This is a genomic window from Alsobacter soli, from assembly GCF_003004785.1.
In the GTDB taxonomy this organism is placed as follows: domain Bacteria; phylum Pseudomonadota; class Alphaproteobacteria; order Rhizobiales; family Beijerinckiaceae; genus Alsobacter; species Alsobacter soli.
This window is the reverse complement of record NZ_PVZS01000026.1, coordinates 1-56,409: the sequence shown is the minus strand read 5'-3', so window position 1 is coordinate 56,409 and position 56,409 is coordinate 1. Positions and strand designations below refer to the sequence as shown.

Genomic DNA, 56,409 nt, shown 5'->3' with positions numbered 1-56,409 from the left:
GGACCCGGACGGGCACATCTGGGAGATCATGTGGATGGACATGGAGGCCGCCAAGGTCGCCATGGCTCGCGAGCCGGCTTCGGCCTGAGGGAGGCGTCCATGACCGCCATCTCCCATTGCCTCTGGTTCGACGGCGAGGCCGAGGAAGCCGCCCGCTTCTACGTGTCCATTGTCCCGAACTCCCGGATCGACCACGTCATCCCCGCCATGGTGGACACGCCGCACGTGAAGCTGGGCGAGGTGCTCCTGGTGGAGTTCACCCTCGCCGGGCAACCCTACGCCGCCCTGAACGGCGGGCCGGAGTTCAAGTTCACGCCAGCCGTGTCGGTCTTCCTGCGCTGCGACTCGCAGGCGGAGATCGACCGCGTCTGGGACGCCCTCGCCGACGGCGGGCAGCCCATGGCGTGCGGATGGATCACGGACCGCTACGGCCTCGCCTGGCAGGTCGTGCCGAACGACATCACCGACATGTTGAAGGACAAGGATCCGGCCAAGTCGAGGCGCGTCATGGAGGCCGTGATGACCATGGTGAAGCTGGACGGGCCGACGCTGCGCCGCGCCTATGCGGGCGCGGACGCCTGACGCGACAACAACCAACAGGAGGAAACCGATGCCCGCCAATCCTTTCGTCTGGTACGAGCTGATGACCGGGGACCTGGACGCGGCCGTGGCGTTCTACGGAAACGTCGTCGGCTGGACCGCCCAGCCCTTCGAGGGCGGCGATCCGCCCTACATCCTCATGGGCGTCGGCCCGCGCGAGCACGCTGCCGGCATGATGACCATGCCGGACGAGCTGAAATCGGCAGGAGTGCGCCCGCACTGGATGGGCTACATCGGCTGCCGCGACGTGGACGCGAAAACCGCGGATGTCCGCCAGGCCGGCGGGAAGGTGCATCGCGAGCCCTGGGACATTCCAAACGTCGGCCGGATCTCGGTCGTGTCGGATCCAGGCGGCGCCGTGTTCGGCCTGTTCCAGCCCAAGGAGATGGACGAGCCTCCGCCCCTGCCGGCGCCCATGGCGCGCGGCCATGTCGGCTGGCGCGAACTCTACGCCGCCGACGGCGAGCAGGCGTTCAGGTTCTACGCCGACCAGTTCGGCTGGACCAAGGAGCGCGACATGGACATGGGCCCGATGGGCGTCTACCGCATCTTCGCCATCGACGGGGTCGGGTCGGGCGGCATGATGACCAAGCCCCCGCAGGTCCCCATGCCGCACTGGGGCTTCTACTTCACCGTCCCGGAGATCAATGCGGCGGTGGATCGCGTGAAGGCCCATGGCGGCCAGGTGCTGAACGGCCCCATGGAGGTGCCCGGCGGCGCCTGGATCATCCAGGCCCTCGACCCGCAGGGCGCCGGCTTCAACCTGGTGGCGCCGCCTCCCGCCGCAGGCTGACCGCCCCCTCCGNGGCGCCGCCTCCCGCCGCAGGCTGACCGCCCCCTCCGCCGTCCTTGCGAGGAGCCCAAAGGGCGACGAAGCAACCCAGGGGCGCCGGGCGTCCATGCTGTTGATGGACGCGGACGCGCCGTGCCCGTGGATTGCTCCGTCGCTCCGCTCCTCGCAGGTCCGGAGAACCGGCAGGCGGCCTCGGGTCGCCGCAGTTCCTAGCGCGCGTCCAAAGTCGGGATGACCCGGCCCGAGATGCGCCCGTCGACCACCTCGACGATGCGGTCGCAGCGCTGCGCCAGGTCCAGGTTGTGGGTGACGATCAGGAAGCTGGTGCCCCGGTCCCGGTTGATGCGCCGCATCAGCTCGAACACCGCGTCAGCCGACACCGAGTCCAGGTTGCCGGTCGGCTCGTCCGCCAGCACCAGGGACGGGTCCATGGCCAGCGCGCGCGCGATGGCCACGCGCTGCTGCTGCCCGCCGGAGATGTTGGTCGCCTTGTGGTCGCGCCAGCGGGACAGGCCCACCCAGTCGAGCAGCTCGTCCGCGCGGCGCTCCATCGCGGCGTCCGGGTGGCCCCGGTCGAGCAGCATGGGCATGACCACGTTCTCGTGCGCCGTGAAGGCAGAGATCAGGTAGTGGTATTGGAACACGAAGCCGATGGCCCGCCCCCGCAAGGTCGTGATCGCCGCGTCCCCGAGCTCGGTCGTGTCCTCCCCGTTGATGAAGAGCGTGCCCGAGGTCGGCCGGTCCAGGAGGCCGACGATGTTGAGCAGCGTGCTCTTGCCCGAGCCGGACGGGCCCATGAGGGCCACGAACTCGCCCTCGTGCAGCGCGAGGTCGATCCCGTGCAGCACCTCCGTCTCGGTCGGCAGGCCGACATTGTAGGACTTGCAGATTCCCTCGAGGCGGATGACGTCAGCCACGGATGGCCTCCACCGGGTCCAGCCCCGCGGCCCGCAGCGCCGGCGCGGTTCCGGCCCCCACGCCCGTGACCGTCGCGATCAGCGTCGCCACGACGAACAGGCCGGGCGACAGGATCAGCGGGAACAGCTCCGACCCGTCCGCCTGCCGGGCGACGCTGTGCCACAGGACGAGCGCTCCCGCGCCCATGGCCGAGCCGACCAGCGACCCGAAGAAACCGAGCACGCCGCCCTGGATCAGGAACACGCGCAGGATCTGGCCCTTGCGCGCCCCCATGGCCCGCAGGATCCCGATGTCCTTGGAGCGCTGGATCACCGACACGATCAGCACCGCGGCGATGCCGAAGGCGACCGAAAGGCCAACGAACAGGCGGATCAGCGTGTTCGAGTTCTGCTGCGCCCGCACGGCGGTGAAGAACTGCGCATTGGTCTTGATCCAGCTGTCCGCCTGCACGGGCAGGCTGGCCGAGATCTCGCGCGCGATGGTCTCCGCCGCGTAGATGTCCTTCACGGTCATGTCGATGGAGGTGACGCCGCCGATGAGGTTGAACAGGCTCTGCGCCGTGCGCAGCGCCACGAAGGTGCTGCGCTGGTTGGCCCCCTTGTTGCCCAGGTCGAAAATGCCCCGGATCGTCAGCACCCGGTCGCCACCCTGCGCGGTGGTGACGTGCATGCGGTCCCCGAGCGTCACGCCCAGGTCGTTGGCGAGTTCGGTGCCGATCAGGATGTCGTCCGTGCCGAGCCGCGTCTCGCCCTGCACGATGTAGTCGGGCACACGCACGATCCGGAAATAGTGCTCCGGCTCGATGCCCGTGAGCGTGACGCTGCGCCCGGCCGACCCGCGAACCGCGAGCCCCGCGCCGGAGACGCTGGGGGAAACCGTGACCACGTCCGCCCGCGCCGTCATGGCCTCGCGGATCGTCCGCCACTGGTCGATGCTCAGGATCCGCTGCGACGGCCGCTGCACGATGGCCGCCTCGATCTCGTGCGGACCGCCCCGCAGCGGGCGCGCCACCTCATCCGGCGGGATCAGCTGGATCTGCGGCTGCGAGGTGAGCACGCGCTTGATGAAGTTCGCCTGCAGCCCGCTGAGCATGGCGGACATGAACACGATCACCGCCACCCCGATGGCGATGCCGCCCAGGATGAACCCGGTCTGCATCCGCCCCTCGGCCAGGAACCGCAGGGCCGCGATCCATTCGAAGGGCAGCCAGCGCCTCACGGCTGGACCGCCCTGATCCGCTGCCCGGCGCGGACGCCTGCCGAGACCGGGAGCAGGAGGTCTCCGGGTTTCACCCCGTCGAGGATCTGCACCCGGTCCCCTGCCCGCAGCCCGAGCTTCACCGGCTGGTCGTGCGCGCGTCCACCGTTGGAGACCAGCACGAAAGGCGCGCCGCCATTGGCGTCGTGGACCACGCGCGCGGGCGCGACCAGGGCTCCCCCGCGGCGGTCGACCTCGATGTCCACCGACACGGTCATGTCCTGCCGCAGGTAGTCCGGCGCGTCCTTGGCGGTGAGCTTCACCTCCACGGAGGCTCGGTTGATGTCGACGGACGGGTTGATGTAGCTGAGCGTCGCCGGAAACCGCAGGTCGGGATAGGCGTCGGCCGACGCCAGGGCGGACTGCCCCACCTTGAGCAGGCCGAGGTTCTTCTCGTCGATCTGCACGACGAGCTGCACGTCGCCTGTGGGGGCGAGCACCAGCAGCGACTTGCCGGGCTGCACCACCGCACCCTTCTCGACGTTGCGGCTGATGAGCACGCCGTCGCGCGGCGCCGTGATCAGGCTGTAGCCAAGGCGCGCCTTGGCGGTCGCAAGCGCCGCCCGGGCCTGGGCGAGCTGCGTTTCGGCCATCACGTAATCGCTGCCGCCCGGGCTCGACGTGTAGACCTGCAACTCCGCCGTGCGGGCCTGCGTGCGCGCCACGTCCAGGTTCTTGGTGGCCTCGTCCAGCGCCGCCTGGGTGCCGAAGCCGCCCTTGGCGAGGCGCTGGGCGCGCTCGTAGGTCGCCTCCGCGTTCGCGAGCGTGGCCCTGGCCTGCTTCAGCGTCTCCTGGGCCGCGGGCTGCGTCAATTCGCGCATCTGGCGCATGCGCGCCTCGGCCTGGGCCACTGCGCCCTCGGCCAGCACCATCGCCGACTGCAGTTCCTCGCGCTCGAGCCGGATGAGGGGCTGCCCCCGCTTGACGGTCTGCCCTTCGTCGACCAGCACCTCGTCCACGACGCCCGTGATCTGGCTGCCGATGTCGACCCGGTACGGCGTCTCCACGTGGCCGCTGGCCACCACGGTCTTCACGAGGTCGGCCTTGACCACCGGATAGGCTGTCACCTCCGGTCCGAAATACCAGCGCGCCAGGCCCAGGCCCATGAGGGCGGCGACGCCCAGCGTCAGAAAGCCCCTCCAGGCTAACGCGAGCGCCGTGCGGATGCGGGAGCGAGGCGGCGCCTGGCGGTAGGACGTGGGCGCCCGGGCGGTGTTGGTCTGGTCCACAGTCGACCTCGGGGGTGATCTTGTGGATGTTCTGCGCCCGTCCGACAAGGCTCGCCATGAGATAGATCATCTGCCTCGAGCCGGCGCCCTGTTATGGACTGCGCTCTTGACCTTCCCACCATGGGAAGCCCCATATGCACTGCCGACCATCGAGAGGAGTCCCCCATGGCGGCCACAGCGACCCGGGCGCGAGCCGAACCGACCACCCAAGTGGAGATCCCTGTCCAGGGCATGACCTGCGCGTCCTGCGTCGGCCGGGTGGAGCGCGCCATCCGGGCGGTCCCGGGCGTCACGGCCGCCAACGTGAACCTGGCCACCGAGCGATCGACCGTGTCCCTGTCGGCCGGCGCCGACGTGAAGGCCGTAGCCGAGGCCATCCTGGACGCCGGCTACGAACCGGTTGAGACGACCGTCGAGCTCGCCGTCCGCGGCATGACCTGCGCGTCCTGCGTCAGCCACGTCGAGCGCGCGCTGAAGCGCGTGCCCGGGGTCGTGGACGCCACCGTGAACCTCGCCACCGAGCGCGCTTCCGTCCGCTCGTTCGGCGTTCCCTCAGCGGACCTGATCACCGCGGTCGAGGAGGCCGGCTATGAGGCCGAGCCCGCCCTGTCGGGCCAGGACCAGACCGACCGCGAGCGCGAGGCGCGCGCCGCCGAGATCGCCGGCCTGAAGCGCGACGTGATCCTGGCCGCCCTGGGCGCGGCCCCGCTGCTTGTCATCGAAATGGGCGCGCACTTTTCGGACGCCTTCCACCACTGGCTGATGATGACATTCGGAGACCGGGCCTTGGGGCTCGTCTCCTTCGTCCTCGCCACCTTCGTGCTGTTTGGCCCCGGCCTGCGCTTCCAGCGCAAGGGCTGGCCCGCGCTGGCGCGGCTCGCGCCCGACATGAACAGCCTCGTCGCGCTCGGCGGCCTTGCGGCCTATGGCTACTCCGTCGTGGCGACCTTCGCGCCCGGGCTCCTGCCGGAAGGCGCGCGTTTCACTTACTACGAGGCCGCCGCCGTGGTGGTGGCCCTCATCCTGCTCGGCCGGTGGTTCGAGGCCCGGGCCCGCGGCGGGGCGGGCGAAGCCATCCGCCGCCTGCTGACTCTGCAAGCCAAGGCCGCGCGCGTGGTGCGGGATGGCCAGGAGGTCGAAGTCCCGATCGAAGCCGTGCGCGTAGGCGACGTGGTGGCTGTGCGCCCGGGCGAGCGGCTGCCGGTGGATGGCGTCGTGGTGGAGGGCTCGTCCTACGTGGACGAATCCATGATCACCGGCGAGCCGATCCCGGCCAGCCGAGCCGCCGGCGACCGCGTCATCGGCGGGTCGGTGAACGGCAACGGCGCTCTGCGCTTCCGCGCCGCCAAGGTCGGGGGCGACACCCTGCTGGCCCAGATCGTCCGCACCGTTCAGCAGGCTCAGGGCTCCAAGCTGCCCATTCAGGCCGTGGTGGATCGGATCACCCTCTGGTTCGTGCCCGCGGTCATGGCCGTCGCGGCCCTGACATTCGTGGCGTGGCTGGTTTGGGGCCCCTCCCCGGCCCTCACCTACGCCCTGGTGAACGCCGTGGCGGTGCTGATCATCGCCTGCCCATGCGCCATGGGGCTCGCCACGCCGACCTCCATCATGGTCGGAACTGGCAAGGCCGCCGAGCTCGGCATCCTGTTCCGCCGCGGCGAGGCGCTGCAGCAGCTGCGCGAGGCCACCGTGGCCGCCCTCGACAAGACCGGCACGCTGACCCGCGGCAAGCCGGAGCTGACCGACATCGAGACGGCCCCCGGCTTCACGCGGGAGGAAGTGCTGCGGCTCGTCGCGGCCGTGGAGAGCCGTTCGGAGCATCCGGTCGGCGCCGCGATCGTGGCGGCGGCCGGCCGGGAAGGCCTCGACCTGCCGGCGCCGACGACCTTTGAGGCCGTTCCCGGGCTTGGCGTGCGCGCCACCGTGGAGGGGCGCAAGGTCGATGTGGGCGCCGACCGCCTGATGGTCCGTCTCGGCCTCGACCCGGCGGGCTTCGCCGAAACGGCGGCCCGCCTGGGCTCGGAGGGCAAGACGCCGCTCTATGCGGCCTTGGACGGCCGGCTCGCCGCCATCCTGGCCGTGTCCGACCCCATCAAGGACACCACGCCCGCGGCCCTGGACGCGCTGCGCGCGCAAGGCCTCAGGATCGTGATCATCACTGGCGACAACCGCGCCACGGCGCAGGCCATCGCGCGGCGGCTGGGCGTGGACGAGGTGATCGCCGAGGTGCTGCCCACCGACAAGGCGGACGTGGTCAAGCGCCTGCAGGCGGATGGGGTCGCCCGGGTGGCCTTCGTCGGCGACGGAGTGAACGACGCGCCGGCGCTGGCCCAGGCCGACGTGGGCGTCGCCATCGGAACGGGCGCGGACATCGCCATCGAAAGCGCCGACGTGGTGCTGATGTCCGGCGACCTTGCAGGCGCGGCCAACGCCGTCGCGCTCAGCCGCGCCACCATCCGCAACATCCGCCAGAACCTCGCCTGGGCCTTCGGCTACAACGTCGTGCTGATCCCGGTCGCGGCGGGCGCGCTCTATCCGCTGTTCGGCGTGACCATGTCGCCCATGTTCGCCGGCCTCGCCATGGCCTTCTCCAGCGTCAGCGTGGTCACGAACGCGCTCCGCCTGCGCGGATTCCGGCCCGTGCTTCGGGAGGCTCGCCCATGAACATCGGCGAAGCGGCCCGCGCCTCCGGCGTGTCCGCCAAGATGGTGCGCTACTACGAGTCCATCGGCCTGATCCGCCCCGCCGCGCGCACCGAGGCTGGGTACCGGGTGTACGGCCCGGACGACGTCAACACGCTGCGCTTCGTCAAGCGCGCCCGTTCGCTCGGCTTCTCCATGGAGGAGACCGCCGAGTTGCTGAACCTTTGGCGGGACAAGACGCGCGCCAGCGCCGACGTGAAGGCCTTCGCCCTGAAGCACGTGACCGACCTGGAGCGCCGCATCGCCGAGTTGCAGGGCATGGCCGCCACTCTCCGCCACCTCGCCCAGTGCTGCGCGGGCGACCAGCGCCCGGATTGTCCCATCCTGGACGACCTCGCCCAGGCGAACCAGACGCCTAGCCCCTCGCCGTCATCGCGAGCGTAGCGAAGCGATCCAGACCCTTCCGGATGCGAATGAAGGCTGCCGAAAGGGTGGAACCGCCACGGAGCCGTCGTCTTTGAGGGGCAACCTGTTCGCCCCCCAAGAGGAGAGACCATGATTCGAACCACGCTCCTGGCCGCCCTGATCCTGGTCCCCGGCGCCGCCTGGGCCCAGCAGAACGACGCGCGCGCGGCGGCAGAGATCCTGAAGCGCGACAACCTCGTCGACACCTATTGCGGCGACGACGCCAGCCAGCCCCTGCCAGGCTTCACCGAGGAGGCCACGGACGAAGCCTGCGACATCGTTTCGAGCGAGGATGACGACTGACGGGAGCCCCGCTCGGGTCTAGCGCCCTCTCCCGTCCGTCGGGAGAGGGCGCTTGGTCAGCGGGTCCAGTAGAAGATGAACGCCAGGATCAGCGGGATGGCGACCGCCACCGACCTGGCGAGGCGCACGAAGGCCCGGTAGGTTCGCTCGTGCTCCTCGAAGTCGATGTCGGGCGTGACGTCTGGGACGGAGTGCATGCTGTGCGTGTCCATGGCGGACCTCCTTCGATCGCGGGGAAACGGGTCGAGGCAGCAGGGGTTCCTCCCGGAGCGACGCAGTCCGCTTGCGATAGGGCAATGTCTTTTCCATTCTGGCGTGCCCTGATGGGTGGGTCTGGAGACCCCCGATGAACGAGCTCCCACTTCCCGTCCGTGTCGAGAGCGCGCCCGCGCCGGCCGGCCCGGTTCACCCCGACTACCTGGCGCCCGCCGAGCCGGCCGACGGAAGCCGGCCTATCCAGACCTTGGAGGATCTCGATCACTTCGCGACCGCCATGGTCGCCGAGGCCACGCGCGGGCTGTCGCCCACGGCCCTGTCCCTGGCCATGGCCGACTGGGCCATCCACCTCGCGGTCTCGCCCGGCAAGCGGCTGGAGCTGGCGCTCGAGGCCTGGCGCATGGCCATGAAGCTGGCGGACTCCGCCGGCGCCATGGCCCGCGGCGCCGAGCCGGAGCCCTTGGCGGAGGCCCGCCCCGGTGACAACCGTTTCCGTGGTCCCGCCTGGAGCGCCCCGCCCTACCGGCTGATCAGCGAGGGGTTCCTGCTCGCGCAGCGCTGGTGGGAGGAAGCGACGCGAGGCGTCCACGGCGTGTCGCCACACCACCAGGATGTGGTGTCCTTCACCGCCCGCCAGGCTCTCGACGTGGCCTCGCCCTCGAATTGGCCCTGGCTCAACCCGGAGATCCTGGAGCGGACCGCGAAGGCCGGCGGCCTCAACCTGGCGCAGGGCTTCGCAAACTGGATGGAGGACGCGACCCGCAACCTGGCCGGCCGACCGCCCGCAGGCGCGGAGACCTTCCAGGTTGGACGCGACGTAGCCGTCACGCCCGGCAAGATCGTGTTCCGCAACCGACTGATCGAGTTGATCCAGTACGCGCCCACCACAACGCAGGTGCGCCGGGAGCCCGTGCTGCTCGTGCCGGCCTGGATCATGAAATACTACATCCTGGACCTGTCGCCCCAGAACTCGCTCGTGCGCCACCTGGTCGACAGCGGCCACACCGTGTTCTGCATCTCCTGGCGCAACGTCACGTCGGAAGATCGGGATCTCTCGCTGGACGACTATCGCCGCCTGGGCGTGATGGCCGCGCTCGACGCGATCAGCGCCATCGCGCCGGAGCGGAAGGTCCACGCCGCCGGCTATTGCCTCGGCGGCACGCTCCTGTCCCTGGCCGCGGCCGCCATGGCGGAGTTCGGCGACGACCGGCTCGCCTCCATGACCCTGTTCGCGGCGCAGACCGATTTCACCGAGCCCGGCGAGCTCCAGCTCTTCATCGACGACAGCCAGGTCTCCCTGCTCGAGAGCATGATGTGGGAGGAAGGCACGCTCGACGCGTCCCAGATGGCGGGCGCTTTCCAGATGCTGCGTTCCAACGACCTGATCTGGTCGCGGCTGGTGCATGACTACCTGATGGGCCAGCGCACGCCCCTGAACGACCTGATGGCCTGGAACGCCGACGCGACCCGCCTGCCCTATCGCATGCACTCGGAATATCTGCGCCGCTTTTTCCTCGCCAACGACCTCGCGTCCGGGCGCGTCATGGTGAAAGGGCGCCCTGTCGCCATCCAGAACATCCGGCTGCCGATCTTCGCGGTCGGCACGGAGCGCGACCACGTCGCGCCCTGGCGTTCCGTCTACAAGATCCACTACCTGGCCGAAACCGACGTCACCTTCGTCCTCACCAGCGGCGGCCACAACGCGGGTATCGTCAGCGAACCCGGCCGCAAGGATCGCCACTATCGCATGGCGGTGAAGCCGGAAGGCGCGCACCGCCTGAGCGCGGACGAATGGTTGGTCCAGTCCACCGCGGGCTCGGGCTCCTGGTGGCCGGCCTGGTTCCGATGGCTGGACGCGCGCTCCAGCAACAGCCTCGACGCTCCGCCGCCGCTCGGCAGCGAGGAGGCCGGCTACCCGGCGCTGGAGGACGCGCCGGGCTCCTATGTTCTCCAGAAATAACACGCCCAGGTTGAAACAAGCCCCATTGATCCAAGATAATCGCAGCTGACGAGCGCCTGTTTCTGCGATTCCATACTCAAGACTTGAGCAACCGTGATTCAAAGCTTTTTTCACCTCTTGAGGGCTATGCAAGGCGACGTCTTTGCGGAGCCGCGCCATGGCCATATCGCTTAACAAATTTTCGATCGCGACACGCATTACAGCCCTGAGTTGTGCATCCATGCTGGGGCTATTGGTTGTCGCAGGCGCGTATTTCGATGGAAGCCGGCGCGTGGCGGGCGCCTTTGAGGAAGCCCAGCAATATGGCGCCATTCGGCAGACGGCCCGCCAGTTCGGCCTGGCGCAGGTTGAGCTCAAGGCCATCAGCCGCGATCTGCGGTTCCGCCGGGACGACGTTGACGTCGAGCGGTTCTCGGCCGCGCTCGGGACCGCGTCCGCTCTCGCAGCCACCTTGGAGCGTCTTCCCCTGCATGAACGCTACGGCGTTGAACTGGCCGCCGCCCGCGCCCACGGAGTCGCGGTGGCCGAGAGCTTCCAGTCCGTGCAGAAGCTGAAGCAGACCATCGGGGCGGAAGGGTTCGATGGTCTCGCCAGCGGCCTCGCGGAAGCCGCCGACAAGGTGACGAGCCGCGTCCGGGGCGAGATCGACGACGAAGACGCCCTGCTCTCCGAGCGCATGCTCCAGGCCCTTGCCGCCATGCGGGCGGCCAAATCCGAATACAGGCGCACCACGGACAACAGCCAGCTCGGGGAGTTCGAGGTCAGCAAGGGACGGGTCGAGCGCGCCATCGCGCGTCTCCACCTCGACGAGGCGGCGAAGTCGTCGCTGGCGGCTGACCTGGAGACCTACGCCTCCCGCTTCGCAGCCTGGACCGAGGCCGAGAACGCCTACATGCAGGCCGCCGAGAAGCTCACCGGCGCCTTCGACGTCATCGGCCCGACCCTGTCCGAGCTCGAGCGCAAGGCGGCCGCCGACGGCGAGGCGGCCGGCCAGCGGCTCGCGGACGCCCAGGCGCTGACGCAGCGGATCATCCTGGCCGCCATCCTGGCCGGCCTCGCTTTCGGGGTGGCCTGCGCGGTCCTCGTGAGCCGCACGACGGCCCGGCCGCTGGCGCGCCTGCGGGACGCCATGCTCGCCCTGGCGTCGGGCCGAACCGACGTGGAGATCGCGGCCGCCGACCGGGCGGACGAAATCGGCCAGATGGCGCAGGCGGTCCAGACGTTCCGGCAGGCGGCGCTGGATCGCGCCCGGCTCGAGCATGAGGCCGAGGAGGAGCGGCGCGGCGCCGAACACGAGCGGGACGCGCGGGAGCTCGAGAGCCGCAGGAACGAGGCGGCCCGCGCCGAGTTCACGCGCCAGCAGGCGCACGTGGTCTCCATGTTGGCCGAGGGGCTCAAGGCCCTCTCCACCGGCGACCTCACCATGCGCATCGAACAGGCGTTCCCGCCGGAATACGAGGGCCTGCGGAGCGATTTCAACGAGGCCGCCAGCCAGATGCAGCAGGCCATCGCCGAGGTGATGACCTCCGTCGGGACCATCCGCACCCACGTGGCCGAGCTCGCGGGCGCGTCCGAGGACCTCGCGCGCCGCACGCAGCAGCAGGCGGCCTCGCTCGACCACACGGGCGCGAGCGCGCGCGAGCTCGCCGCCTCCGTGCGCGCGTCCGCGACATCCTCCCACGACGCCGCCGGCGCGGCGAGCAAGGCGATGTCGGTGGCCGAGAAGGGCGGCGGCGTGGTGCAGCAGGCGGTCGACGCCATGAGCCGCATCGAGGGCGCGTCCCAGCGCATCAACGAGATCACCACAGTGATCGACGACATCGCCTTCCAGACCAACCTGCTGGCCCTGAACGCGGCGGTGGAGGCCGCCCGGGCCGGCGAAGCCGGCAAGGGCTTCGCTGTCGTGGCGTCGGAAGTGCGCACGCTCGCGCAGCGCGCCGGCGAGGCGTCCCGCGACATCAGCGCGCTGATCGCGTCCTCCTCGGCGGAGGTGACTCAGGGCGCAGCCCTGGTGCGCTCCACCGGCGAGGCGCTGGCCCAGATCGTGGCGGCGGCCCGGCAGGTGGCGGCCGACGTGGACGGCATCTCCACCGCCGCCTCGGAGCAGATGAGCCAGATCGCCGCCATGGGCGAGGCCGTCACCGAGATGGAGCATGTCACCCAGCAGGACGCCGCCCTCGCCGAGGAGAGCGCCGCGTCGGCGGCGTCCCTGACGGACGAGGTGGAGCGCTTGAACGATCTCGTGGGTGAGTTCCGCATCCAGGCGACGGGATGGCGCCGGCTGGCGGCCTAGATCCCGGGCCGCTGATCCGACCGGCGACAGGCCTCGTATACGTACGCCAGCTCCCCCGACGGCCAAGGCGAAATCGATAACAGGGGCGACAAATGGAGAAGGACGTTCACCAAGTGGCGAGCTACATCGCCAACCTCATGCCTGAGGCGTTTGCGCAGCACCCGATGCGGCTGGATGACGACAGCGCCATCGGCTTCGACCTTGAGCGGGACTTCTCCGATCAGGAACGGCAGCGGTACCATGCTGTCGCCATGGCCTTGCTCCAATTCATGGGATCGGAGTCGCGGCACGGCGGCTAGCGGAACCTCGGCCGCGTCTCCGCCATTGTGGGTCAGGAGACGCGCCATGTCCGCCAAGCAGCCCCCTTTGCCGCAAGACGAACCGGACCCGCAGCGCAAGCCGGGCATTCCCGAACTGCCCGTTGCGGACGAGGATGTCGATCCTTTGGAGCCGGGCGGCATCGCCCCCGGCTCGCCCCCGGGCGAGACGGTCGGCAGCACGCCTGCCGTGCCGATGTCCGAGGCCGAGCGCAACGAGCGCGCCGGCCGCCGGCCCAAGGTTTGAAACCGGGGCTTTGCCGTCGCGCCGCCCTGCGCTAAGCGGTGCGGCCATGACGACCGACACGAGCCTCTATGCGCTGATCGGCGGCGAGCCGACAATCCGGGCGCTGACCCGCCGTTTCTATGACCTCATGGACGCGCTGCCTGAAGCCGCGGCGTGCCGCGCCGTGCATCCTGCGTCCCTGGCCGGCAGCGAGGAGAAACTGTTCGACTACCTCACGGGCTGGCTGGGAGGCCCACCGGTCTACGTCCAGAAGAACGGCCCGCCCATGCTGCGGGCCCGCCATCTCCACGCGCCCATCGGGCCGGAAGAGATCGAGGGCTGGCTTATCTGCTTCCGGCAGGCCTGGGCCGAGACCGTCCGTCATCCGGGCGTGACCGAGGCGGTGATGCCGCGCGTGGAGGCCCTCGCCCGGCACATGCACAACCGCGCCTGATCAGACCCGCAGGTCCGACGCCCTCACCTCGAAGACGCTCGCCCCCGTCCACTGCCGCCAGTGATGTTCGGGCAGATTGATCTCGCGCAGCCGCTGCTCGGAAAACCGCGCGGTCACGTCGTAGCGCGCCGGCGTGCGGAAGATCATGCCGATCGTCTGCGGGATGAAGTCGGCCCCGAAGCGCCGGACATGGATCATGGGGCCGAACCGCGCGACCATCTCGTGTTCGGGCAGGTCCACCAGTTCCTCGCTGAACCCGCCCGGCAAGATCGGCATGGTGAACAGCATGACACCCTCTGGCGCCAGCGCCTGGGCCAGGCGGATCAGCGGAACCGTGTAGCTGCAGCGGATATGCTCGATGACGTGGTTGTGCACGATCAGGTCGTAGTACCCGCGCGGAAGGTCGAACACGTCCCGGCACAGATCGAAGGGCTCGGCGTCGAGGCCTGGATATTTGCTCGGATCGATGTCCACGGCCCGGTAATTTGGTCCTCCCCGGGCCCGCAGGATGGACGCGAGCCCTCGCTCGGGCGCGAAGTGCAGGATGCGGGCGTCCGGCGGAAGGCTCAGCCGCTCCTGGACGTGAAGTCCCACGAGCCTCGTTCGCTCGAGCGACCCGCAGGATGCGCAGCGCGCCTTCGGGCGCTTCGGCATGTCCGTGAAGGACTTGCCGCCGCACAGGTTGCATCGGATCGCCAAGGCGGGGCTCCGCTTTCAGGATGGCAGGGTCGTTCAGATGGCCGCGTCGGCCGTCGCCCAGGGTGGCGCAGGCGCGTCCAGTCGCCTGAGCACCGAGCGGACACGGGCCAGCAACTCGCGGAGATCGTACGGTTTGACCAGGTAGTCGTCCGCCCCGAGTTCCAGACCCACCACCCGATCGATCTCCGCCCCATGGGCGCTCGCGAAGATGATGCCCGGGGCGCCTTGCTCGAGCAGCCATCGGGCCAGGGACAGCCCATCCTCGCCAGGCATGGAGATGTCCAGCACGGCGACGGAGATCGGCTCGTCCTGGGTCAGGGCGCGGAAGCTCGCGGCGTCCCGGGCCGACAGCACGCGAAACCCATGCTGCGACAGGTATTCCACCACTGCGTCGCGCAGGTCTGCCTCGTCTTCGGCGATTGCGATCGTCGCTGTCATGCCCCGCCCTCTTCACGGCGCCGCAACGGGCGGGCACGCTATCACCGGCCACCCGGTCCGACAACGAAGAACCCGTTAAGATTGTGCTAACGCCGGGAACAAGCCTCCTCGATGAGCGTTGACGTGAGCGCTGCAAGAGCGGCCGCCCGGGCTGGGCGAATCAATGGGGGGAGGCCATGCCGTACCTGGATGCTCGCGCCATCGAGATCGATCCCGAGGGCATGGACCTGCTGCGCAACGTCATCGCAGGCGCGGCTGGAGGAGCCCTCGCCTATGATCCCGCCGCCTTCCAGAAGGACGGCGACGTTCTGGCCATCGCTGCGCCGCGCCCGACGGTGCGCAGGCCGCGGCTCTGGGGCTTTCCATCGCGCGATCCTGTCCCGGCTGAGGCCGCGTCCGTGATCTGGGCCTGAGCGGAGCTCAGCCGCCCGTCTCACGGTCATAGTCCGCGGCGTGCCCGACGCGCGGCGTTTCGCTTCTGCGCAGGCGACGGCCGACCGCCTCCACCTTGCGGAAAACTCGGACGAAGTTGCCGCCTGCGATGCCGGCGATCGCGTCATCCGACCACCCACGCCTGATGAGTTCGGCCAGAAGGTGCGGGAAACGGCTCACGTTCTCCAGGCCGACGGGCACGCGCCCGCCGTAGTAGTCCGAGCCGATGCCCACATGGGCCAGCCCGGTTCGCTGGACGAAGTATTCGATGTGATCGCAGAGTTGCTCCAGGGTCGCCCGCGGAGCCGCTCCGTTCGGGGGCGCGGGCGCCTGTTCCGGAGTGGACAGCGGGGCTTTGCCCCAGCGGTCGCTCAGGGGCCTGTAGTAGTCCCGCACCTCCTGGCTGATGAAAGCCGGAACGAAGGTCGCCATCACGACCGCATCCTTGCCCTTCACCCGCGCCAGCACATCGTCCGGCACGTTCCGGGGATGATCGCAAAGCGCGAACGCGTTCGAGTGGCTGAAGACCACCGGGGCCCGTGAGACGTCGAGCGCTTGGTGCATCACCGTGGGCGCGACGTGCGCCAGGTCGATGATGACGCCGAGGCGGTTCAGTTCCTCCACGACGGCCCGCCCGAACGCGGTCAGCCCGCCATGCCGGGGCGCGTCTGTGGCGCTGTCCACCCAGTCCAGGGTCTCATTGTGGCAGAGAGTCATCAGCCGCATGCCCGCCGCATGCAAGACGCGCAGCGGCGCAAGGCTGTTCTCCAGGCCGACCCCGCCCTCCACCGTGATAAAGGACGCGATCTTGCCGGCCGCCTTCGCGCGGGCGACGTCTGCGGCCTTCCGGGCCGGCAGCAGCAGGTCCGGATAGCGCTGCTCCATCTGGAGGATGACGTCGATCACCTCCATCACGGTCCGACCCGGATGGGGCGAGTGCGTGGGAATGAAGGCCGCCCAGAACTGGGCGCCTACCCGGCCCTCCTTGAGGCGGGGGAGGTCCGTGTCGTGGTCCTGATGCACCCGCCCAGGCTCCCAGGCGGCGACGTCGCCCCTCGCCGCCCGATCGGCGCGGATCACGTAGGGCAGGTCGTTATGGCCATCCACGAGGGGAATGCGCTCGAGAAGATCGAGCGCATGGGCAAGGGCGCGGTCCATTGTCGGCTCCGGACGACTCGGGCGGAAGGGCCCGGTCAAGGAAGGATTAGGCTGGCGGCTAGACTAACTTGCGTAAACCCCGGAACCCGCAGCCCCGCTCTGCGTTATGGCATCCATGATTGATTTCTCCGGCTTGCGGGTCCTCGTCGTCGAGGACGAACTCCTGGTGGCGCTCGCGCTGGAGGATATTCTGAATGACATGGGCTGCGAGATCGTCGGCCCTTTTTCGCAGATCGAGGAGGCTGAATCAGCCGCTCGGTCCGAGCGGCTGGACGCCGCCATCCTGGACGTGAACGTGCGCGGGCGGCTGATCTATCCGGTCGCCGAACTGCTGGCTCAGCGCGGCGTGCCCGTGCTGTTCTGCAGCGGCTACGCCGACACGCCCGTGCTGCCGCAGCCGTTCCGCTCCCTGCCGCAGGTCGCCAAGCCCTACGACGAGATCGCGCTTCGCCGCGCCATGGAGAAGGCGTTCGGCGCGGTCCGGGAGCCCGGAGCCATGCGGGCCTGAGGCCCGCCGCGCGCTGGAACTCAGGTCTGGATCTCGATGTCTCGCGGCTCCGGCGCAAGCGGGAAATCCAGTTCGCACACCACGCCCGTCTGCGGAAAGCGCAGCGACACGGTCCCGCCCAGCTCGAAACCGACGCTGCGCTGGATCAGCGTCGACCCGAAGCCGCGCTTCAGCGGCTCCTTGACGGGCGGACCGTCCTGCTCCCGCCAGGTCAGGTGAAGGTGATCCGCGCCGCCGCGGTCTTCCACCGTCCAGTCCACGAAGATCCGGCCGCCATCCGAGGCGAGCGCGCCGTACTTGGCCGCGTTGGTCGCCAGTTCGTGGATGATCAGGTTCACCGTCAGGGCGTGTTGCGGGGGCAGCTGGACATCCTGCCCGTGGAGCAGCACGTGCTGGCCGTCCCCTCGCCGGAACGGCTTCAGCGACTCCGACAGGAGTTCCTCCAGGTCCATGTCGCCCCAGTTGGCCCGCAGCAGCAGCGAATGGGCGCCGGCGAGCGCGTGCATGCGCCCCAGGAAGGCCGTCTCGAACGCCTTCAGGTCGTCGCTCCGTCGCAGCGTCTGCTGGGCGATGGAGATCACGGTCATCAGGGTGTTCTTCACCCGGTGGCTCAGCTCCGCCACCAGCAGGCGCGTCCGCTCCTCGGCGCGCCGTCGCAGGCTCTGGGCTTCGCTCTCCCGCAGCGCGCGCTCCACCGAGGGGCCCAGGCGCTGCAATCGGGGCTTCAGCACGTAATCCGTCGCGCCCTGTTTCAGCGACTCGATCGCGATCTCCTCGCCGAGCACGCCGGACACGAAGATGAACGGCACGTTGGGGGCCCGCTCGCGCCTCAGGGCCAGGGCCGCCATCCCGTCGAAGCTTGGAAGCGAGAAGTCGGAGAGGATGAGGTCGTAGCCGCCCTTCGCGAGCTCCGCTTCGAAGCCCGCCCGATCCTCGACCCGTGTGACGGAAAAGCTCAGCCCGCTCTTGCGCAGGTATTCGCCGACCAGATCGGCGTCCAGCTCCGAATCTTCGACGAGGAGGATCTTGACCATTCTGCTGCCCGGCACGCGCTCAACCCTGGGAAGAACGCAAGCGGCTGCCCGGAGGCGGCGGCTCGTTGAGGATCGCCCAGAACATGCCAAGCTCCTGGATGGCTTTGAAGAACTCCTGGAAATCAACGGGCTTCACCACGAAAGCGTTGACCCCCAGTTGGTAACTGCGCACCAGATCCCGCTCCTCTCGCGAAGATGTGAGCATCACGACAGGGATGGGGCGAAGATCGTGGTCCTTCTTGATCTGCTCCAGGACCTCGAGGCCGTCCATCTTCGGCAGCTTGAGGTCGAGCAGCACCACGGCCGGGTCGCCGCGCTCCCGATCCTGGAAGGCGTTGCGAGCGTAAAGGTAGTCCAGAGCCTCGGCCCCGTCCCGCACGACGATGACCTCGTTGGCGAGCTGGCATTTCGCCAGGGCCGCCAAGGTCAGCTCCACGTCGCGGGAGCTGTCCTCCACGAGCAGGATGGGTCTCAGCTCGGCCATCAGCGGGCCTCCGGGTTGGGAAGAGTGAAGTGGAACGTGGCGCCCTGGTCGAGCACGCCTTCCGCCCATACGCGGCCGCCGTGGCGCTCCACCATGCGGCGCACATTGGCCAAGCCGATGCCGGTGCCCTCGAACTCCTCGGCCCGGTGCAGCCGCTGGAACACGCCGAAGAGCTTGCCCACATAAGTCATGTCGAAGCCGACCCCGTTGTCGCGGACGGTGAAGAGGGTCTCGTTGGCCTTCTTCTCCGCCGAGATCTCGATCAGGGCCGTCTCGCGCCCGCTGGTGTATTTCACGGCGTTGGAGATCAGGTTCTGCCAGACCTGGCGCAGCAGGCTCGGGTCCCCGTGCACGGGCGGGAGCTTGCTGATCTTCCACTCGATGGAACGGCCCGCGGTCTGAGGCGATAGCAGCCGGCGCACCTCCTCCACCAGCTTGCCCATGTCCACGCGGACTGGATGCAGGGTGACGCGCCCGGCCTGGGAGAAGCTCAGCAGGTCGTCCACGAGCCGGCCGGCCGAGAAGGCTGACTGGATGATGGTCTCCAGGTAATGCGCCCCCTTGTCGTCCAGCGTGCCGCTGAGCCGCTCCCGCAAGAGCTCCGCGTAGCCCACGATGTGCCGGAACGGCGCGCGCAGGTCGTGCGACACGGAATACGAGAAAGCCTCGAGCTCCTTGTTGGACTTTTCGAGCTCGCCCGTGAGCTCGGCCATCTGCTCGGCCTTCCGCAGCACGATGTCGACCACGGAGGTTCGCAGCGCCCGGGCGGCGTCGACGGCCGGCTGCGACCAGGGGTCGGCCGTGAGCCGGACGGTCTCCTTCCAGGACTCGAACGACTTGCGCGGCGACAGCCGCTCGGAGCCGGGCTCGCGCGTCTTGGCGGGCTCGCCCGCCCAGTGCACGGTCCGGATCACCTCGGGCCGGAACCAGAGCACGTAGCTGGGGTGGATCTGCGAGATCGAGATGGCCAGGAGGCCGCTCGCGCTGTCCCTGTGCTCCGCCGCTTCCGGGATGTCACGCGCCAGCGACTCGGTCACGTAGACGCCGTCTTCCGTCAGGCTGGACAGCCGGCCCGCGATGGCGCGGACCGCGCGGTCGTCCGGCGTCTGCCCCACGGATCGGACCTCCATGTCCGACACCACGGAGGCGCCGGCCGCTCCCGTCAGGTCAAGCAGGGCTCCGCCGTCCTGGGTCAGGCCCACAAGGAGGTTTGGCGCCAGGGCCATTGCGGTGAGCAGGCGGGCGTGGACGCTCTGCAGGCGCACGCGCTCGGAGGCTTCGGCGTAGAGGTCCAGGCCGGCCAGGCGCATCGCCATGATCTGCCCGATGAAGTCGCAGGCCGTACGCACCGGCTGGGGCGCCCGGCGCGGTTCTGCGCTGTGGCAGGAGATCAGCCCCCAGAGCCGGCCGTTCACGACGATCGAAATGGACATGGACGCCGCCGTGCCCATGTTCCGCATGTACTCGAGGTGCACGGGCGACACGCTCCGCAACACCGAGTAGGACAGGTCGAGAGGCTCCGGCGAGGCGACGCCGGGCGCGCGCAGGATGGGCGCGGGGTCGTAAGCCGCGTTCGGGATCTGGCGCACGCGGTTCAGGCGGTAGAGCTCGCGCGCCTGCGCCGGGATATCCGACGCCGGGAAGCGCAGGTGCAGGTACGACGGCAGGGCGTCATTGCGGCTCTCGCCCAGCACGACGCCGTTCCAGTTCTCGTCGAAGCGGTAGATCAGCGCGCGGTCGAAGCCCGTGATGCGGCGAACCGTATCCGCGGCGCTCTGCGCGACGTCCCGCTCGTCGTGGCTGTCCTGCATCTCCTGGGCGAAGCGCCGGACGTCCCCATAGGCGTCCTCGAGCCGGACGTTCGCTCCCCGCGCGGATTCCTCCAGCTCGAGAATCATGACCCCGCCGGACCAGTGCGACACCGGGTGGTAGTCAACCCCGGCGATGCGCAGCACGCGCGAGGGCGGAAACTCGCCCCCGCCCGCCAGCACGGCGGCGATGTCGTCTGCCCCGTCGGCCAGCACCGCGCTGATCGGCTGCCCGAGGGCGCTCTCCACGGAGCAGTTCAGGACCCGGTCTGCGTTCGCGCTGGCCTGCGCCAGCCGCCACTCCCCGGGCGTCAGGGCGAAGAGGGCCCCATGCGGCTGGATGCTGCCGGGCGTGCGGATCGGCTCGCGCGCGCAGCTGTCGAGCATTGGATCGTTCAGCGCTTCACCCATGGGCAGGCTCCTGGGGGCAGAGCCAGCGGTTCAGCAGAACGAATGTCCCGCGCGCGGCGGCCACGATGGCGTCTTCGTCCTCGGGACGCGAGATGTCGGCCAGGGCGGCCCGGAACGTGCGCCACCGCTCCGCGGCGTCGCGGCCGTAATTGCTGAAATACCGCGCTCCTGGACCACGCAGGCCCAGGACGCCCTCGATATGCCTGGCGATCACCAGACCGCCCATGGTTGATCCCTCCAGCACGTAAAGCGACCCCATCGCCTCGGCCCTGCTGGCCAACGCCGGCACGGGCGCCGTGAGCGTCGACGGCTTGGCGCCGAGCTGGTCGAGGTCGTCCGCCAGCAGCCCGAGCTTTCGCCGAGGACCGAAGAAGGCCTCGTCGCCGACCAGCGCGCCGACGCGCGGCTCCCAGCGCCGGAAGAAGGCGTGATAGCGCTGCAGCAGTCCGACGTAGTCCGCCAGCGACAGATTGGGCCTGAGCAGGTCCAGATCCGCCTCGATCCTGTCATGGTCTGCGCGGGTCTCGCGCTTGAGCCGGTCGAGCAGCATGCACAACCCGAATTCAGGGGAAGCGCAGCCCGCGCGACAAGGCCGCCGGGAACGGGACCGATCCAGCGAAGCCTGCAAACGTCGCGCCGGGCGGAAGGTTCCAGGCCGCGCGAAAAAATTCGCCGTCCGGCCCGTCGTCGTTGGCGCGCATGGCTTCGGCTCGCGAGGAGCCCGCCGGGGGATCGCTGAAGAGCATCGGGGGGAACAGCTCCTGGTCGCGTTGCGCGCAGCCTACCTTGCGAGGGTAAGTTGCGTCCATAGCGTCGGATCAACGCATCCGAGGCACAAGGCCCAGGGCGTCTCGACGCGCCCACCGCCACAGCATCAGCACGGCGACCACGGCGAGGCCCGCGGCGAGCCCGGCCCAGACCCCCGCCCCTCCCCAATGAAGCGGAAACGCAAGCGTCGCGCCGAGCGGGAAGCCGAGGCCCCAATAGCCCAGGGCCGCGAACCACATGGGCACGCGCGTGTCATGCAGGCCCCGCAGCATGCCGGCCCCGACCACCTGCGCGCCGTCGGCCACCTGGAACAGCGCCGCAAACGCAAGGAACAGGGTGGCGGTCTCCACCACATGCGCGTTGGTCGGGGCTGAAACATCGAGAAACGCCCCGATCAGCAGGTTGGGGGCGCTCACCATCAGCACCGCCGTGCAGGCCATGAAGCCGACCCCGAGCGCGAAGGCCGTCCAGCCGGCAAGCGTCGCCCCGTGCGGGTCGCGGGCTCCGAAGGCTCGCCCCACCCTCACCGTGGCGGCCTGCCCCATGCCAAGCGGGACCATGAACGTCAGGGAGGCGATCTGGATAGCTACGGCATGGGCCGCCAGGGCCGTCTCGCCGATCAGGCCCATGAGCACCACCGCCGCCTGAAAGATGGAGGCCTCGAACAGCACGGTGACGCCGATCGGCAGGCCGAGCCGCCAGAACGCGCGGAAGCGCGACCAGTCGGGCCGCCAGAGACGGCCGAACACGCGATAGCGCCGGAAACGCCGGTCGGACATCAGCACACCGACAAGCACCAGCGCCATGAGCGTGGTGGCGCAGAGCGTGGCCAGTCCCGACCCAGGCACGCCGAGCCTGGGGAAGCCCCAGTGGCCGAAGATGAGCAGCCAGTTCGCCAGCGCGTTCGCCCCAAGCCCGATGAACACGGCCGCCATCGCCCAGGCGGGCCGCTCCATGGCCGCCATGAACGAGCGCAGCGCCAGGTAAAGCAGGAACGGCAGGATGCTCCACTGCAGCGTGTGCAGATAGGCTCCGGCCTCCGCCGCGAGCTTGGGGTCCTGCCCCAGCCAGCGCAGCACGGTCTCGCCGTTCCACAGCGCCGCCCAGCACGGAACGCTGATGCACACGGCCGCCCAGATTCCCTGCCGCAGGATGCGCCGGACCTCTCGCACGGAATGCGCCATCCGCCCCCGTTGCGCGGCCACCAGGGACGAGGTGGCGCTCATCACCCCGATGCCGAACATCAGGAAGAAGAAGTACAGGTTGGCTCCCAGGGCGCTGGCCGCGACGGCCTCGGGACCGAGCCGGCCAAGCATGAGCACGTCCGTCGCCGTCATCCCGGTCTGGGCGACGTTGGTCAGGATCAGGGGCCAGCTCAGGGCCAGGGTGGACCGGATCTCTCCGATCCACGCGGAGCGGGTCGGCCGGGAGAGTGTCGCTTCGCTCATCGGGCGCTTGTAGTGGCATTGGCGTCCCGACGAAAGCGATCCGGCGCTTATGCGCCCGCATCCGTGGCTGAACGAAAAGAGCCCGCCGAAGCGGGCTCTTCTCTGCTCATGCAGGCTGGCCGATTACGGGCAGGGATGGCGCATGCCGTCGTAGCCCAGGTAAGTGCCGCTCGCCGGATCGTAGGACCTGAACCGCTGCATGCAGTAGGCCGTGGAATCGCCGCCGCTCTCGACTGCGCCGTAGGCGGGGTAGGCCGGATAGGCGGGCTGCGAAAGAGCGCCGCCGATGATGGCGCCCGTGGCGAGGCCGGCGATGCCGGCCGCAGCCGCGCCGCCGCCCCAGCCGCCGCCGTGGCGGTAGTAGCCGTGGCGGCCGTAGCCGCCGCCATAACGACCGCCATAGTGGCCGCCCCAATGGCGCCCACTCCACTGGACCTGGGTGACGGCGCCGCCGTCGGCGGACTGGGCCACGAGGGCCGGCGCTGCGGGGGCGGCCGCGGCCGGACGGGCCGCGATCATGGCCGCGCCCGCCAGCGAAGCGGCGGCGAAGATCATGAAGGTACTGCGCGGGAGAGCCAGGCTCATGGGGATTGCTCCATTTGTCGTTGTCTCCGCGTCAACGCGCCAGGACCGGCTTGGGTCCCGGCGCGCCGTTTCGCCTCACGGCTTGGGAGCAGCCGCTCCGCCGCCTGTTCCAGGGCTCGTCGAGCCCGGAGTTCCGGCGCCCGACCCGGAGGTGGACGGAGCCGTGGTGGAGGACGAGCCGGACATGCCGCCTGTCGACAGGGTCTTGGCCCGGTCCATCAGGTCCGTCGCGGCGTCCACGCAGGCCTTCATGGTCTCGGAGGGACTGCAGCGCACCCCGAGGCGGACGTCGCCGGCCCGCAGCATGAAGCTCGCGCCTGCGCGGCCCATCCCGCCCATGCCCATGCCCATGCCCTGGCGCATCATGCGATGATGCATGCGCATCATCTCCTCGTGGTCCATGCCCATGCCCATTCCGCCGCGACCATGGTCTTCGTCCTCGCCGTCGCGCGAGCGCCCCTGGTCCCGCCAGCCGCTGCGGGCGTCACGCGATTCCTCCATGCCCCGGCCGCGGTCGAAGCGATCGCGGTCCGAACTGTCGCGCCAGTCCCCTCGATCGCCCGTTTGCTGCATCCAGTCGCCGCGCCTGTCCCAGTCGCGTCCGTCGGATTGCGCGTGGGCCGCCATCGGCAGGCAGGCGAGCGCGCCCGCCAGAATGATCATCCTGCGCATCTGTTGAACTCCCTCGAATCGCGAAACGTCCCGCCGGCCATGCGGCCCGGGACCGCTGTGCAACGCGGCCGGCCGCGCGCCTGTTCCGAATGAGCGTGCCGGGGCCGCCGCCGCGCGCGCTCGGCGCCGCCGGGCCTTGCAATCGGGAGCAGCAACCCCATCTAGAGATCAGACGGCGGCGTCGAGCCGCAAAGCTCCGCCGCCGAAACGCCGCCACGCAAGGGACCGAAGACGCCGGATGTACGCGCTTCGCCCCAACCGTGGCGGTTCGCGTTTGGGCGCGTCGTGACTCCTAATCAACGACTGCCCGCAAGCGCTCCTGCTACGCGAGCGCCATGCCCCCCCCGCTCCCCCTCCCCTCCTTTGTCGCCGCGGCGGCCCTCCTGGCCGCGCCAGGTCCCACAAACGCCCTCTTGGCGTCAGCCGGGGCGCAGCGCGGCCATTGGCGACGCCTGCTCGGGCTCGCCGTGTGCACTGCTCTGGGATACCTGGCGTCGGTGGCCCTGCTGGCCCGCTACGCAAGCCCGATCCTGGCGGACTTCCCATGGGCGGCCTCCGGCGTCCGGGTGCTGTGCGCCGCCTGGCTCCTGTGCTGCGCAAGACGTCTCTGGCGCGGCCCGGCTCGGCCCGGCGCCGCTTCCATTGGCCCGGCCCAGGCGCTGATGACGACCCTGGTCAATCCCAAGGCGCTCGTCTTTGCGCTCAGCCTGGCGCCCGCCGAACCTGAGGCGCTGCTCCCCTTTGTGGCGGGAATCGCCTCGACAGCGTTGCTGACAAGCTTGGCCTGGGGCGCCCTGGGGTGCTGGATCGCACGCGAACTGGCGGATCACCTCCCGAGCCGCGCGCTAGACCGGGCCGGCGCAGGCGTGCTCGCGGCCTTCGCTTCCGCAATGGCGGCCTCCGCCCTGGGCTGAGGGTCCGTCGCAAGAGCAAGACGTCCAACAAAAAAGGCCCCCGTTTCCGGGGGCCTTTCCGCATCAGTTGTCCAGGAAGCTCCTGAGCTTCCGGCTCCGGCTGGGGTGCTTCAGCTTGCGAAGCGCCTTTGCCTCGATCTGGCGGATGCGCTCGCGCGTCACCGAGAACTGCTGGCCGACCTCCTCCAGGGTGTGGTCGGTGTTCATGCCGATGCCGAAGCGCATGCGCAGCACGCGCTCCTCGCGGGGCGTCAGGGACGCCAGCACGCGAGTCGTCGTCTCGCGCAGGTTCGACTGGATGGCCGCGTCGATCGGCAGGATCGCGTTCTTGTCCTCGATGAAGTCGCCCAGGTGGGAGTCTTCCTCGTCGCCGATCGGCGTTTCAAGGGAGATCGGCTCCTTGGCGATCTTCAGGACCTTGCGCACCTTCTCCAGCGGCATCGCCAGCTTCTCGGCCAGCTCCTCCGGGGTCGGCTCGCGGCCGATCTCGTGAAGCATCTGGCGCGACGTGCGCACGATCTTGTTGATCGTCTCGATCATGTGCACCGGGATGCGGATGGTGCGGGCCTGGTCGGCGATCGAACGGGTGATCGCCTGCCGGATCCACCACGTGGCGTAGGTCGAGAACTTGTAGCCGCGCCGATACTCGAACTTGTCCACCGCCTTCATCAGGCCGATGTTGCCCTCCTGGATCAGGTCCAGGAACTGCAGGCCGCGGTTCGTGTACTTCTTGGCGATGGAGATCACGAGGCGCAGGTTGGCCTCCACCATCTCCTTCTTCGCCTGGCGCGCTTCGCGCTCGCCCTTCTGCACCATGTGCACGAGCTTGCGGAACTCCTGGATCTCCAGGCGCGTGTCCGCGGCCAGCGCATGGATCTCCTGCCGGATGTCCTTGATCGTGTCCTTCTCGGCCGCGATCAGCTCCCTCCAGCCGCGGGTGCCGAGCTTCGACACGCGCAGGACCCACTTCGGATCGAGCTCCGAGCCCTGGTAGTTCTTGAGGAAGTCCTCGCGGGAGACGCGATAGCTCTCGGCCAGCCGCATGAGCCGGCCTTCGAGGCTGATCAGCCGCTTGTTGATGTCGTAGAGCTGCTCCACCAGCGCGTCGATGCGGTTCTGGTTGAGCGACAGCGACTTCACGTCGGTGACGATCTCTTCCTTCAGCTTCTTGTATTTCCGCTCCTGCGCCGGCGAGAGCGACTGGTTCTGGAGCTTGGACTCGACGTTCTGGTCCTGAAGGCGGCCGAGCTTCTTGTAGGCGTCGGCGATCCGGTCGAAGGTCTCCAGCACCTTGGGCTTGAGCTCGGCTTCCATGGCCGACAGGGAGACGTTGTTCTCCATGTCGTCTTCCTCGAGGTCGCCCTCGGGGATCGCGCCTTCTTCGCCTTCGGCGCGCGCCTCGGCCTCGCCTTCCTCCTCGCCCTCGCCGTCCTCGGCCTTGGGGCCGCCCTTGCCCTCGGGGCCGGCGTAGGTGGCTTCGAGGTCGATGATGTCGCGCAGGAGGACCTTGCCCTCCATGAGCTCGTCGCGCCAGATGATGATGGCCTGGAACGTCAGCGGGCTTTCGCAGAGGCCCGCGATCATGGCCTCGCGGCCAGCCTCGATGCGCTTGGCGATGGCGATCTCGCCCTCGCGGGACAGGAGCTCCACCGAGCCCATCTCGCGCAGGTACATGCGGACCGGATCGTCCGTGCGGTCGGTCGGCTCGGCCTTCTCGGCGCGCGTCACGACGGCGCGCGGCGCCGCCTCGACCAGCTCGCCGCCTTCTTCCTCGTCGTCGGCTCCGCCCTCGCCCTCGGCGCGCTCGCTGTCGGCCTCCTCGGACTCCACGACGTTGATGCCCATCTCGTTGAGCATCGCGTAGATGTCCTCGATCTGGTCCGAGGAGTTCTGGTCCGACGGGAGAACCTCGTTCAGCTCGTCATACGTCACATACCCGCGCTTCTTGGCGAGCTTGATCATCCGCTTGACGGCCTGGTCGGTAAGGTCGAGAAGCGGGCTGTCGACCTGCGGCGCTTCAGCCACGTCGCCCTCGTTCTTCTCAGTCGTCTTCGTCGCCATGCCCGGTCGCTCCAAGCCTGCCCCGCCGGCCGCGGGTCTCATCCAACGCAATGCAGGGCGGAAAGGACCTCAGTCCGTCCGCCCGTGCCAACCGTAGTTCCGATCAAACTCGCGAATCGTTTAAGTCACCCTTAACCTACCCGCGCCAGACCGGCGTCCTTCGTGCCCCAGCACACCTTCCCGCTTGCCCTCGTGAGGCGGGGAACCTGGGATCAGTCGCCCTGGTCGGGATCCGCAAGCGGGTCGTCCCGACCCCGCTTCTCGATCTCAGCCTCCATCCCTTCGATGGTGGACAGCTGCAACCTCAGATCCAGCATCAGAGCCTGGTTCGCCTCGGAAGGATCCTGGGCGAAGGCCATTTCGGCCATTCCGAGTTCCTTATGTAGCGTCCTCGCCTTGTGATGCAAGGTCGTGGCCTGACGAAGGCCTTCTCTCACTTCGACGGGATCGGCGGAAGAGTCAAGACACCAGCGATCCCCGGGCCGCACGGCGGCTTCCACGCGGGCCAGCAACGGACCCAACCCCTGCGCGTCCAGGGCCGCGCGCACCTCGTCCGCGGCTCCGGCATCCAGGTGAGCGTCGATGTCCACCAGCGCCTGGCGAAGCCGCCGGGTGTCAGGATGCTCCAGGTCCAGCTCCAGAAGGGCCTCCGCTTGCGCCGACAGGAGGTCCCGGTGGCTCGCCAACGCCGCCAGGATCAGGGCCTCCCGCGGCGAGATCGCGGGGGCCTGCGAGAACAGCGCTGAGCGCGCCAGGCTCTCGGACGCGCGCAGCGGCTCGGGTGGGAACCCGCCGCCCCGCCGCGGATCGCGGCCGCGCATGGCCCCGCGCTGAGGACCCGCGTGCTGGCGCTGCCCGGCCTGGCGGTGGCCATACTGGGGGCGCGGCAGCAGCTCGCGCATCCGCGCGTCCATCTCGGCCCGATAATGCCGGCGCAGGTCCTCGTCCCGCACCCCCGAGAGCAACGTCTTCAGCCGCTTCTCCAGCATCGCCCGGCGCTCGGGCGTGTCGAGCGGGCCGGCCTCCAGCTCGCGCTGCCAGAGCAGCTCGGCCATGGGTAGCGCCGCGTCCAGCGCGCGCGCGATGGCCTGCCCGCCCCCGGAGCGCGCAAGGTCGTCAGGGTCCTGCCCCTCCGGCAATAGCGCGAAGCGCACGGATTTCCCCGGCTCGAGCTGCGGCAGCGCAACGTCGATGGCCCGGTAGGCCGCCCGGCGCCCGGCCTTGTCGCCGTCGAAGCACAGGATCGGCTCGTCCGCCATGCGCCACAGCAGCGCCAGCTGCTCGGAGGTGAGCGCCGTCCCGAGCGGGGCGACGGCATGGGGGAACCCCGCGGTCGTCATGGCGATGACGTCCACGTAGCCTTCCACCGCGATCACCGTGCCGCGGTCGTGGGCCGCCTTGCGGGCGTTGTGGTGGTTGTAGAGCACCGCGCCCTTGTGAAAGAGCGAGGTCTCCGGGCTGTTCAGGTACTTGGCTGGCACTTCCGGAGCGAGCGCCCGGCCCCCGAAGGCGATCACCCGGCCACGGATGTCGCAGATCGGGAACATCAGCCGGTCCCGGAACCGGTCGAAAGGCACCGCCACGTCCTCGCCGTGCACGAGGAGCCCCGTCTCAATCATCGCGTCCACGGAGACGCCCTTGCCGGCGAGGTAGTCCCTCAAGGCGTGCCGCTCCGGGCTGGAATAGCCCAGGCCGAAGCGCTCGCGCACCTCGGGCCCGAGCCCTCGTCCCTCGCAATAGGCCCGCGCCTTGGCCCCGATCCGCCCTTCCAGCTGCGAGCGGAAGAAGTCCGCCGCGAGTTGCATGACCACGTTGAGGCCGCGCACCCGTTTCTCCTGCTCCTCCGCCTCGCGCGAGACCTTGGGCATCGGGACGCCCGCCATGCCGGCGAGCCGCTCCACCGCCTCCGGGAACGCGACCCCCTCCGTCTCCATCACGAAGGCGAAGATGTCGCCGTGCTTGCCGGAGGAGAAATCGTGGAAGAAGCCCTTCTGGTCGTTCACGAAGAAGGACGGCGTCTTCTCGGCGTTGAAGGGCGACAGCCCCTTCCACTCGCGCCCCGCCTTCTGCAGGCGCACGCGCTTGCCCACGACCGCCGACACCGGCAGCCGCGCGCGAATCTCGTCGAGGAGCCCGGGAGGAAAGCGCATTGGGATGGGTTTAGCGGAAATTTGAAGCGGTGGGCGAGCCGTCCCCATGATTCACAGGCCGTCGGGAGCAGCGCCCATTCGCAAGCTGCTCTGGATCCCGACGATCAGAACGCCCATGCCGCCATCGACGACCGAGCGGCGGTTGCAGGCGCCGGTTGCGGCCGGCGCCTGGGGCGGGCTTCAGCCCTGCAGCTTCGCCTTGATGGCGGCGCTCGCCTTGCCGAAGTCCATGCGGCCAGCGTAGCGCTCCTTCAGGGCGGCCATCACCTTGCCCATGTCGCGCAGGCCGGCGGCGCCGGTCTCGGCGACCGCGGCGTCGATGGCGGCGGAGACCTCCGCCTCGTCCATCTGCTGGGGCAGGAAGGACGTGATCACCTCGATCTCGCCCTGCTCCTGGTCGGCGAGTTCGGCGCGGCCCGCGTCCTGGTAGATCTTCAGCGACTCCTGCCGCTGCTTGATCATCTTCTGCAGCAGCCCGAGGATCTCGTCCTCGCCCAGCTGCTCCTTGCCCGCGCCGCGGGCCTCGATGTCGCGGTCCTTCAGCGCCGCCGTGATCAGGCGGATGGTGGAGATGCGACGCTTGTCGCCCGCCTTCATGGCGTCCTTCAGCGCAGTGGTGAATTGCTCGCGCATGGCGCTCTTCTTTCCTGGTTGCGGCTCGCCGGGCACAGGCCCGATTCGCGATCCGAATGGCGACGCTCAGGGTAAGTCACTGAAAGCCGTTGTGAAATTCCGGATTGTTTCCGGTTGACGCCGCGCCGCCGTCCCCCTAGGTTGCGGGCCCGGCGCTCGGGTCCCCAGGGACCCGGGCCGCGAGCGTGCGGCGGTAGTGCAACGCTCCTGACGCGGCGCCAAGCCGCGCCCGGGCGGCAGGATTTAGGACGAAAATGGCGACCCTTCAAGACCAGACGCCCGGGCACTCCCAGGGCGCGACCGATCACGGCGGCTGGGCGGAGCCGCGCGCGACCGCGCTTCTCGTGCTGGCGGACGGCACGGTGCTGGAAGGCTTCGGCGTCGGCGCCGAGGGCTCCGCGACGGGCGAGGTCTGCTTCAACACGGCCATGACCGGCTACCAGGAGATCCTGACGGATCCGTCCTACGCCGGCCAGATCATCACCTTCACCTTCCCGCATATCGGCAATGTCGGCGTGAACGACGAGGACGTCGAGACCGTCAACATGGCCGCCAACTCCGGCGTGCGCGGCGTCATCCTGCACACCGCCATCACGGATCCGTCCAACTGGCGCGCCGCCCGCCACTTCGACCAGTGGCTCAAGGCCCGCGGCATCGTCGGCCTCGCCGGCATCGACACCCGCGCTCTCACCGCCCTGATCCGCGAGAGGGGCATGCCCAACGCGGTGATCGCCCATTCGCCGGACGGCGTCTTCGACATCGAGGCGCTCAAGCAGCAGGCGGCCGCCCTCCCGTCCATGGACGGCCTCGACCTCGTGCCCATGGTCACCGCCGCCCAGCGCTACAGCTGGGACGAGACCAGCTGGAAGTGGGGCCAGGGCTTCGGCCGCGAGGAGAACCCCCAGCGCCATGTCGTCGCCATCGACTACGGCGTGAAGCGCAACATCCTGCGCCTCCTGGCCGACCGCGGCTGCAAGGTCACCGTCGTGCCCGCGACCGCCACGGCCGAAGACGTGCTGGCCCTGAAGCCGGACGGCGTCTTCCTGTCCAACGGCCCCGGCGACCCCGCCGCGACGGGCGAATACTCCGTGCCGGTCATCAAGGAGTTGCTGGACAGGAAGGTGCCGACCTTCGGCATTTGCCTGGGCCACCAGATGCTGGCGCTCGCCGTCGGCGCGAAGACCGCCAAGATGCACCAGGGCCACCATGGCGCGAACCACCCGGTGAAGGACTTCACCACGGACAAGGTGGAGATCGTGTCCATGAACCACGGCTTCGCCGTGGATCGCGACACCCTGCCGGCCAACGCCAAGGAGACGCACGTCTCCCTGTTCGACGGCTCGAACTGCGGCATCGCCCTCACGGACCGCCCAGCCTTCTCGGTGCAGCACCACCCGGAAGCCTCGCCGGGCCCGCAGGACAGCCACTACCTGTTCGACCGCTTCGTCGAGATGATCGACTCGCACCGGCGCTGAAGCGGCGCGCGTCGGAATTCGAGCCCGTCCGGTCTTCCGGGCGGGCTTTTTTGTTGCGCCAGGGTCGGAATGCAACCCGCTCAGCCCCGCGCTTGTGCGTGGCGATCGGAAGCTCCACCATCAGGGTCCCCCGATTCGGATCGTTTGTGGCCGGGGAGCCATCCATGGTTAGGCGCTTGCGGGACCTCCTGATTGTCGCGGCCGCGGCTTGCGTCGGATCGGGCTTCGCCGAGGCCGCCAGCCTCAAGCGGGGCCGCATCCTGGCCGAACAGAACTGCGGCCCCTGCCACGCGGTGGGAAAGACCGGCGCGAGCCGAAATCCGAAGTCGCCGCCCTTCCGCACGCTGGCGCAGCGCTACCCCGTCGACGAGCTGCAGGAGGCTCTGGCCGAAGGCATCACGGTCGGCCACGAAGGCGTCGAGATGCCTGAATTCAGCTTCTCGGCCGATCAGGTCGAAGATCTCGTCGCCTATATCGACAGCCTCAACCCGAAGAAAAAGAAGCGCTAGGCCCCGCTCCAGACCATCTTTCCAAGCCGCCAAGGCTGGCTACAATCGCCCCGCAACCGGAGGACGCGAAAGCAGACCGCCGGAGGGGAAAATGGCGATGTCCTGGCGCGAGTTCTTCGACGGCGACCATTCCATCTACGTCAACGACCGCCACAAGCTCCTGCATGCCCGGATGGTCGCTGGCGACGTCGCGGCCCTGACCCGCGAGCTTTGCCCCGACCGAAGGCCCGTGGTGATCGACTACGGCTGCGGCGAAGCCGCCGAGGCCCGCACGGTGGCGGCCGCCTGTTCCCGGCTGATCCTGTCGGACGCCGCACCCGGCGTCCTGGCCCGTGTCCGCGAGCGCTACGCGGACGACGCCGCCATCCTGGTCCTCTCGCCCGAGCAGGTCGAAGGCCTCCAAGCCGAGGCGACCGACCTCATCGTCGTCAACTCGCTGCTCCAATACCTGCCCCGCGCCGAATTCGAGCGCCTGCTGGGCGTATGGCGATCCCTGCTCCGCCCCGGCGGCCACCTCGTGTTGGGCGACGTGATTCCGCCCGAAGTCAGCCCCGTTACCGACGCCGCAGCCCTGCTCCGCTTCGGCTACGAGGGAGGCTTTCTCCTCGCCGCCGGCGCCGGCCTGGTGCGCACCGCGCTGTCCGACTACCGCAAGCTGCGCAACGAGCTCGGCCTCGCCACCTACGACGAGAACGCCATGCTTTCGATTCTTGAGAACGCCGGCTTCGAAGCCGAGCGCCGCCGCCCGAACATCGGCCACAACCAGGCCCGCATGACCTTCGTGGCCACGCGGCCGGACGAGGCCTGAACGCGAAACAGGACTGCCGCGCGCCTGACGAAACCGCGCCCGGAGCCTAGGGTGGGGCCGGCGGGACCTCCGGATGGCCCCGGAAGGTCCACCACCGGTTCGCCACGAAGCTCCAGAACATCACGATCCCGGTCGTGACCACCTGGGCCAGCAGGTACGGCATGCCCCAGCGCCCGTTCAGCAGCGCCATGACGAACCCGGTGAGCACGAATCCCACCCCCGCCACCAGGGCGAAGCGCCAGGTGGCCTCACCGTGCGGCCGATCGCTGCGGAAAGCGTAGCGCCTGTTCAGCGCATAGGAGATCACGCCGCCCACGATGTAGCCGGCCAGCGTCGCAGCCACCACGGGCGCATGCGCGCCCTCCACCAGGGCGACCAGCACGGAGTAATGCGCGGCCGCCGCCACGACGCCGACGCCCGCGAAGGCGGAGAATTGGCGGCCGAGTGCGGCGACGAGCGACGGTGTTTCGTGCATGGGCGGCTTGTGAAGCCCGGGGCCGCGCCGGTCAACCCTGTGCGAACGCGCCATCCACGCCTGCGCCGACATAGCCCCTTCCCAGCCGGACGATTCTCGTCTAAGGACACCCGACTTTCGGCGGGAAGTCCTCGAACACCGGCGTCCCCGCCCGAAACCTGATCAAGGTTCCCGCGAGGACGCGCTCAGGCCGTTTCGATGGCCAAAGGCGCGGCCTTTTTTTGTGCGCGCGTCCAGGCGGGGCGACCCGTCCTGGCGCCCGGAAGCATGCTGCGAAAAGGTGGTTTCCGGCTTTTCGCGACCGGCATGCGACCACTGTCGAAACCGAGATCCTGCTCCGGCAGGGTCGAGCCATGACGAAGAGCGACATGCCGAAACGGACAGACATCTCGACCATCCTGATCATCGGCGCGGGCCCCATCGTCATCGGACAGGCCTGCGAGTTCGACTATTCCGGCACCCAGGCGGTGAAGGCCCTCAAGGAAGAGGGCTACCGCATCGTGCTGGTGAACTCGAATCCGGCGACGATCATGACCGATCCGAACATGGCGGATCGAACCTATGTCGAGCCCATCACCGCCGAGGTGGTCGCCAAGATCATCGAGAAGGAGCGCTACGCCGCCCCGGGCGGCTTCGCCCTGCTGCCCACCATGGGCGGCCAGACGGCGCTGAACTGCGCCCTGTCGCTCAAGAAGCTCGGGGTGCTGGAGAAGTTCGACGTCGAGATGATCGGCGCCACGGCGGAAGCCATCGACAAGGCCGAGGATCGCGAGCTCTTCCGCGACGCCATGACCAAGATCGGGCTCGACACGCCCCGGTCGCACCAGATCAAGACCCTGGCGCAGGCGCTCGACGTGCTGCCCGAGATCGGGCTGCCGGCCATCATCCGCCCTTCCTTCACCATGGGCGGCACGGGCGGCGGCATCGCCTACAACAAGGAAGAGTTCATCGAGATCATCGAGCGCGGCATCGACGCCTCGCCCACCAACGAGGTGCTGGTCGAGGAAAGCGTGCTGGGCTGGAAGGAGTACGAGATGGAAGTGGTCCGCGACCGCGCGGACAACTGCATCATCATCTGCTCCATCGAGAACGTTGACCCCATGGGCGTCCACACGGGCGACTCCATCACGATCGCGCCCGCGCTGACCCTGACCGACAAGGAATACCAGCGCATGCGCGACGCCTCGCTCGCCGTGCTGCGCGAGATCGGCGTCGAGACGGGCGGCTCCAACGTCCAGTTCGCGATCGACCCCGACACCGGGCGCATGATCGTGATCGAGATGAACCCGCGCGTCTCGCGCTCATCGGCGCTGGCCTCCAAGGCCACCGGCTTCCCCATCGCCAAGGTCGCGGCGAAGCTGGCGGTCGGCTACACGCTGGACGAGATCGCAAACGACATCACCGGCGGCGCGACCCCGGCCTCGTTCGAGCCGACCATCGACTACGTCGTCACCAAGATCCCGCGTTTCGCCTTCGAGAAGTTCCCGGGCGCCGAGAACACGCTGACCACCTCCATGAAGTCGGTCGGCGAGGCCATGGCCATCGGCCGCACCTTCCAGGAGTCGCTCCAGAAGGCGCTGCGCTCCCTCGAGACCGGCCTCACCGGCCTCGACGAGATCGAGATCGACGGCCTGGGCCTCGGCGACGACAAGAACGCCATCCGGGCCGCGCTCGGCACCCCGACCCCGGATCGCCTGCTCAAGGTCGTGCAGGCCATGCGGCTGGGCTTCGACGTCGAGCAGATCCATGAGGCCTGCAAGATCGACCGCTGGTTCCTCCAGCAGCTGTGGTCGGTCGTCGAGACCGAGAACAAGGTGAGGGCGCTGGGCCTGCCCACGACGCCTGGCGCCTTCCGGCAGCTCAAGGCCATGGGCTTCTCGGACGCTCGCCTCGCCGTGCTGGCGAAGCTCTCCGAGGCAGACGTCGCCAAGCGCCGCCGCGCCCTGGACGTGCGCCCGGTCTACAAGCGCATCGACACGTGCGCGGCCGAGTTCGCCTCGCCCACTGCCTACATGTACTCGACCTACGCCCCGGCCTTCGCCGGCCAGGTGGCGGACGAGGCCAACCCCTCCGATCGCCGGAAGGTGGTGATCCTCGGCGGCGGCCCGAACCGCATCGGCCAGGGCATCGAGTTCGACTACTGCTGCTGCCACGCCTGCTTCGCCCTGAGCGACGCCGGGTTCGAGACCATCATGGTCAACTGCAACCCGGAGACCGTCTCGACCGACTACGACACCTCGGACCGGCTCTATTTCGAACCGCTGACCGCCGAGGACGTGATCGAGATCCTGCTCAAGGAGAAGGAGAAGGGCGAGCTCATGGGCGTCATCGTCCAGTTCGGCGGCCAGACGCCGCTGAAGCTGGCGAAGGCGCTCGAGCAGGCCGGCATCCCGATCCTGGGCACCTCGCCGGACGCCATCGACCTCGCCGAGGACCGCGACCGCTTCAAGCGCCTGCTCGACAAGCTCGGCCTCAAGCAGCCGCAGAACGGCATCGCCTATTCGGTGGAGCAGAGCCGCCTGGTCATGCAGGAGCTCGGCCTCCCGCTGGTGGTGCGGCCCTCCTACGTGCTCGGAGGCCGCGCCATGGAGATCATCCATGACGAGGCGATGTTCGACCGCTACCTGCTCGGAACGCTGCCGGAGCTGGTGCCGAACGACATCAAGGCGCGCTACCCGAACGACAAGACCGGCCAGATCAACACGGTTCTGGGCAAGAACCCGCTGCTGTTCGACCGCTACCTCTCCGACGCCATCGAGGTGGACGTCGACTGCCTGAGCGACGGCAAGGACGTGTTCATCGCCGGCATCATGGAGCACATCGAGGAGGCGGGCATCCATTCGGGCGACAGCGCCTGCGCCCTGCCGCCTCACTCGCTCAAGCCCGAGACCATCGCCGAGCTGGAGCGCCAGACCCGCGAGCTCGCGCTGGCGCTGGAGGTCGGCGGCCTCATGAACGTGCAGTACGCCCTCAAGGACGGCGACCTCTACGTCCTCGAGGTGAACCCGCGCGCCTCCCGCACCGTGCCCTTCGTGGCGAAGGTGATCGGCGAGCCCATCGCCAAGATCGCCTCGCGCGTCATGGCCGGCGAGAAGCTGGCGGGCTTCGGCCTGAAGCCCAAGCAGCTCGACCACATCGGTGTGAAGGAGGCCGTGTTCCCCTTCGCCCGCTTCCCGGGCGTGGACGTGGTGCTCGGCCCGGAGATGCGCTCCACCGGCGAGGTCATCGGCCTCGACAGCTCCTTCGGCGTCGCCTTCGCCAAGAGCCAGCTCGGCGCCGGCAGCTCGGTGCCAAAGAGCGGGACGGTGTTCGTGTCCGTACGCGAGGACCACAAGCCCCGCATCCTGGAGACCATGCGCACGCTGTCGAACCTGGGGTTCAAGATCGTGGCCACGTCCGGCACCCAGCGCTTCCTGGAGGAGAACGGGGTGCCCGCGGCCAAGATCAACAAGGTCCTGGAAGGCCGGCCCCACGTGGTCGACGCCATCAAGAACGGCGAGATCCAGCTGGTGTTCAACACCACCGAGGGCAAGCAGGCCCTGCAGGACTCGCGCTCCCTCCGTCGAGCGGCCCTCTTGCATAAGGTGCCGTATTACACCACGCTGTCAGGAGCCGTGGCTGCGGCGCAGGGAATCAAGGCCTATGCAGGCGGCGATCTCCAGGTTCGCGCGCTGCAGGACTATTTCACGGCACGGGGCTGAGGTCCGCCAAGTTCAACTGGCTTGGGCGGGCCCCATCGTCCGAAAGCAATCCGCCGTCGTCCGGGCTCCCGAAAAGGGAACCCGGGGAACGGCGGCTTTTTTCGGATTTTCGATCGAACGGATGCAATGATGGAAAAGATTCCGCTGACCCCTCCTGGGTACAAGGCCCTCGAAGAGGAGTTGAAGCACCGCCAGCAGGTCGAGCGCCAGCGCATCATCCAGGCGATCGCTGAAGCGCGCTCCCATGGCGACCTTTCGGAGAACGCGGAGTACCACGCCGCGAAGGAAGCCCAGTCCCTTAACGAGGGCCGCATCGCGGAGCTGGAAGACAAGCTCTCGCGCGCGGAGATCATCGACGTCTCCAAGCTCTCGGGCTCGACGATCAAGTTCGGCGCCACCGTCAAGTTGATCGACGAGGACACCGAGGAGACGAAGACCTACCAGATCGTCGGGGAATCCGAGGCCGACGTGAAGTCCGGCAAAGTGAGCATAACCTCCCCCATTGCTCGCGCGTTGATCGGGAAGAAGACTGGTGATTCAGTCGAGGTCAACACGCCTGGTGGAGGCAAGAGCTATGAAATCGTGGACGTCGCGTTCGTCTGACCGCCGCGCGGTTCTGGGGCTTGGAGCGGCCGCGCTTGCGGCCGCCCTCACCGGCTCGGGCGCAGCCCGGGCCCAGCCCGCTGGCCCGATCAGCGGCGTTTCGGTCGACATCCGCCCGCTCGAGGCCAAGGGCCTCAACGGCTTCGCCGCCGTCCTGGGGTCGGAGGTGCATCGCCAGCTTGTGGCCCAGTTCGCCGGCCGCATCACCAACGACCGCCGCGCGCCCGTGCTGTACGTCGTGCTGACCGGCATCTCGATGACGGCGACCGCCGGCCCCGCCGCGGGTCGCGGCGGCAAGGGCGGCGGGGGGCAGGAGAGCGATTTCCTCCAGGGCGACGTCTCCCTCGGCGGGTTCAGCTTCCCGCTCATGGTCCAGCAGTACTCGGGCTCCGCCGGCGACTGGCGGCAGACCGAGCTGAACGACCGGCGCCGCGTGCAGGCCCTGGCCTTCGCCTTCGCCCAGTGGACCCGGCGAAAGACAGGCGGCTGAGCCTTTTCAGTTCGGCGACACGATCTGCAGCCAGCTCTGCAGGAAGCGGGATTTGCGCTGCTGGTCCAGGAAGGCCAGCAGCCAGGGCCCGATGGTGATCGGCTGCAGCGGTCCCCTGGCTTCGGCCGTGAAGGCGGCCGCCGTTCCAGGCCCCTCCCCCAGGATCGCGCCGAGCCCGGCCCCGTGGGCCACCACCGCCTGGCCGCGCGGCGACAGCACGTAGTCGACGAAGGACCGCGCCAGTTCCCCGTGCGGCGCGCTGCGCGGGATCATCATCACGCGGCTCAAGACCAGCGTGTAGTCGCTGGGCGCCACGATGCCGATGCGCGATCCCTGCGCCTTGCGGGCGTAGGCGTAGGAGCCGAGCGCGTTGTAGGCGAGCGCCAGCTCCCCCCGCTCGACCTTGTCGATCATCTCGGCCGTGCAGCAGACGAGTTGCGCCCCCGCGCCGCCCAACGCGCTCGTCACGCGCCAAAATAATGAGGACACCTGGGCGTCCTGCGCCGCCAGGAGGTGCCCCACCCCGCTCCGCACGATGTCGTAGGTGGCGACCTTGCCCCGAAAGCGCTCCGGAGCGCGGTCGAGCATCTGCACCAGGGCGGACCGGGACCGGGGCGGATCCGGCACGAGGTCCGGATTGTACACGATGACGGCCGGCTCGAAGGTGAAGCCGAACACCTCGTTGCGCCAGCGCGCCCAGGACGGGAGCGCGCGGGTAAACGCGGACTCGTGCGCCAGCGCGTAGCCGTCATTCGCCAGCTTCACCTGCAGGTCGATGGCCGAACTCACCAGGAGGTCCGGCGCGGGCTGCAGCCGGCCCGCGAGGAACCGTTCCTGCAGGTCCGTAGTGTCCAGCTCCAGGTAGATCACAGGCGCCCCGGCGTGCTGGGAGCGGAAGTCCTCGATGAGGGGCGCGAACTGCGCCTTGTCGGTCGCGCCGGCGATCACGAGCGCGTGCCGGTCCGCGGCCTCCCCGAAGGCGGTCACGACCGGCTCGGCCGCCCAGGCCCGGGAGGACCCCGCAGCTACAGCTACGCTCAGCAGCGCCACCGCGGCGAGCGCCCCCACGAGGCTTGGCCGCGACGAGCCGGGCTCCGCCTGCAAATCGACAGCCGCTTCGAGCCCGCCGCCGGGGCGATCCGACAGCCGCAGGGCGCCGCCATGACTTTGCGCCACCTGCTCCACGATGGCCAGGCCGAGCCCGGAGCCCGTTCCCTCGCGGGCGCTCCGCCCGCGCCGGAAGCGCTGCAGCACGAGCTCCTTCTCCTCGTCGGGAATGCCGGGGCCGCGGTCCCGCACGCGGAGCGCCACCCGGCCCGGTCCCGCCGCCTCAGCAACGACCTCGACGGGCCCCTCGGGCGCATGCAGCAGGGCGTTCTCCACGAGGTTGCGCAGCATCTCGCGAAGCGCGACCCGGTCGCCGTGGATCACCGCGGAGGCCGCGGCTGGGTCCATCGCGCTGCGCACGCGCTGCAGATCCTTGGGATCGAGGGCCTTGAGCGCCTCTTCCACGATGCCCGCCACGCGCGTGGGCGCCGCGTCCCGGCTCTCCAGCCGATGGATCAGGGTCGCGTCCGTCAGGATCTTGCCGACGATCTGGCCCGCCTGCGCGGCGTTCGCGTGGATGCGTCCGAGACGGTCACGCAGGCGCGCCGGATCCGTTTCCTCCAGCGCGATCTCGGATTGGGCGCGCAGCGAGGCGAGCGGGGTGCGCACCTGATGCGCGGCGTCGGCCAACAGCGAGCTCAGCCGTCCGAAGACGCTGGAGAGCCGGCCCATGAAGTCGTTGAGGGCGGTGACGAGCTCATCCACCTCGCGCGGAACAGGCGCCTGCAGGGGCGCGAGCTCGTTGGGGCTGCGGCCGCGCAGCTCCTTTTCGATGGCGCGTAGCGGGCGCAGCGCGCGCTGCACGCCGAAATGCACCAGCGCCAGGGCGAGCGCCGCCAGCGCCAGCAGCGGCCACACGGCCCGCTGCGTCAATTCGGACGCGAGCAGCGCCCGGGCGTCCCGCGTTTCGCCGACCCGCACGGTGACCCACCCGGCGCGGTCGCCGAGCGCGACCAAGCGGCCGACCGTCACCACCCGGATCGGGTCCCCGCGGAAGGTGCGGTTCTGGAACACGGGATCGGCGGAGCGCGCCGCCGCCAGGCCTTCGCCAAGGTCCGCGTAGCCGGTGACCGGCTTCCCGTCCGGGTCGACCACCTCGTAGAAGATGCGGTCCTCCGCCGCGAAACCCAGCATGGCGAGCGCCGCAACGGGCGCCTCGACGGCGACCTTTCCCTCCTCGGCCTGCACCGCGCCGGCGATGGAGAGGGCCGAGGCCGCCAGAAGCCGGTCGAAGGCCGCGTCGGCCGCCTGGCGCGCATAGAAGGCGCTGATCGCCACCAGCGCCGCCATGGCGATCGCGAGCGCGGCCGTGGCCGCGACCAGCAGCCGCCGGCCAATGGAGAATCCGTCACGCCGCGTGGGTGCGAGCCGCATAGCCGACGCCTCTCACGGTCACGATGCTGAGCGGCGTGCCATGGAGCTTCCGGCGCAGCCGCGACACGTAGAGCTCGACCGCATTTTCGGAGACTTCGTCGTCCAGGCTGAACAGCTGGTCCATGATGCGCTGCTTGGGGATGACCTGGCCGAGGCGGCTGGTCAGGATTTCGAGCAGCCGAAACTCGCGCCGCCCCAGGTCGAGCGGCGTCGCGCCGAGGCGCGCCAGCCCCGCCGCGTGGTCGATCACGAGGTCTCCGATGGTCACCGCGCTCGCCAGGGCCCCCGCTGGCCGGCGCATCAGCGCGCGCAGCCGCGCCTCCAGCTCACGCAGGTCGAACGGCTTCACCAGGTAGTCGTCAGCCCCGAGGTCGAGGATGCCGATCTTGTCGTCGATCTCGGACCGTGCCGTCATGACCAGCACCGGCGTGGCGATGCGGCCGGCGCGCAGACCGGACAGGACGGAAAAGCCGTCCCGGCCTGGAAGATTGATGTCGAGCAGAATGGCGTCGAAGCTCTCGCCCGCGGCCAGTTCCGCCGCCGCGTTCCCGTCCCGGACCCACTCCACCGCGTGGCCCGACAGCCGCAGCTTGGAGGCGACCGCGTCGCCCAGGTCCTCGGAATCTTCAACCAGCAAGATACGCACGCGTCGCGGCTCCCTCCCGCAACGCCCGTGTTAGCACCGGTTTCCGCCGGCGCGAAGCGGCCCTCCCTTTCCCGCAGCCGCAGCTTCGTGCCACGATCGGCGCGAGACCTCCCCCGGGATCGCCGTGAACCGCATCGCCCTCCCTGTCGGCCTGCTCATGACCGCCCTCGCGGGCTATGTGGACGCCATCGGCTTCCTGCGGCTGGGCGGGCTCTATACGTCCTTCATGAGCGGCAACACGACCCAGCTCGGCATTCTGGCGGCTCACGGGGACTGGGCCCACGTGTTCTGGCCGGCGAGCCTGCTCGCCATGTTCTTCGCCGGGGCTGTAACGGGCGGTTTGGTCGCGCTGCTCGCCGGGGGGCGACGCGCGCCGGCGGTGCTGGGCCTCGAGGCCCTCTGCCTCGCCATCGCGCTGGCCGCGCCCATCCTGCACGAACCCGAGGCGGTCGCCATGCTGCCTCTCGCCTTCGCGATGGGCGCCCAGAACGCGGCCCTGCAGCTGAAGGCAGGCGCGCGGCCCGGGACCACTTTCGTCACGGGCACGCTGTTCAGCGCCGGAAACGCGCTCGCCCAGGCGCTCGCCGGCGTGGGCCCGCGCTGGGGCTGGACCTCCCATCTGCTGGTCTGGATCTCCATGCTGGCCGGCGCCGGGCTCGGCGCGATCGCGCATGGGCGCATGGGCCTGGAGGCCCTGCTCTACCCGGCGGCGCTCTCTGCGGCGCTGGCGTTCGCCACGCTCGCCATGGCGGCCGGCGCCTCCTCCGCGAAGGCGGGATAGCGCGCCATCAGCTCGCGCGTGACGCCATTGGTCCAGCCGAACCCGTCCTGGTTGGGATACTCGCCCCCGCCCGCCGCGAGGTCCTCGGTCAGGACGTCGTATTTCTCCATCAGCTTGCCCGTCGCCGCGAAGACGTGACCCACCTTGGCGATCCAGCGCCGCGCGATCTCCCCGGCGAGCGCGTGCTCGTCGTACTGGGTGAGGCCGGAGACGGCGACCCAGTGCAGGGGGGCCCAGCCGTTCGGTTCGTCCCATTGCTCGCCCGAGCGGACCCGAGTGGTGACGAGGCCGCCTGGCGCCAGCAATTGCGAGCGAACGGCCGCGGCCACGGCGCGGGCGCGCCCTCCGGTCGTCAATCCCAGGAACAGCGGAAACAGCGTCGCGGCGCTGGTCACGGCGGTGAGGCGGCCCTCGTCCCAGAGCAGGTCGCCGAAGACGCCCCGCCGCCCGTCCCAGAAATGCCGGTGGATGGCGTCCTGCCTCCGCAAGGCGGCCTGCTTGAGCGCGCTCGCCTCGGCCTTGTGCCCGGCCCAGTTATAAGCCTCCCCGAGCGTGATCTCGAGTTGCAGCATCAGGCAGTTGAGATCGATGGGCGCTATGCGGGTCGTTCGAATGGAATCGAGCCCGCCGTCGTCGCCCAGCCACCGGCTTGAGAAGTCCCACCCGCTCTCGGCCGCGGCGCGAAGGTCGCGCCAAACTTCGGTCGGGTCGCGATGCGGAGCCGCCTCGGCGGTCTCGATGTCCTCGCGCCAGCTCTCGTCGCGCGGCGTGGCGCGGTCGTCCCAGTACCGGTTGAGCAGCGAGCCGTCCGGCAGCCGCACGACCCGTCGATGGGCCTGCCCGGGCGCGAGCCCTTCGGAGCCGGCCATCCAGAAGGCGTATTCCTGTTCCAGCGCCGGCAGGAACTCGACGTAGGTGGCCGCGTGGTTCCGCCAGCTCGCCAGCGTGGCGACCATCAGGGCGAAGAACGGCGGCTGCGAGCGGGTGAGGTAATAGCTTCGATTGCCGTTCGGCACGTGACCATAGCGGTCGATCAGGTGGGCGAAGTTCTCGACCATGCCATGGGCGAGGTCCTCACGCCCGCTCCGCACGAGGCCGAGCATGGTGAAGTAGGAGTCCCAGTAATAGATCTCGCCGAAGCGGCCGCCGGGCACGACATAGGGCTTGGCGAGCGGCAGGAGGGAGGATCCGGCAGGGGGCGCTTCCGCGCCGCGCTCCAGCAGCGGCCACAGCGCGTCGATGTGGTCGGGAACGGAGCGACCGGCCAGCGTCATGAATCCCGTCTCGATCGCCGGGGGCAGGGTGAAGTGCGCCGCCACGAAGCCGGCCAGGTCGAAGTCGCGCCGCGCACGATCGGCCTCGAAGGACTGCAGGATCTCGGCCGCGGGGCGGCGGGGCGTGGCGTCGGCGAAAGTCTTGGAATCCGGGAAAAGGCGCCCGGACTGCACAGCCTCGAACAGCTCGCGGAAAAGGCGGGAGGGCGGCAGCTGGTCCTCGCCCGGAAAGCGGAGGGCGACCGGAGGACGGTGAAAGGAAAGCGCTTCGAATGCCATGGGAGACCGGCCGGACCGGGAGCCTGGTGGGGATCAGAAAATGGGCGCTCTCACGCGGCGAACGACCATTGATTCATCATCGGCCCGTTGGACCGACAGTTCTTCTTGGTAAGATTCCGGACGAGGCTCAATCGAAAGGCGGAACTGTGCAGTGCACAACTGACGCTTTTTAGGGGATCGTGTCAGGAATAACACGAAGGCAACATACACTTTACAGTCGGATCGAATCCTTGCTTACTGTTTGTGCACGTGATTCCAGCCGGCCGGCCTGATCACCCGCGACCGACGAAGGCAAGACCAGAACGCGCGCCGACAAAGAGCGGGAGCCTATCCTGCCTCACCCGACTTGGGGGTCTCAGCCTAGTCAAGCGCCCGGCCATGCCGGGCGTTTTGCTGTGCGGCCATTCTTTCCGTCATTGCGAGCGCAGCGAGGACTGGACGGCCCTTTGTCCGCGTCGGACCAGGCGTGGACAGGCCGGCCCAGGCCTACCCCGCCTCCTCCAGCACCACCTCGAAGGTGATGCAGACCGGCGCCTGCCCGGGAACGAGTCGCCCCTCGTGCATCTCGCCCTGCGGATCGACGAGCACGATGTCGACCTCGGCCCCCAGCGAACCCGACGCGTCGGGCGCTACGACGCCCCGGGTCACGAACACCTCCGTGGCGATATCGGCCACCCGATGCCCGTCCACATAGAGCGGCTGGATCAGGCTGCCGACGCTCCCTCGCACCACAGCCCTGCGGAAGCCGTGCCGCTGCGCCAGCGTGACGAGCGCGCCGCAGAAGTCCTCGTTGGGCCTGATCCGGGCGAGCACAGTGCGTGGGCCGGAGCCCGGCGCGCCCGGCTCGGCCAGGCGCACGGGTTCGAAAAGCTTGAACGCCGTCTCTTCGTCCTCGACCGCGTCGACGCCATGCTCCGCCAGCCCCCAGCCGCGCGCCGCGATCGGCTCGGCCACGAAGGCCTCGTGCGGCATCATGTGACCACCCGTGCGCCGGCCATCCGGCTCGATCCAAACGCCGTGGACGTGCACGAAGGGCGCCCCGTCCCGCGTCCCGAAAGTCACGTTGGCGCGTTCCAGGCTCGTGACGCCCGCGGGCGTGAACGGAGCGCTGTACCAGGCCGCATGCAGGCCATCCGTGGACAGCGCCGGGCGCACATAGGTGAAGGGCCCGAGCGCCCCTCCCTCCAACTCCAGCGTGCCGCCCCGGATGCCGGCTCCCAGCATCAACTCTGAAATCGCCGCGTTGATGCTCTTCCCCGGCGCCAGCGCGCCCGAAACGGCGACGCCCCGCCCTTCCAGGCTCTCGATGCGGTTGGCCGCAGCCGGCCCGGGATGCGCGAGCGCTCTCACCACCTCCGTCACGAGCGCAGCCCCTCGGCGGAAACGAGGCCGCGGGCCTCGAGCTCCTCGCGCACCATCTTCTTGGTGATCTTGCCGTAGCCGGACTTCGGCAGCGCCTCCCAGAAGAACACCTTCCGGGGCAGCTTGTAGCGGGCGACCTTGTCGCCCATCCAGGCGATCAACTCGCCCTCCTCCACCACCGCGCCGGCCTTGGGCACGCACACGGCCACGCCGATCTCACCCCAGGTCGGGTCGGGCACGCCCAGCACCGCGACCTCCGCGATGGCCGGGTGGGTCAGGATCTTTTCCTCGATCTCGCGCGGATAGATGTTGGACCCGCCCGAGATGTACATGTCGGAGGCCCGGCCCGTGATGTACACGAAGCCCTCCGGGTCCATGAAGCCAAGGTCGCCCGTGCGGAACCAGCCGTTGCGGAACGACTTCGCGTTCGCCTCGGGGTTCTCGTAGTACCCCGCGAACACCGCCGGCCCGCACACGCAGATCTCCCCCTGCTGGCCGTAGGGGACTTCGGCGCCCGCGTCATCCTGGATCTGCACCTGCATGCCGGTGCGCTCGAACCCGCACGTGCCGAGCTTCACGTGAGGACCGTCCTCGGCCTCGTGCAGCGCGCCGGGCAGCACGGTGATGTTCCCGGTCACCTCGCCGAGCCCGAAATACTGCACGATCACGGGACCGAGCTTTTTCAGGGCGTATTTCTGGTCCTCGCGATACATGGGCGCGCCGGCGTAGATGACGTAGCGCAGGGAGGAGTGGTCGTAGCGGTCCACGGACGGATGCTCGACCAGCATCTTCAGGATGGTCGGAACCGTGAACATGTTCGAGACGCCATGCTCCTGCACGAGCGTCCAGGCGATCTCGGCGTCGAAGCGCTCGCCGGGCAGCAGCACGGTCTTCACCGCCCGGGCCGTCTGCACCAGTTGGTGCACGCCGGCCCCGTGGGACAGCGGCGCGACCACCAGCGAGGCGTCCCGCTCCGTGGTGGCGGGCGTGAGGTCGCACAGGTGATTGGTGATCACAAAGGCCATCTGGCCATGCGTCAGCACCGCCGCCTTCGGCCGGCCTGTTGTCCCCGACGTGAAGAAGAACCAGCACGGGTCGTCATACTCGACGTCGGCCAGCGCGACCTCTGCGCCCGCATGGGCCTCGATCAGCGCGCCGACGCTCGTTTCGGCGAAGGCGGCCGGCTCGAAGCTCGCGAGCAGGGCGAGGTTCGGGCTCGCTGCCCGCACCGCGGCCGCATGGGCCGGGAAGTCCGCGTGGCAGAGGAATACCTTCGCCCCCGAGGCCGTCGCCAGATAGGCGACCTCGTCCGGCACCAGGCGGAAATTGGTGGGCACCCACACCGCGCCGAGCCGGAACGTGGCGAACAGCGAGATCCACATTTCCTCGCAGTTCTTCGCGTGCACCAGCACCCGGTCGCCCTTCTCCACCCCGTGCGCGCGCAGCGCGGCCGCCAGCGCCTGGGCGCGCGCGCTCATCTCGGCCCAGGTCCAGGAGCGCTCGCCCCACACGAAGCCGTCCCGGTCGGGGAAGCGGCGGGCGGCTTGGTCAAGCAGGTGGGCCAGGTTCATCACCCGATTCGAGACCCGCGGAATCCCGCCCCGAATCCGCTGGTTTTCCCCTGACATCACGCCCCCTCCCTCGGTATCACGTTGACCGGACGGGCTTTCTGTCTAGATTGAGCCGTCCTCGATGGCCGAATGGATCATCGTTTGGACAAGAAAAGCAACACGGGGTGAGACGGAACGCCTCTGCGAGGGATGCACGGCTCAGGTCGGCCCGCGCAGGTTTGTCTCGCCCTCTGGGGAGAGAGACCGCCAGATGTCACGCCTGAACCGCCGCGAACTTCTCGCAACCACCGGCGCCGCCCTCGCTGTCGGAACGTTCGGGATCATCGGCCGCGCGAAAGCCGCCGAGTTCACCTACAAGTTCGCGAACAACCTGCCGGTCTCCCATCCGCTGAACGTGCGCGCCCAGGAGGCGGCGGACAAGATCAAGGCCGCCACGAACGGGCGCATCGAGATCCAGATGTTCCCGAACAACCAGCTCGGCTCGGACACCGACATGCTGAGCCAGATCCGTTCCGGCGGCGTCGAGCTGTTCACGCTCTCGGGCCTCATCCTGTCGACGCTCGTCCCCGCCGCCTCTATCAACGGCATCGGTTTCGCCTTCCCGGACTACGGCACGGTCTGGAAGGCCATGGACGGCGACCTCGGCAACTATGTCCGGGGCCAGATCGCCAAGTCCGGCCTGATGGTCATGGACAAGATCTGGGACAACGGCTTCCGCCAGACCACCTCGTCCAACAAGCCGATCAACACGCCGGACGACCTCAAGAACTTCAAGATCCGCGTGCCGGTCAGCCCGCTCTGGACGTCGATGTACAAGGCCTTCGACTCCGCCCCGACCTCGATCAACTTCAGCGAGGTTTACTCGGCGCTGCAGACCAAGGTGGTGGATGGCCAGGAGAACCCGCTGGCGATCATCTCCACCGCCAAGCTCTACGAAGTGCAGAAGTACTGCTCCCTCACCAACCACATGTGGGACGGCTTCCACCTGCTGGCGAACCGTCGCGCCTGGGAGAAGCTGCCCGAGGCTGACCGCGCCATCGTGGCGCGTGAGTTGAACGCCGCCGCCATGCTGGAGCGCGCCGACGTCGCCAAGCTGAACGCCGGCCTCAAGGGCGAGCTCGAGGGCAAGGGCCTCGTGTTCAACCAGCCCGACCCGGCCCCCTTCCGCGACAAGCTCCGCTCCGCCGGCTTCTACTCCGAGTGGAAGGGCAAGTACGGCGACGAGGCCTGGGGCCTTCTCGAGAAGGCCGTGGGCAAGCTGTCGTAATCGCCATGGCTGGAGCACACACCCTGGATGCGGGGGCGGCCGCGGTCGCCCCCGGCTCGCGCAACTGGGCAAGCCGGCTTGAGGCCGGGATCCGAACGGCGGTCGAGATTCCGGCCGCCATCCTGGTCGCGGCCGAGGTGGTGGTGCTCTTCGCCGGCATCGTGGCGCGCTACGTTCTCCACAAGCCGCTGGTCTGGTCGGACGAACTCGCCTCGATCCTGTTCCTCTGGCTCGCCATGCTGGGCGCCGTGGTGGCGTTCGGGCGCGGCGAGCACATGCGCATGACCGCGCTCGTGGGCAAGGTGGGCCCGCGCGCGCGCGCGTTCCTGGACGCGGTCGCACTGGCGGCCGCGCTCGCCTTCCTGCTCATGATCGTCTACCCGGCGTTCGACTACGCCTACGAGGAAAGCTACATCACGACCCCTGCGCTGGAGATCCAGAACTCCTGGCGCGCGGCGGCGCTCTGCGTGGGCGCCAGCCTCATGATCGTGCTGGCTCTGCTGCGGCTCCTGCGGGTCGCCGATGTGGGCACGACGGTCGGCGCCCTGGTCGGCGTGGCCGTCGTGAGCGCCCTGATCTGGTACGCGAGCCCGGTCCTGAAGCCGCTGGGCAACATCAACCTGCTCATCTTCTTCGTCGGGATCGTCGCCGTCACGGTGCTGTCCGGCGTTCCCATCGCATTCGCGTTCGGGCTGGCGAGCTTCGGCTACCTGGCCACGACCACGAGCGTCCCCATGCTGGTCGTGATCGGCCGCATGGACGAGGGCATGTCGCACCTCATCCTGCTGTCGGTGCCGCTCTTCGTGTTCCTTGGGCTGCTGATCGAGATGACCGGCATGGCCCGGGCCATGGTGCAGTTCCTGGCGAGCCTGCTCGGCCACGTGCGCGGCGGCCTCTCCTACGTGCTCGTCGGCGCCATGTACCTCGTCTCCGGCATCTCGGGCGCGAAGGCGGCCGACATGGCGGCCGTGGCGCCGGTGCTGTTTCCCGAGATGAAGGCGCGCGGCGCGAAGCCAGGCGACCTCGTCGCCCTGCTCTCGGCCACGGGCGCCCAGACGGAGACCATCCCGCCGAGCCTGGTGCTGATCACCATCGGGTCGGTGACGGGCGTGTCCATCGCAGCCCTGTTCACGGGCGGCATGCTGCCCGGCGTCATCCTGGCCGCCACGCTCTGCGCCGTCGTCTGGCGTCGCTATCGCAACGAGGACCTGTCGCACGTGCGCCGGGCGAGCCGGGGCGAGATCGGCCGCGCCTTCGTGATCGCTGTTCCGGCCCTGGCCCTGCCCTTCATCATCCGGGCAGCCGTGGTGGAAGGCGTCGCCACCGCCACCGAAGTCTCCACCATCGGCATCGTGTACTCGATGGTCGCCGGCCTGGTGATCTACCGCCAGTTCAACTGGAGCCGCCTCGGCCCCATGCTGGTGGAGACGGCCGCGCTCTCCGGGGCCATCCTGTTCATCATCGGCGCTGCGACCGCAATGGCCTGGTCGCTGACCCAGTCCGGCTTCTCTCGCGACCTAGCCGCCATGATGTCGAAGCTGCCGGGCGGCGGCGCGAGCTTCATCGCCGTCTCGATCGTGGCCTTCATCATCCTGGGCAGCGTTCTGGAGGGCATTCCCGCCATCGTGCTGTTCGGCCCGCTCCTGTTCCCCATCGCCCGCCAGCTCGGGGTGCATGAGGTCCACTACGCCATGGTGGTGATCCTCTCCATGGGTATCGGCCTCTTCGCCCCGCCGTTCGGGGTCGGCTACTACGCCGCTTGCGCCATCGGCCGCGTGAGCCCGGACGAAGGCATGCGGCCGATCTGGGGCTACCTGATCGCGCTGATCATCGGCCTCATCGTCGTGGCCGCGGTCCCGTGGATCTCCATCGGCTTCCTGTGATCCAGCCTCCTCGCTTTTGCGAGGAGCGAAGCGAGGAAGCAATCCAGGGGGAATACCTCCGCTGGATCGCTTCGCTGCGCTCGCAAAGCCGGCCCACCGGATCCGCAACCCACATTGGGCCTGTGCAACCTCCGGTAGCCTCCGCTAACCTGCCCGGGCGGAAACCTCGGGAACAAGGACGCGTCGCGCGCGTTCGCTCCCGGTGAGGGGAGCGTTCTTGGTGGGTCGACGTTTGGTCGTGGCGTGCGCGTGTGTCCTGGCGGGCCTTGGGCCCGGGCCGGGGCCATCGGCGCAGGCCTTCGACCTGCTGGGTGCGCTCGGCTTCGGCGAGAAGCCGCCCGAGCCTTCGGCCAACGCCTATCCCTACGACCTCACCATCGACACACAGGGCGCCCCGAAGGAGGCGAAGGCAGCCATCGAGGACGCCTCCAGCCTCCAACGACTGCGCACGGAAGCGCCGGGCGCTCCCGACCAGCTGGTGCGCCTCGCGGAAAGCGACCTGCCCAAGATCGTCGACGCCCTTTGGGGCCTGGGCTACTACGACGCCGCGGTCACGATCGACGTGGCCGGTGTGCCTCTCATGCTCGGCCAGAACCGAACGGAAGCCGCGGCTCGCGCGGTGACCGCCTACCGGGGCAGGGCCCGCGTGCCGATCCGCATCGTGGCCAACCCCGGCCCGCAATACGTCTTCCGCAACATTTTCGTGCTCGACGACGCGACGGGCCAGCCGTTCACGCCCGATCAGCTGCCTGCGCGCGTGGTGAAGGCCAAGCCGGGTGATCCGGCCCGCTCCGCCGAGGTCGTGGCGGCCGAGGCCGCCATCGTCGACCACTTCCGCGAACAGGGGCATCCCTTCGCCAAGGTAACCTCGCGACAGCCCGTCGTCTTCCATCCGGCTCGCGCGATGGATGTCACCCTTCGCGTGCGGGCCGGCCCCGTGGCCAACCTGGGACCCATCACCGTGTCCGGCGCGCCGGACGTCGACCACGCCGTGGTCCGCTCCTTCATCTACGCCCAGCCCGGCGATCCCTATTCGCCGACTGCTCTGAACGGCATCCGCAAGTCGGTCAGCCGCATCGAGGCGCTGGGCGGAGTGCGCATCCGCGAGGCCGAAAAGCTGGATGCGAATGGGCAGCTTCCCATCTTCGTGGAGCTGACCGAACGCAAGCGCCACGCCTTCGGGGTTTCGGCGCTGTATTCCACCATCGACGGCCCGGAGGTGCGAACCTACTGGACCAACCGCAATCTCTTCGGCGGCGGCGAGGTGTTGCGGCTCGAGGCCTCCACGTTCTACGCCGGGCGCGCCATCGGCGAGCCCGCCTGGGTGCGCGACGAGAAGCGCCTGCAACGCTCCGATCTCGGCGGCCGGTTCGGCTTCACGTTCCTGAAGCCCGGGCTCTGGGGCACGCGCAACGACCTGCTGGTCTCCGCTCAGGCGGCGCGGGAAAAGGGCTACGCCTATACGGACCGCCGGGCCGGCGCAGAAGTCGACATCCGCCACCGTTTCTCGGACACGAGCTCGCTGCAAATTGGCGTCAAGGCCGAGCGGGGGCAGACCAGCGACGCCTTGGGCGAGGTCACCTATACGCTCGTCGGCGTCCCGATCACCTACACCTACGACTCCACCGACAAGCCTCTGGATCCCACGCGCGGGGTCAGGCTCACGGCGTCCGTGACGCCCTACCCAACTTTCCTGGGCTCCACGGTCGGCATGACGGTCGCGAAGGCCAACGCGTCCACCTACTGGGCGCTGGACAAGGACGCCCGTTACATCCTCGCGGCTCGCATCGGCCTTGGCTCCATCCTGGGCGGCGACCTCGAGGACATCCCGTCCAACTACCGCTTCTATGCCGGCGGCGGCGGCTCCGTGCGCGGCTACCGCTACCAGAGCCTGAGCCCCCAGATCGGCCGCTTCCCCATCGGCGGCAAGAGCCTCATCGACGGCTCGATCGAGGCCCGCATCAAGGTGACGGACACGATCGGCGTCGTGCCCTTCGTGGACGCCGGCCAGGCCTACGCCGACCGCTTCCCGCGCCTGAACGAACCCATCCGCGTCGCGGCCGGGCTGGGATTGCGCTACTACACCGCCGTGGGTCCGATCCGGCTCGACATCGCCGCCCCGCTCAATCCGCGCAAGGGCGACAAGCCGGTCGCGGTCTATATCGGCATCGGGCAGTCCTTCTGATGAGCAAGCTGCGCGCCGCCCTCCTCGCCCTACTTGGTGTCGCCGCCCTCGCCGGCGCCTGGGCCGAGGCCGATCGCCCGGCCTGGGCGCAGGAGAGCGACCAGAGCACGCTCGCCAAGCTGTTCTCATGGGCTCTCTCTACGCCCGAGAATCGCGTCCGCATCGGATCGGTGGAAGGCGCGCTGTCGTCCGACGCGGTCATCCGCGACGTCCAGGTCTCCGACAAGGATGGCGTCTGGATCACGCTCGACCGCGCCCGCCTCGTCTGGCGCCGCACCGCGCTCCTGTCGCGTCGCCTCGAAATCGACGCGCTTGAGATCGATCGCCTGGAAGTCGTCCGCCGTCCAAGGCCCAACGAAACGGATGTCGCGAACGCGGCCGAGGCGCCCGCTCTCCCGGCCCTGCCCGTGAAGCTGATCGTGAAGTCCTTCAACATGAAGGACCTGGCGCTGGGCGAGCCCGTCCTGGGCCAGGCGGCCCGCATCGCCGCCGCGGGAAGCACGGTGCTGGGCAATCCGGCCGAAGGCCTCGACCTGCGCCTGCAGGCGACCCGCACGGACGCCCCCGGCCGCTTCGCCGTGACCCTCAACTACGTTCCGCAGAGCTCGCGGCTCGCCCTCAACGTCGATTTCAACGAACCCCAGGGCGGCCTGATCGCGAAGGCCGTCAATCTCCCCGGCCAGCCCCCGATCGACCTCAAGGTGCAGGGCGAGGGCCCGCTCGACAACTTCGCCGCAAGCCTGAACTTCGTCTCGGGCCCGGACCTCGGCGCCCAGGGCCGCGCGACCGTGACCCGCGAAGGCGCGGCCCGTCGGGTGGCCCTGGCGCTCGGCGCCCGCATCTCCGCCTTGCTACCGCCGGTGGTCGCCCCGATTTTCGCCGGCTCCACGGATCTCGCCGGCGACGTGCTGGTCGGCGACGACGGCGCGCTGAACGTGCGCCAGTTGGACATCGCCGCCCGCGCGGCGCGCCTCAACGTGACCGGCGCGGTGGATCCGCAGAACAACATCGACCTGCGGCTGGCGATCCGCTCGGTTCCGACCGAGGGCGGCCGCACCCGCGCCGGCGAGGCCGAGATCGGCCGGCTGGTGCTGGATGGGACCGCCAAAGGTCCGGCGACCTCGCCGACTGTGCAGGCGAACCTGGATGGACGGGAGATTTCTGTGCCCTGGGGCAAGGTCGCTTCGGTCACGGGGGCGTTGAACATCGTCCCCGCGCCCCAGGGCGCGCCCGATCCGCGTTCTGCCGTCAGCTTCGACGCCCACGCCCGAGGGCTCGCGCCCGCCGACCCCGGCGAGGCCCGCGCCCTCGGCGACCGCCTGGACATGGTGGCCCGCGGCAAGGTCGACGCCAGTTTCAACGCCGACCTCTCCGAGGCCCGGTTGTCGACCGCCACCCTGGACACGAGTTGGACCGGCGTGGTCGGCCGGCGCAAGCTGGACGGAACGGCCGACGCACGCATCCCGCGGATTGGCGCCTTCTCCGGCCTGGTCGGCCGCGAACTCGGCGGTTCCGCCAAACTCCAGGCCCGGCTCACGGGCGACCCCGGCCGGTATCGAATCGACGCCGCCCTGGATGGACAGCTGACGGACGCCAAGGTCGGCGTGCCCCCGCTCGACCGGGCTCTTGCAGGGAACGTGACCATCAAGGGCCTTGCCCGGCGCCTGCCGGGCGGGCTTGGCTTCATGAACCTTCGCATCGACGGCCCCAATATACAGACGCAGCTTGATGGCGACGCCACCACCGCGGGAGCCAATCTCGTCGCGAAGCTCACGCTTCCCGAGTTGAAGCGCGTGGACGAGCGCATCACCGGGCGCGCGGACGCGACCGCCAACCTGACCGGCTCGCTGGAGCGCCCGGACGTCAAGGCGAACTTCGCCATTCGGGACGCACGGGCCCTCGGCAAGCCGATCCCCCGCCTGGCTGCGGACCTCACCGCGACGGACGTGACCGGAAACCTGGACGCCCGCCTCAAGCTGGACGGCGAGGTGGACCGAAAGCCCGCCCGCGGCGGCCTCCACCTGGCCCGCCAGGGCCCGAACACCCGGCTCGACGATCTCGACCTGTCGGTCGGTTCGGTGCGCCTCTCCGGCGGGGTCACGGTGGACGAACGCCGGCTTTTGGCCGGCAAGGTCGGCCTGGTCGCCTCCGACCTGAACGACCTCTCGGCCCTGGCGCTCGTGCCCCTCTCCGGACGACTCGACGCGTCCTTGGACCTGTCGGCGCCCGACGGAAAGCAGAACGCATCCATTGCGGCCACCGGCGAACGCATTGGAGTCGCGGGCCAGAGCCTGCGTCGACTGGAGGCCCATATCACGGCCGCTGACCTCTACGGCTCTCCCGTGATCGATGGGTCGGCGTCCGCCGACGAAGCCGTGCTCGCCGGGACCCGCTTCCGGGCCGTGCGACTGACGAGCCGCGGCTCCCAGCAGGCCAGCGCCTTCACCCTGGCCGCCGACGGCGACATGGACGTGAAGGCGGAGGGCCGCCTCCTCCCGGGCCCGCCGATCCGGGTCGACCTCTCGGCGTTGAGCCTCGCCCGCAACCGGCAGCACCTCGCCCTGGCGGGCCCGGCGTCGCTCACGATCGAGAATGGCGACGTCGTGATCCCGGCGCTGACCCTCGCCGCCGGCGCGGGCCGGCTCCGCGTCGCGGGCCGCGCCGGCTCGAAGCTCGCTCTCACGGCCGACGCGACCCGCATTCCATTGTCGGTCGCCGACATCGTGTCGCCTGGACTCGGGCTCGCCGGAACCCTGGACGCGCACGCCGAACTGGGCGGGACGGCATCCGCGCCGACCGGCCCCTATCGCCTCAGTCTGTCGAAAGTGGCTACGGCCGCCAGCCGCGCCGCCGGCGTCCCCGCGCTCGACGTGAAGGCCGATGGCCGCCTGGAGGGCGAGCGCGCGACGGTGAACGCCACCGTGTCCGCCGGGCCCGGCGCCTCCCTGAAGGTGGGCGGCTCCGCTCCGCTGGGCGCTGCCGGCGCCCTGGACCTGACCGTGCGCGGCCCCCTGGACGCCTCGCTCGCGAATGGCTTGCTCGCCGCCAGCGGCCAGCGGGTCACCGGCCGCCTGAACCTGGACCTGCGGGTCGAAGGACCGGTCTCCGCTCCGCGGCTCGGCGGCGCCGCGACCCTGACGGGCGGCGCTTTCACGGATCCCGTCGCCGGCATCCGGCTCACCGCCATCGAGGGGCGCTTCGCGGCCCGCGGCGAGGAGGTCGCCATCGAGCGCCTCACGGCCGCCACCCGCAATGGCGGCTCGCTGTCCGCGACCGGCCGCGTGCGGGTCGACCCCGGCGCCGGCTTCCCGGCTGACATCCGCATCACCGGGACAAAGGCGGAGCTGGTCTCCAACGACACGGTCTCGGCCACCGCCAACCTCTCGGTCGCGCTCAGCGGCGCGCTGGCGCGCACCCCGCGGATCGCCGGGCGCGTGGACGTGATCTCCATGGACGTCTCCATCCCGGAGCGCCTGGCGAGCATCGCGGCGCCGTTGCCCAACACGAAGCACATCGCTCCAGGTCCGGCCGCCCGCGCCCGCCTCGCCGCAGCCAGGAAGGCCTCCACGAAGCGGGCCGGCCCGCCCTTCGTGGCGGCCTTCGATCTCACGCTGACGGCCCAGAACCGCATCTTCGTCCGCGGCCGCGGCCTGCAGGCCGAGCTCGGGGGCGACCTGCGCCTCACCGGGACCAGCAAGGACCCCAACGCCGTCGGCGCGTTCAACCTGCGCAACGGCCGCATCGATCTCGCCGGCCAGCGCATCGATCTCGTCCGGGGCCGGCTCACCTTCGCGGGCGACCTCACCCCCCAACTCGACTTCCTGGCCCAGACCCAGGCCGCGGACGTGACCGCCCAGATCGCCGTGACCGGCCTCGCCAGCCAGCCCGAGTTCGCCATCACGTCCACGCCGCCGCTCCCGCAGGACGAGGTGCTTTCGCGCATCCTGTTCAACCGCGCCGCCGGCGGGCTGACCGGCGTCCAGGCGCTCCAGCTCGCGCAGACGATCGCGCAGCTCTCGGGCGGCGGCGGGCCGGACCTGCTCGGCGGCCTGCGCAAGGCGCTCGGCGCCGACAGCCTGGACATCACCTCCGGGGCCAGCGGCGGCGTCGGGGTGGGAGTCAGCCGATACATCAACCGCCATATCCGCTTCGGCGTGCGGGCCGGCTCCACGGCCGCCGACACGGGCGTGGGCGTCGATATTGACGTGACCAAGAACGTGAAGCTGCGAGGCCAGGTGGGCGCCAACGGCGGCGCCTCCGCCGGGGCGGCCTACGAAATCGAATACTAGGGTCGCATCCGCGGGCCTTCCCTCGCCGTGAGCTTCGCAGAAAATGCGCGCAAAGGCTCGCCGCGCGCCTTCGGATCGGATGCAAATGGATTCGAAGGCGCACTAGGATGCCGGCCGACAAATCTCATCCGGAGGATCCGATGCCCAAGCAGCTTCCCTTCCAGCGCGAGAAGAACCTGATCGGGGGCGAGTGGGTCGGCGCCGATTCCGCCGCCACCATCGAAGTCACCAACCCCGCCACCGGCGAGGTCATCGGCGTGGTGCCGAACTGCGGCGCCGCCGAGACGCGCCGCGCCATCGCGGCCGCCCAGAAGGCCTTCGAGAGCTGGCGCCAGACCACCGCCGCCGAGCGCGCCGACAAGCTGCGCAAGCTCGCCGCCGCCATCGAGAAGAACAAGGAGGAGCTCGCCGTGCTCCTCACCACCGAGCAGGGCAAGTCGCTGGCCGAGGCCCG

Annotated in this window: 49 protein-coding genes (1 of these 49 only partly in view); 26 read left to right on the top strand and 23 right to left on the bottom strand. The window is 69.4% G+C overall.

Annotation, left to right across the window (positions count from 1 at the left end):
• The 3 genes in view from SLNSH_RS19245 to SLNSH_RS19235 are tightly spaced (at most 28 nt apart) and all read left to right on the top strand, a layout consistent with a single transcriptional unit that may run on beyond the window.
• On the top strand, window positions 1-88 hold the 3' end of the coding sequence (locus SLNSH_RS19245) for a VOC family protein (RefSeq protein WP_106338908.1). Its footprint begins 347 nt before the window's first position; 88 of the gene's 435 nt are visible here — the last part of the coding sequence; the start codon falls outside the window, past its left edge; its stop codon occupies window positions 86-88.
• Between the two features lie 11 nt (window positions 89-99).
• Window positions 100-582 (top strand): VOC family protein, encoded by a 483-nt coding sequence (locus SLNSH_RS19240; protein ID WP_106338905.1) that lies wholly within the window; start codon window positions 100-102, stop codon window positions 580-582.
• A 28-nt stretch (window positions 583-610) separates the two neighbouring features.
• On the top strand, window positions 611-1,393 hold the full coding sequence (locus tag SLNSH_RS19235; protein WP_106338901.1) for a VOC family protein: 783 nt from the start codon (window positions 611-613) through the stop codon (window positions 1,391-1,393).
• Window positions 1,394-1,602: 209 nt separating this feature from the next.
• On the opposite strand, the gene SLNSH_RS19230 is transcribed toward SLNSH_RS19235, so the two are convergent.
• From SLNSH_RS19230 to SLNSH_RS19220, 3 genes are read right to left on the bottom strand one after another with little or no spacing between them, the layout of a single operon-like run.
• Complete coding sequence (locus SLNSH_RS19230) at window positions 1,603-2,310, bottom strand: ABC transporter ATP-binding protein (protein ID WP_106338897.1); 708 nt, start codon at window positions 2,308-2,310, stop codon at window positions 1,603-1,605.
• A complete protein-coding gene (locus SLNSH_RS19225; RefSeq protein WP_106338893.1) occupies window positions 2,303-3,529 on the bottom strand; it encodes an ABC transporter permease in 1,227 nt (408 codons plus the stop codon). Before SLNSH_RS19225 ends, SLNSH_RS19230 begins: the two co-directional genes overlap by 8 nt.
• The gene (locus SLNSH_RS19220; RefSeq protein ID WP_425353021.1) at window positions 3,526-4,797 is read right to left on the bottom strand and encodes an efflux RND transporter periplasmic adaptor subunit; all 1,272 of its coding nucleotides are present in this window, start codon (window positions 4,795-4,797) and stop codon (window positions 3,526-3,528) included. The genes SLNSH_RS19225 and SLNSH_RS19220 overlap by 4 nt, the downstream gene beginning before the upstream one ends.
• A gap of 165 nt (window positions 4,798-4,962) precedes the next feature.
• On the opposite strand from SLNSH_RS19220, the gene SLNSH_RS19215 reads away from it, so the two are divergent.
• From SLNSH_RS19215 to SLNSH_RS19205, 3 genes are all read left to right on the top strand, one after another.
• The gene (locus tag SLNSH_RS19215) at window positions 4,963-7,461 is read left to right on the top strand and encodes a heavy metal translocating P-type ATPase (protein ID WP_106338890.1); all 2,499 of its coding nucleotides are present in this window, start codon (window positions 4,963-4,965) and stop codon (window positions 7,459-7,461) included.
• Entirely contained in the window at window positions 7,458-7,883 is a 426-nt protein-coding gene (gene cueR / locus SLNSH_RS19210) for a Cu(I)-responsive transcriptional regulator (protein WP_106338887.1), read from the top strand. The genes SLNSH_RS19215 and cueR overlap by 4 nt, the downstream gene beginning before the upstream one ends.
• A 111-nt stretch (window positions 7,884-7,994) precedes the next feature.
• Window positions 7,995-8,207, top strand: coding sequence for a hypothetical protein (locus SLNSH_RS19205; RefSeq protein ID WP_106338885.1), 213 nt, complete (start codon window positions 7,995-7,997; stop codon window positions 8,205-8,207).
• 56 nt (window positions 8,208-8,263) lie between these two features.
• Here SLNSH_RS19205 and SLNSH_RS19200 read toward each other — a convergent pair whose 3' ends face one another.
• Window positions 8,264-8,419, bottom strand: a complete 156-nt coding sequence (locus tag SLNSH_RS19200) for an aa3-type cytochrome c oxidase subunit IV (protein WP_106338883.1) — start codon at window positions 8,417-8,419, stop codon at window positions 8,264-8,266.
• 134 nt (window positions 8,420-8,553) lie between these two features.
• On the opposite strand from SLNSH_RS19200, the gene SLNSH_RS19195 reads away from it, so the two are divergent.
• The 5 genes from SLNSH_RS19195 (at window position 8,554) to SLNSH_RS19175 (ending at window position 13,673) form a co-directional block, all read left to right on the top strand.
• Window positions 8,554-10,383: a PHA/PHB synthase family protein gene (locus SLNSH_RS19195; protein WP_106338881.1), complete on the top strand. Its 1,830-nt coding sequence runs from the start codon at window positions 8,554-8,556 to the stop codon at window positions 10,381-10,383.
• 271 nt (window positions 10,384-10,654) lie between these two features.
• Window positions 10,655-12,676: a methyl-accepting chemotaxis protein gene (locus SLNSH_RS19190; RefSeq protein ID WP_158266825.1), complete on the top strand. Its 2,022-nt coding sequence runs from the start codon at window positions 10,655-10,657 to the stop codon at window positions 12,674-12,676.
• 92 nt (window positions 12,677-12,768) lie between these two features.
• Window positions 12,769-12,975, top strand: coding sequence for a hypothetical protein (locus SLNSH_RS19185; protein WP_106338877.1), 207 nt, complete (start codon window positions 12,769-12,771; stop codon window positions 12,973-12,975).
• A gap of 46 nt (window positions 12,976-13,021) precedes the next feature.
• Window positions 13,022-13,240, top strand: a complete 219-nt coding sequence (locus SLNSH_RS19180) for a hypothetical protein (RefSeq protein ID WP_106338875.1) — start codon at window positions 13,022-13,024, stop codon at window positions 13,238-13,240.
• Between the two features lie 46 nt (window positions 13,241-13,286).
• Window positions 13,287-13,673: a group II truncated hemoglobin gene (locus SLNSH_RS19175; RefSeq protein WP_106338873.1), complete on the top strand. Its 387-nt coding sequence runs from the start codon at window positions 13,287-13,289 to the stop codon at window positions 13,671-13,673.
• On the opposite strand, the gene SLNSH_RS19170 is transcribed toward SLNSH_RS19175, so the two are convergent.
• Window positions 13,674-14,372 carry a class I SAM-dependent methyltransferase gene (locus SLNSH_RS19170; protein ID WP_106338871.1) on the bottom strand — a complete coding sequence of 233 codons (699 nt, stop codon included), beginning with the start codon at window positions 14,370-14,372 and terminating at the stop codon, window positions 13,674-13,676.
• A gap of 33 nt (window positions 14,373-14,405) precedes the next feature.
• Window positions 14,406-14,810, bottom strand: coding sequence for a response regulator transcription factor (locus SLNSH_RS19165; protein WP_106338869.1), 405 nt, complete (start codon window positions 14,808-14,810; stop codon window positions 14,406-14,408).
• Window positions 14,811-14,986: 176 nt separating this feature from the next.
• On the opposite strand from SLNSH_RS19165, the gene SLNSH_RS19160 reads away from it, so the two are divergent.
• Window positions 14,987-15,223, top strand: coding sequence for a hypothetical protein (locus SLNSH_RS19160; RefSeq protein ID WP_106338867.1), 237 nt, complete (start codon window positions 14,987-14,989; stop codon window positions 15,221-15,223).
• A 7-nt stretch (window positions 15,224-15,230) separates the two neighbouring features.
• On the opposite strand, the gene SLNSH_RS19155 is transcribed toward SLNSH_RS19160, so the two are convergent.
• Window positions 15,231-16,400 (bottom strand): dipeptidase, encoded by a 1,170-nt coding sequence (locus SLNSH_RS19155; protein ID WP_106338865.1) that lies wholly within the window; start codon window positions 16,398-16,400, stop codon window positions 15,231-15,233.
• Window positions 16,401-16,515: 115 nt separating this feature from the next.
• Between SLNSH_RS19155 and SLNSH_RS19150 the strand changes: the two genes are divergently transcribed.
• Entirely contained in the window at window positions 16,516-16,908 is a 393-nt protein-coding gene (locus tag SLNSH_RS19150) for a response regulator (RefSeq protein WP_106338949.1), read from the top strand.
• A gap of 20 nt (window positions 16,909-16,928) precedes the next feature.
• Here SLNSH_RS19150 and SLNSH_RS19145 read toward each other — a convergent pair whose 3' ends face one another.
• The 7 genes from SLNSH_RS19145 to SLNSH_RS19110 form a co-directional block, all read right to left on the bottom strand.
• Window positions 16,929-17,942: a sensor histidine kinase gene (locus SLNSH_RS19145; protein ID WP_106338863.1), complete on the bottom strand. Its 1,014-nt coding sequence runs from the start codon at window positions 17,940-17,942 to the stop codon at window positions 16,929-16,931.
• Window positions 17,943-17,961: 19 nt separating this feature from the next.
• Window positions 17,962-18,426: a response regulator gene (locus tag SLNSH_RS19140; protein ID WP_106338861.1), complete on the bottom strand. Its 465-nt coding sequence runs from the start codon at window positions 18,424-18,426 to the stop codon at window positions 17,962-17,964.
• Entirely contained in the window at window positions 18,426-20,645 is a 2,220-nt protein-coding gene (locus tag SLNSH_RS19135) for an ATP-binding protein (protein ID WP_106338859.1), read from the bottom strand. Before SLNSH_RS19135 ends, SLNSH_RS19140 begins: the two co-directional genes overlap by 1 nt.
• On the bottom strand, window positions 20,638-21,195 hold the full coding sequence (locus tag SLNSH_RS19130; RefSeq protein WP_106338857.1) for a biliverdin-producing heme oxygenase: 558 nt from the start codon (window positions 21,193-21,195) through the stop codon (window positions 20,638-20,640). Before SLNSH_RS19130 ends, SLNSH_RS19135 begins: the two co-directional genes overlap by 8 nt.
• A gap of 268 nt (window positions 21,196-21,463) precedes the next feature.
• Window positions 21,464-22,861 (bottom strand): MATE family efflux transporter, encoded by a 1,398-nt coding sequence (locus tag SLNSH_RS19120; RefSeq protein ID WP_106338853.1) that lies wholly within the window; start codon window positions 22,859-22,861, stop codon window positions 21,464-21,466.
• A gap of 123 nt (window positions 22,862-22,984) precedes the next feature.
• Window positions 22,985-23,446, bottom strand: coding sequence for a BA14K family protein (locus tag SLNSH_RS19115; protein WP_106338851.1), 462 nt, complete (start codon window positions 23,444-23,446; stop codon window positions 22,985-22,987).
• Between the two features lie 75 nt (window positions 23,447-23,521).
• Window positions 23,522-24,118 (bottom strand): hypothetical protein, encoded by a 597-nt coding sequence (locus SLNSH_RS19110; protein WP_106338849.1) that lies wholly within the window; start codon window positions 24,116-24,118, stop codon window positions 23,522-23,524.
• A gap of 335 nt (window positions 24,119-24,453) precedes the next feature.
• Here SLNSH_RS19110 and SLNSH_RS19105 point away from each other — a divergent pair, with 335 nt between their 5' ends.
• Window positions 24,454-25,032 (top strand): LysE family translocator, encoded by a 579-nt coding sequence (locus tag SLNSH_RS19105; protein ID WP_106338847.1) that lies wholly within the window; start codon window positions 24,454-24,456, stop codon window positions 25,030-25,032.
• Between the two features lie 63 nt (window positions 25,033-25,095).
• On the opposite strand, the gene rpoD is transcribed toward SLNSH_RS19105, so the two are convergent.
• The 3 genes from rpoD to SLNSH_RS19090 form a co-directional block, all read right to left on the bottom strand.
• A complete protein-coding gene (rpoD, locus tag SLNSH_RS19100; protein ID WP_106338845.1) occupies window positions 25,096-27,093 on the bottom strand; it encodes an RNA polymerase sigma factor RpoD in 1,998 nt (665 codons plus the stop codon).
• A gap of 212 nt (window positions 27,094-27,305) precedes the next feature.
• A complete protein-coding gene (gene dnaG / locus SLNSH_RS19095) occupies window positions 27,306-29,243 on the bottom strand; it encodes a DNA primase (RefSeq protein ID WP_106338843.1) in 1,938 nt (645 codons plus the stop codon).
• A 180-nt stretch (window positions 29,244-29,423) separates the two neighbouring features.
• Entirely contained in the window at window positions 29,424-29,876 is a 453-nt protein-coding gene (locus SLNSH_RS19090) for a GatB/YqeY domain-containing protein (protein ID WP_106338841.1), read from the bottom strand.
• Between the two features lie 254 nt (window positions 29,877-30,130).
• On the opposite strand from SLNSH_RS19090, the gene carA reads away from it, so the two are divergent.
• From carA to SLNSH_RS19075, 3 genes are all read left to right on the top strand, one after another.
• Window positions 30,131-31,351, top strand: coding sequence for a glutamine-hydrolyzing carbamoyl-phosphate synthase small subunit (gene carA / locus SLNSH_RS19085; protein WP_106338839.1), 1,221 nt, complete (start codon window positions 30,131-30,133; stop codon window positions 31,349-31,351).
• 164 nt (window positions 31,352-31,515) lie between these two features.
• On the top strand, window positions 31,516-31,860 hold the full coding sequence (locus SLNSH_RS19080; protein ID WP_106338837.1) for a c-type cytochrome: 345 nt from the start codon (window positions 31,516-31,518) through the stop codon (window positions 31,858-31,860).
• Between the two features lie 91 nt (window positions 31,861-31,951).
• Window positions 31,952-32,668 carry a class I SAM-dependent methyltransferase gene (locus tag SLNSH_RS19075; RefSeq protein WP_342587869.1) on the top strand — a complete coding sequence of 239 codons (717 nt, stop codon included), beginning with the start codon at window positions 31,952-31,954 and terminating at the stop codon, window positions 32,666-32,668.
• Window positions 32,669-32,714: 46 nt separating this feature from the next.
• Here the strand turns inward: SLNSH_RS19075 and SLNSH_RS19070 are convergent, their stop codons facing one another.
• Complete coding sequence (locus SLNSH_RS19070) at window positions 32,715-33,143, bottom strand: GtrA family protein (RefSeq protein ID WP_106338945.1); 429 nt, start codon at window positions 33,141-33,143, stop codon at window positions 32,715-32,717.
• Between the two features lie 368 nt (window positions 33,144-33,511).
• Between SLNSH_RS19070 and carB the strand changes: the two genes are divergently transcribed.
• The 3 genes from carB (at window position 33,512) to SLNSH_RS19055 (ending at window position 37,937) form a co-directional block, all read left to right on the top strand.
• Window positions 33,512-36,844, top strand: a complete 3,333-nt coding sequence (carB, locus tag SLNSH_RS19065) for a carbamoyl-phosphate synthase large subunit (RefSeq protein ID WP_106338943.1) — start codon at window positions 33,512-33,514, stop codon at window positions 36,842-36,844.
• 129 nt (window positions 36,845-36,973) lie between these two features.
• Entirely contained in the window at window positions 36,974-37,447 is a 474-nt protein-coding gene (gene greA, locus SLNSH_RS19060; RefSeq protein WP_106338941.1) for a transcription elongation factor GreA, read from the top strand.
• Complete coding sequence (locus tag SLNSH_RS19055) at window positions 37,419-37,937, top strand: hypothetical protein (RefSeq protein ID WP_106338835.1); 519 nt, start codon at window positions 37,419-37,421, stop codon at window positions 37,935-37,937. The genes greA and SLNSH_RS19055 overlap by 29 nt, the downstream gene beginning before the upstream one ends.
• Before the next feature lie 6 nt (window positions 37,938-37,943).
• Here SLNSH_RS19055 and SLNSH_RS19050 read toward each other — a convergent pair whose 3' ends face one another.
• Window positions 37,944-40,418 carry a sensor histidine kinase gene (locus tag SLNSH_RS19050; protein ID WP_106338833.1) on the bottom strand — a complete coding sequence of 825 codons (2,475 nt, stop codon included), beginning with the start codon at window positions 40,416-40,418 and terminating at the stop codon, window positions 37,944-37,946.
• The gene (locus SLNSH_RS19045; protein WP_106338831.1) at window positions 40,393-41,064 is read right to left on the bottom strand and encodes a response regulator transcription factor; all 672 of its coding nucleotides are present in this window, start codon (window positions 41,062-41,064) and stop codon (window positions 40,393-40,395) included. Before SLNSH_RS19045 ends, SLNSH_RS19050 begins: the two co-directional genes overlap by 26 nt.
• Before the next feature lie 124 nt (window positions 41,065-41,188).
• Between SLNSH_RS19045 and SLNSH_RS19040 the strand changes: the two genes are divergently transcribed.
• Window positions 41,189-41,845, top strand: a complete 657-nt coding sequence (locus SLNSH_RS19040; RefSeq protein ID WP_245422415.1) for a YoaK family protein — start codon at window positions 41,189-41,191, stop codon at window positions 41,843-41,845.
• Here SLNSH_RS19040 and treF read toward each other — a convergent pair.
• From treF to SLNSH_RS19025, 3 genes are all read right to left on the bottom strand, one after another.
• Window positions 41,764-43,398, bottom strand: coding sequence for an alpha,alpha-trehalase TreF (gene treF, locus SLNSH_RS19035; RefSeq protein WP_106338829.1), 1,635 nt, complete (start codon window positions 43,396-43,398; stop codon window positions 41,764-41,766). The two genes, SLNSH_RS19040 and treF, sit on opposite strands and share 82 nt — an antisense overlap.
• A 486-nt stretch (window positions 43,399-43,884) precedes the next feature.
• On the bottom strand, window positions 43,885-44,760 hold the full coding sequence (locus tag SLNSH_RS19030) for a PCC domain-containing protein (protein WP_106338827.1): 876 nt from the start codon (window positions 44,758-44,760) through the stop codon (window positions 43,885-43,887).
• Window positions 44,757-46,331: an acyl-CoA synthetase gene (locus SLNSH_RS19025; RefSeq protein ID WP_245422414.1), complete on the bottom strand. Its 1,575-nt coding sequence runs from the start codon at window positions 46,329-46,331 to the stop codon at window positions 44,757-44,759. The genes SLNSH_RS19030 and SLNSH_RS19025 overlap by 4 nt, the downstream gene beginning before the upstream one ends.
• Before the next feature lie 250 nt (window positions 46,332-46,581).
• Here SLNSH_RS19025 and SLNSH_RS19020 point away from each other — a divergent pair, with 250 nt between their 5' ends.
• The 5 genes from SLNSH_RS19020 to SLNSH_RS19000 all read left to right on the top strand — a co-directional run.
• Window positions 46,582-47,598 carry a TRAP transporter substrate-binding protein gene (locus tag SLNSH_RS19020; RefSeq protein ID WP_106338822.1) on the top strand — a complete coding sequence of 339 codons (1,017 nt, stop codon included), beginning with the start codon at window positions 46,582-46,584 and terminating at the stop codon, window positions 47,596-47,598.
• A gap of 5 nt (window positions 47,599-47,603) precedes the next feature.
• The gene (locus SLNSH_RS19015) at window positions 47,604-49,481 is read left to right on the top strand and encodes a TRAP transporter large permease (RefSeq protein ID WP_106338820.1); all 1,878 of its coding nucleotides are present in this window, start codon (window positions 47,604-47,606) and stop codon (window positions 49,479-49,481) included.
• 220 nt (window positions 49,482-49,701) lie between these two features.
• Entirely contained in the window at window positions 49,702-51,666 is a 1,965-nt protein-coding gene (locus SLNSH_RS19010) for an autotransporter assembly complex protein TamA (RefSeq protein ID WP_245422413.1), read from the top strand.
• Complete coding sequence (locus SLNSH_RS19005) at window positions 51,666-55,955, top strand: translocation/assembly module TamB domain-containing protein (protein ID WP_106338818.1); 4,290 nt, start codon at window positions 51,666-51,668, stop codon at window positions 55,953-55,955. The genes SLNSH_RS19010 and SLNSH_RS19005 overlap by 1 nt, the downstream gene beginning before the upstream one ends.
• A gap of 140 nt (window positions 55,956-56,095) precedes the next feature.
• A partial coding sequence (locus SLNSH_RS19000; RefSeq protein WP_146140311.1) for an aldehyde dehydrogenase family protein occupies window positions 56,096-56,409 on the top strand: 314 nt, incomplete at its 3' end.

What these genes read in the sequence shown, in the direction of transcription:
- SLNSH_RS19240 (WP_106338905.1), top strand. Translation starts at nt 100, where the DNA reads ATGACCGCCATCTCCCATTGCCTCTGGTTCGACGGCGAGGCCGAGGAA.
- SLNSH_RS19235 (WP_106338901.1), top strand. Translation starts at nt 611, where the DNA reads ATGCCCGCCAATCCTTTCGTCTGGTACGAGCTGATGACCGGGGACCTG.
- SLNSH_RS19215 (WP_106338890.1), top strand. Translation starts at nt 4,963, where the DNA reads ATGGCGGCCACAGCGACCCGGGCGCGAGCCGAACCGACCACCCAAGTG.
- cueR (WP_106338887.1), top strand. Translation starts at nt 7,458, where the DNA reads ATGAACATCGGCGAAGCGGCCCGCGCCTCCGGCGTGTCCGCCAAGATG.
- SLNSH_RS19205 (WP_106338885.1), top strand. Translation starts at nt 7,995, where the DNA reads ATGATTCGAACCACGCTCCTGGCCGCCCTGATCCTGGTCCCCGGCGCC.
- SLNSH_RS19200 (WP_106338883.1), bottom strand. Translation starts at nt 8,419, where the DNA reads ATGGACACGCACAGCATGCACTCCGTCCCAGACGTCACGCCCGACATC.
- SLNSH_RS19195 (WP_106338881.1), top strand. Translation starts at nt 8,554, where the DNA reads ATGAACGAGCTCCCACTTCCCGTCCGTGTCGAGAGCGCGCCCGCGCCG.
- SLNSH_RS19185 (WP_106338877.1), top strand. Translation starts at nt 12,769, where the DNA reads ATGGAGAAGGACGTTCACCAAGTGGCGAGCTACATCGCCAACCTCATG.
- SLNSH_RS19180 (WP_106338875.1), top strand. Translation starts at nt 13,022, where the DNA reads ATGTCCGCCAAGCAGCCCCCTTTGCCGCAAGACGAACCGGACCCGCAG.
- SLNSH_RS19175 (WP_106338873.1), top strand. Translation starts at nt 13,287, where the DNA reads ATGACGACCGACACGAGCCTCTATGCGCTGATCGGCGGCGAGCCGACA.
- SLNSH_RS19165 (WP_106338869.1), bottom strand. Translation starts at nt 14,810, where the DNA reads ATGACAGCGACGATCGCAATCGCCGAAGACGAGGCAGACCTGCGCGAC.
- SLNSH_RS19160 (WP_106338867.1), top strand. Translation starts at nt 14,987, where the DNA reads ATGCCGTACCTGGATGCTCGCGCCATCGAGATCGATCCCGAGGGCATG.
- SLNSH_RS19155 (WP_106338865.1), bottom strand. Translation starts at nt 16,400, where the DNA reads ATGGACCGCGCCCTTGCCCATGCGCTCGATCTTCTCGAGCGCATTCCC.
- SLNSH_RS19150 (WP_106338949.1), top strand. Translation starts at nt 16,516, where the DNA reads ATGATTGATTTCTCCGGCTTGCGGGTCCTCGTCGTCGAGGACGAACTC.
- SLNSH_RS19145 (WP_106338863.1), bottom strand. Translation starts at nt 17,942, where the DNA reads ATGGTCAAGATCCTCCTCGTCGAAGATTCGGAGCTGGACGCCGATCTG.
- SLNSH_RS19140 (WP_106338861.1), bottom strand. Translation starts at nt 18,426, where the DNA reads ATGGCCGAGCTGAGACCCATCCTGCTCGTGGAGGACAGCTCCCGCGAC.
- SLNSH_RS19135 (WP_106338859.1), bottom strand. Translation starts at nt 20,645, where the DNA reads ATGGGTGAAGCGCTGAACGATCCAATGCTCGACAGCTGCGCGCGCGAG.
- SLNSH_RS19130 (WP_106338857.1), bottom strand. Translation starts at nt 21,195, where the DNA reads ATGCTGCTCGACCGGCTCAAGCGCGAGACCCGCGCAGACCATGACAGG.
- SLNSH_RS19120 (WP_106338853.1), bottom strand. Translation starts at nt 22,861, where the DNA reads ATGAGCGAAGCGACACTCTCCCGGCCGACCCGCTCCGCGTGGATCGGA.
- SLNSH_RS19115 (WP_106338851.1), bottom strand. Translation starts at nt 23,446, where the DNA reads ATGAGCCTGGCTCTCCCGCGCAGTACCTTCATGATCTTCGCCGCCGCT.
- SLNSH_RS19110 (WP_106338849.1), bottom strand. Translation starts at nt 24,118, where the DNA reads ATGCGCAGGATGATCATTCTGGCGGGCGCGCTCGCCTGCCTGCCGATG.
- SLNSH_RS19105 (WP_106338847.1), top strand. Translation starts at nt 24,454, where the DNA reads ATGCCCCCCCCGCTCCCCCTCCCCTCCTTTGTCGCCGCGGCGGCCCTC.
- rpoD (WP_106338845.1), bottom strand. Translation starts at nt 27,093, where the DNA reads ATGGCGACGAAGACGACTGAGAAGAACGAGGGCGACGTGGCTGAAGCG.
- dnaG (WP_106338843.1), bottom strand. Translation starts at nt 29,243, where the DNA reads ATGCGCTTTCCTCCCGGGCTCCTCGACGAGATTCGCGCGCGGCTGCCG.
- SLNSH_RS19090 (WP_106338841.1), bottom strand. Translation starts at nt 29,876, where the DNA reads ATGCGCGAGCAATTCACCACTGCGCTGAAGGACGCCATGAAGGCGGGC.
- carA (WP_106338839.1), top strand. Translation starts at nt 30,131, where the DNA reads ATGGCGACCCTTCAAGACCAGACGCCCGGGCACTCCCAGGGCGCGACC.
- SLNSH_RS19080 (WP_106338837.1), top strand. Translation starts at nt 31,516, where the DNA reads ATGGTTAGGCGCTTGCGGGACCTCCTGATTGTCGCGGCCGCGGCTTGC.
- SLNSH_RS19075 (WP_342587869.1), top strand. Translation starts at nt 31,952, where the DNA reads ATGGCGATGTCCTGGCGCGAGTTCTTCGACGGCGACCATTCCATCTAC.
- SLNSH_RS19070 (WP_106338945.1), bottom strand. Translation starts at nt 33,143, where the DNA reads ATGCACGAAACACCGTCGCTCGTCGCCGCACTCGGCCGCCAATTCTCC.
- carB (WP_106338943.1), top strand. Translation starts at nt 33,512, where the DNA reads ATGCCGAAACGGACAGACATCTCGACCATCCTGATCATCGGCGCGGGC.
- greA (WP_106338941.1), top strand. Translation starts at nt 36,974, where the DNA reads ATGGAAAAGATTCCGCTGACCCCTCCTGGGTACAAGGCCCTCGAAGAG.
- SLNSH_RS19055 (WP_106338835.1), top strand. Translation starts at nt 37,419, where the DNA reads ATGAAATCGTGGACGTCGCGTTCGTCTGACCGCCGCGCGGTTCTGGGG.
- SLNSH_RS19050 (WP_106338833.1), bottom strand. Translation starts at nt 40,418, where the DNA reads ATGCGGCTCGCACCCACGCGGCGTGACGGATTCTCCATTGGCCGGCGG.
- treF (WP_106338829.1), bottom strand. Translation starts at nt 43,398, where the DNA reads ATGGCATTCGAAGCGCTTTCCTTTCACCGTCCTCCGGTCGCCCTCCGC.
- SLNSH_RS19025 (WP_245422414.1), bottom strand. Translation starts at nt 46,331, where the DNA reads ATGAACCTGGCCCACCTGCTTGACCAAGCCGCCCGCCGCTTCCCCGAC.
- SLNSH_RS19020 (WP_106338822.1), top strand. Translation starts at nt 46,582, where the DNA reads ATGTCACGCCTGAACCGCCGCGAACTTCTCGCAACCACCGGCGCCGCC.
- SLNSH_RS19015 (WP_106338820.1), top strand. Translation starts at nt 47,604, where the DNA reads ATGGCTGGAGCACACACCCTGGATGCGGGGGCGGCCGCGGTCGCCCCC.
- SLNSH_RS19005 (WP_106338818.1), top strand. Translation starts at nt 51,666, where the DNA reads ATGAGCAAGCTGCGCGCCGCCCTCCTCGCCCTACTTGGTGTCGCCGCC.